This is a genomic window from Streptomyces sp. NPDC037126 (assembly GCF_055605965.1).
Genome location: NZ_JBVJTD010000006.1, coordinates 280,372 through 338,042, shown reverse-complemented (window position 1 = coordinate 338,042; position 57,671 = coordinate 280,372). Strand labels below are relative to the sequence as shown.

General features: G+C 72.5%; 41 protein-coding genes and 1 pseudogene (2 of these 42 only partly in view). 31 read left to right on the top strand and 11 right to left on the bottom strand.

The features are described 5' to 3' along the window. On the top strand, positions 1 to 833 hold the 3' portion of the coding sequence (locus tag ACZ7FF_RS17385; RefSeq protein WP_470813052.1) for a sirohydrochlorin chelatase. Its footprint begins 94 nt before the window's first position; only the last 833 of its 927 coding nucleotides appear in the window; its start codon lies beyond the left edge, outside the window; the stop codon is at positions 831 to 833. Positions 834 to 1,247: 414 nt separating this feature from the next. Here the strand turns inward: ACZ7FF_RS17385 and ACZ7FF_RS17380 are convergent, their stop codons facing one another. Both ACZ7FF_RS17380 and ACZ7FF_RS17375 read right to left on the bottom strand, forming a co-directional pair. Next, complete coding sequence (locus ACZ7FF_RS17380; RefSeq protein WP_470813051.1) at positions 1,248 to 2,285, bottom strand: lactonase family protein; 1,038 nt, start codon at positions 2,283 to 2,285, stop codon at positions 1,248 to 1,250. 183 nt (positions 2,286 to 2,468) lie between these two features. Then, positions 2,469 to 3,959: an FUSC family protein gene (locus ACZ7FF_RS17375; RefSeq protein WP_470813050.1), complete on the bottom strand. Its 1,491-nt coding sequence runs from the start codon at positions 3,957 to 3,959 to the stop codon at positions 2,469 to 2,471. Between the two features lie 251 nt (positions 3,960 to 4,210). On the opposite strand from ACZ7FF_RS17375, the gene ACZ7FF_RS17370 reads away from it, so the two are divergent. The 3 genes from ACZ7FF_RS17370 (at position 4,211) to ACZ7FF_RS17360 (ending at position 7,054) form a co-directional block, all read left to right on the top strand. Then, positions 4,211 to 4,687, top strand: a complete 477-nt coding sequence (locus tag ACZ7FF_RS17370; protein WP_470813049.1) for an Lrp/AsnC family transcriptional regulator — start codon at positions 4,211 to 4,213, stop codon at positions 4,685 to 4,687. Positions 4,688 to 4,707: 20 nt separating this feature from the next. Beyond that, the gene (locus ACZ7FF_RS17365) at positions 4,708 to 5,394 is read left to right on the top strand and encodes an HAD family hydrolase (protein WP_470813048.1); all 687 of its coding nucleotides are present in this window, start codon (positions 4,708 to 4,710) and stop codon (positions 5,392 to 5,394) included. Between the two features lie 178 nt (positions 5,395 to 5,572). After that, positions 5,573 to 7,054, top strand: a complete 1,482-nt coding sequence (locus tag ACZ7FF_RS17360; RefSeq protein WP_470813047.1) for an MFS transporter — start codon at positions 5,573 to 5,575, stop codon at positions 7,052 to 7,054. A 152-nt stretch (positions 7,055 to 7,206) separates the two neighbouring features. Here ACZ7FF_RS17360 and ACZ7FF_RS17355 read toward each other — a convergent pair whose 3' ends face one another. Next, entirely contained in the window at positions 7,207 to 7,986 is a 780-nt protein-coding gene (locus ACZ7FF_RS17355) for a LysR family substrate-binding domain-containing protein (RefSeq protein WP_470813046.1), read from the bottom strand. 58 nt (positions 7,987 to 8,044) lie between these two features. Between ACZ7FF_RS17355 and ACZ7FF_RS17350 the strand changes: the two genes are divergently transcribed. From ACZ7FF_RS17350 to ACZ7FF_RS17325, 6 genes are all read left to right on the top strand, one after another. Then, entirely contained in the window at positions 8,045 to 8,437 is a 393-nt protein-coding gene (locus ACZ7FF_RS17350; protein WP_470813045.1) for a DUF5997 family protein, read from the top strand. 112 nt (positions 8,438 to 8,549) lie between these two features. Then, positions 8,550 to 9,404 carry a DUF4132 domain-containing protein gene (locus ACZ7FF_RS17345; protein WP_470813044.1) on the top strand — a complete coding sequence of 285 codons (855 nt, stop codon included), beginning with the start codon at positions 8,550 to 8,552 and terminating at the stop codon, positions 9,402 to 9,404. Then, the gene (locus tag ACZ7FF_RS17340) at positions 9,401 to 14,386 is read left to right on the top strand and encodes a hypothetical protein (protein ID WP_470813043.1); all 4,986 of its coding nucleotides are present in this window, start codon (positions 9,401 to 9,403) and stop codon (positions 14,384 to 14,386) included. Before ACZ7FF_RS17345 ends, ACZ7FF_RS17340 begins: the two co-directional genes overlap by 4 nt. Before the next feature lie 144 nt (positions 14,387 to 14,530). Next, a complete protein-coding gene (locus tag ACZ7FF_RS17335; RefSeq protein ID WP_470813042.1) occupies positions 14,531 to 15,700 on the top strand; it encodes an ATP-binding protein in 1,170 nt (389 codons plus the stop codon). A gap of 302 nt (positions 15,701 to 16,002) precedes the next feature. Continuing rightward, complete coding sequence (locus ACZ7FF_RS17330; protein ID WP_470813096.1) at positions 16,003 to 19,788, top strand: vWA domain-containing protein; 3,786 nt, start codon at positions 16,003 to 16,005, stop codon at positions 19,786 to 19,788. Next, positions 19,785 to 21,491, top strand: coding sequence for a hypothetical protein (locus tag ACZ7FF_RS17325; RefSeq protein WP_470813041.1), 1,707 nt, complete (start codon positions 19,785 to 19,787; stop codon positions 21,489 to 21,491). Before ACZ7FF_RS17330 ends, ACZ7FF_RS17325 begins: the two co-directional genes overlap by 4 nt. A 335-nt stretch (positions 21,492 to 21,826) precedes the next feature. On the opposite strand, the gene ACZ7FF_RS17320 is transcribed toward ACZ7FF_RS17325, so the two are convergent. Beyond that, positions 21,827 to 22,165, bottom strand: coding sequence for a hypothetical protein (locus tag ACZ7FF_RS17320; RefSeq protein ID WP_470813040.1), 339 nt, complete (start codon positions 22,163 to 22,165; stop codon positions 21,827 to 21,829). 358 nt (positions 22,166 to 22,523) lie between these two features. After that, positions 22,524 to 22,721: a hypothetical protein gene (locus ACZ7FF_RS17315; RefSeq protein WP_470813039.1), complete on the bottom strand. Its 198-nt coding sequence runs from the start codon at positions 22,719 to 22,721 to the stop codon at positions 22,524 to 22,526. Between the two features lie 161 nt (positions 22,722 to 22,882). Between ACZ7FF_RS17315 and ACZ7FF_RS17310 the strand changes: the two genes are divergently transcribed. From ACZ7FF_RS17310 to ACZ7FF_RS17295, 4 genes are all read left to right on the top strand, one after another. Next, a complete protein-coding gene (locus ACZ7FF_RS17310) occupies positions 22,883 to 23,173 on the top strand; it encodes a protein-L-isoaspartate O-methyltransferase family protein (RefSeq protein WP_470813095.1) in 291 nt (96 codons plus the stop codon). Between the two features lie 199 nt (positions 23,174 to 23,372). Then, positions 23,373 to 24,242, top strand: coding sequence for a HalD/BesD family halogenase (locus ACZ7FF_RS17305; protein WP_470813038.1), 870 nt, complete (start codon positions 23,373 to 23,375; stop codon positions 24,240 to 24,242). Between the two features lie 69 nt (positions 24,243 to 24,311). Then, positions 24,312 to 25,157, top strand: coding sequence for a class I SAM-dependent methyltransferase (locus tag ACZ7FF_RS17300; protein ID WP_470813037.1), 846 nt, complete (start codon positions 24,312 to 24,314; stop codon positions 25,155 to 25,157). Between the two features lie 59 nt (positions 25,158 to 25,216). Then, complete coding sequence (locus ACZ7FF_RS17295; RefSeq protein WP_470813036.1) at positions 25,217 to 26,983, top strand: choline/carnitine O-acyltransferase; 1,767 nt, start codon at positions 25,217 to 25,219, stop codon at positions 26,981 to 26,983. A gap of 261 nt (positions 26,984 to 27,244) precedes the next feature. Here the strand turns inward: ACZ7FF_RS17295 and ACZ7FF_RS17290 are convergent, their stop codons facing one another. Then, positions 27,245 to 27,667, bottom strand: a complete 423-nt coding sequence (locus tag ACZ7FF_RS17290; protein WP_470813035.1) for a secondary thiamine-phosphate synthase enzyme YjbQ — start codon at positions 27,665 to 27,667, stop codon at positions 27,245 to 27,247. Between the two features lie 195 nt (positions 27,668 to 27,862). Here ACZ7FF_RS17290 and ACZ7FF_RS17285 point away from each other — a divergent pair, with 195 nt between their 5' ends. Continuing rightward, positions 27,863 to 28,942 carry an NAD(P)-binding domain-containing protein gene (locus ACZ7FF_RS17285; RefSeq protein ID WP_470813034.1) on the top strand — a complete coding sequence of 360 codons (1,080 nt, stop codon included), beginning with the start codon at positions 27,863 to 27,865 and terminating at the stop codon, positions 28,940 to 28,942. A 12-nt stretch (positions 28,943 to 28,954) separates the two neighbouring features. Here the strand turns inward: ACZ7FF_RS17285 and mltG are convergent, their stop codons facing one another. Further along, entirely contained in the window at positions 28,955 to 29,848 is an 894-nt protein-coding gene (mltG, locus tag ACZ7FF_RS17280; protein ID WP_470813033.1) for an endolytic transglycosylase MltG, read from the bottom strand. Between the two features lie 43 nt (positions 29,849 to 29,891). Continuing rightward, complete coding sequence (locus ACZ7FF_RS17275; RefSeq protein WP_470813032.1) at positions 29,892 to 31,694, bottom strand: ABC transporter ATP-binding protein; 1,803 nt, start codon at positions 31,692 to 31,694, stop codon at positions 29,892 to 29,894. 113 nt (positions 31,695 to 31,807) lie between these two features. Between ACZ7FF_RS17275 and ACZ7FF_RS17270 the strand changes: the two genes are divergently transcribed. Further along, positions 31,808 to 32,257 (top strand): MarR family winged helix-turn-helix transcriptional regulator, encoded by a 450-nt coding sequence (locus ACZ7FF_RS17270; protein WP_470813031.1) that lies wholly within the window; start codon positions 31,808 to 31,810, stop codon positions 32,255 to 32,257. 199 nt (positions 32,258 to 32,456) lie between these two features. On the opposite strand, the gene ACZ7FF_RS17265 is transcribed toward ACZ7FF_RS17270, so the two are convergent. After that, positions 32,457 to 34,067, bottom strand: a complete 1,611-nt coding sequence (locus ACZ7FF_RS17265; RefSeq protein ID WP_470813030.1) for a peptide-N4-asparagine amidase — start codon at positions 34,065 to 34,067, stop codon at positions 32,457 to 32,459. A 152-nt stretch (positions 34,068 to 34,219) separates the two neighbouring features. Between ACZ7FF_RS17265 and ACZ7FF_RS17260 the strand changes: the two genes are divergently transcribed. The 6 genes from ACZ7FF_RS17260 to ACZ7FF_RS17235 all read left to right on the top strand — a co-directional run bounded on the left by ACZ7FF_RS17260 (position 34,220) and on the right by ACZ7FF_RS17235 (position 43,529). After that, entirely contained in the window at positions 34,220 to 35,794 is a 1,575-nt protein-coding gene (locus ACZ7FF_RS17260; protein WP_470813029.1) for a M1 family metallopeptidase, read from the top strand. Positions 35,795 to 36,006: 212 nt separating this feature from the next. Then, complete coding sequence (locus tag ACZ7FF_RS17255; RefSeq protein WP_470813028.1) at positions 36,007 to 38,022, top strand: N-acetylmuramoyl-L-alanine amidase; 2,016 nt, start codon at positions 36,007 to 36,009, stop codon at positions 38,020 to 38,022. A gap of 501 nt (positions 38,023 to 38,523) precedes the next feature. Next, positions 38,524 to 40,329, top strand: coding sequence for an ABC transporter ATP-binding protein (locus ACZ7FF_RS17250; protein WP_470813027.1), 1,806 nt, complete (start codon positions 38,524 to 38,526; stop codon positions 40,327 to 40,329). After that, positions 40,326 to 42,107 carry an ABC transporter ATP-binding protein gene (locus ACZ7FF_RS17245; RefSeq protein WP_470813026.1) on the top strand — a complete coding sequence of 594 codons (1,782 nt, stop codon included), beginning with the start codon at positions 40,326 to 40,328 and terminating at the stop codon, positions 42,105 to 42,107. Before ACZ7FF_RS17250 ends, ACZ7FF_RS17245 begins: the two co-directional genes overlap by 4 nt. 627 nt (positions 42,108 to 42,734) lie before the next feature. Next, a complete protein-coding gene (locus ACZ7FF_RS17240; RefSeq protein ID WP_470813025.1) occupies positions 42,735 to 43,205 on the top strand; it encodes a DUF5709 domain-containing protein in 471 nt (156 codons plus the stop codon). A gap of 60 nt (positions 43,206 to 43,265) precedes the next feature. Continuing rightward, positions 43,266 to 43,529, top strand: a complete 264-nt coding sequence (locus tag ACZ7FF_RS17235; RefSeq protein WP_470813024.1) for a type B 50S ribosomal protein L31 — start codon at positions 43,266 to 43,268, stop codon at positions 43,527 to 43,529. Positions 43,530 to 43,543: 14 nt separating this feature from the next. Here ACZ7FF_RS17235 and ACZ7FF_RS17230 read toward each other — a convergent pair whose 3' ends face one another. Then, complete coding sequence (locus ACZ7FF_RS17230) at positions 43,544 to 44,338, bottom strand: metal-dependent hydrolase (protein ID WP_470813023.1); 795 nt, start codon at positions 44,336 to 44,338, stop codon at positions 43,544 to 43,546. 145 nt (positions 44,339 to 44,483) lie between these two features. Here ACZ7FF_RS17230 and ACZ7FF_RS17225 point away from each other — a divergent pair, with 145 nt between their 5' ends. Then, positions 44,484 to 46,997: a DEAD/DEAH box helicase gene (locus ACZ7FF_RS17225; protein ID WP_470813022.1), complete on the top strand. Its 2,514-nt coding sequence runs from the start codon at positions 44,484 to 44,486 to the stop codon at positions 46,995 to 46,997. A gap of 19 nt (positions 46,998 to 47,016) precedes the next feature. Then, the gene (locus ACZ7FF_RS17220) at positions 47,017 to 47,886 is read left to right on the top strand and encodes an acyl-CoA thioesterase (RefSeq protein WP_470813021.1); all 870 of its coding nucleotides are present in this window, start codon (positions 47,017 to 47,019) and stop codon (positions 47,884 to 47,886) included. A 60-nt stretch (positions 47,887 to 47,946) separates the two neighbouring features. On the opposite strand, the pseudogene ACZ7FF_RS17215 reads toward ACZ7FF_RS17220, so the two are convergent. Then, positions 47,947 to 48,075: pseudogene (locus ACZ7FF_RS17215) on the bottom strand (transcriptional regulator); the annotation flags it as partial. A 609-nt stretch (positions 48,076 to 48,684) separates the two neighbouring features. Between ACZ7FF_RS17215 and ACZ7FF_RS17210 the strand changes: the two are divergent. The 7 genes from ACZ7FF_RS17210 to ACZ7FF_RS17180 form a co-directional block, all read left to right on the top strand. After that, positions 48,685 to 49,143, top strand: coding sequence for a hypothetical protein (locus ACZ7FF_RS17210; RefSeq protein ID WP_470813020.1), 459 nt, complete (start codon positions 48,685 to 48,687; stop codon positions 49,141 to 49,143). Positions 49,144 to 49,173: 30 nt separating this feature from the next. Continuing rightward, on the top strand, positions 49,174 to 50,448 hold the full coding sequence (locus ACZ7FF_RS17205) for a hypothetical protein (RefSeq protein ID WP_470813019.1): 1,275 nt from the start codon (positions 49,174 to 49,176) through the stop codon (positions 50,446 to 50,448). A 25-nt stretch (positions 50,449 to 50,473) separates the two neighbouring features. Beyond that, a complete protein-coding gene (locus ACZ7FF_RS17200) occupies positions 50,474 to 51,898 on the top strand; it encodes a Dyp-type peroxidase (RefSeq protein ID WP_470813018.1) in 1,425 nt (474 codons plus the stop codon). After that, positions 51,895 to 53,058: a catalase family protein gene (locus ACZ7FF_RS17195; RefSeq protein WP_470813017.1), complete on the top strand. Its 1,164-nt coding sequence runs from the start codon at positions 51,895 to 51,897 to the stop codon at positions 53,056 to 53,058. Before ACZ7FF_RS17200 ends, ACZ7FF_RS17195 begins: the two co-directional genes overlap by 4 nt. A gap of 108 nt (positions 53,059 to 53,166) precedes the next feature. Further along, the gene (locus ACZ7FF_RS17190) at positions 53,167 to 53,556 is read left to right on the top strand and encodes a hypothetical protein (RefSeq protein WP_470813016.1); all 390 of its coding nucleotides are present in this window, start codon (positions 53,167 to 53,169) and stop codon (positions 53,554 to 53,556) included. Between the two features lie 47 nt (positions 53,557 to 53,603). Continuing rightward, complete coding sequence (locus ACZ7FF_RS17185; protein ID WP_470813015.1) at positions 53,604 to 55,418, top strand: peroxidase family protein; 1,815 nt, start codon at positions 53,604 to 53,606, stop codon at positions 55,416 to 55,418. Positions 55,419 to 55,501: 83 nt separating this feature from the next. Then, positions 55,502 to 57,671 carry the 5' portion of a hypothetical protein gene (locus ACZ7FF_RS17180; RefSeq protein ID WP_470813014.1) on the top strand. 740 nt of this gene lie beyond the right edge of the window, so only the first 2,170 of its 2,910 coding nucleotides appear in the window; it begins with the start codon at positions 55,502 to 55,504; the stop codon falls past the right edge of the window.

The window sequence follows — 57,671 nt, the reverse complement described above, 5'->3', positions numbered from 1 at the left end:
CTCCCGAGGGCGCGCCCGCGCTCGTCCTCGCGGTGCCCGGCGTGCCCGGTGCCGCCACCCGCAGCCTCGCCGAGGAGGTCGTGAGCATCGCCCGCTCCGAGCTTCCCGGCCTGGACGTTCGCATCGGATACCTGGACGGGGACGACACCGAGTTCCCCGCGCTGCGGTCCGTGCTCGCGCGCGCCGCCGACGAGCGGGCCGCCCGCTACCAGCAGGCCGTCGCCGCGGGTGTCGAGGGCGTCAAGGAGCCCGACGGCCCGGTCGCCGTGGTCGTGCCGCTGCTGGCCGGTCCGGACAGCGCGCTGCTGCGCCAGATCCGTCAGTCCGTGATGGACAGCCGGGTCGCCGCCGATCTGACCGATGCGCTCGGTCCGCACCCGCTGCTCGCCGAGGCGCTGCACGTCCGCCTGTCCGAGGCGGGTCTGGCCCGCGCCGACCGCGCGCGGCTGTTCACCGTGGCCACCGCGGCCGACGGCATCATCCTGGCCTCCGTCGGCGGCGACGAGGCCGTGCAGGCCGCCGGGATCACCGGCATGCTGCTCGCCGCGCGCCTGGCCGTGCCGGTGATGGCCGCGGCGCTGGACCAGGAGGGCTCCATCTCCTCCGTGGCCGAGCAGCTGCGTTCCTCCGGCTCGCAGCAGCTGGCCCTCGCGCCGTACCTGATCGGCCCGGAGATCGACCCGGCGCTGCTCGCGGCGGCCGCGGAGGAGGCGGGCTGCGCCACGGCCGAGGCGCTGGGCGCCTACCCGGCGATCGGCAAGCTGGCCCTCGCCAAGTACACGACGGCACTGGGCATCGCGCCGCAGCAGCCGCAGGGCACCCCGGTCCGCTAGTGCTGTGTCCGGCTAGGTTTGCCGGAAAGCTCGCGGCGTCCGGTGCGGTACATCGCAAGGCGGAGCATCGCCCGCGTACTGGATGTACTCGGGTGATGCGACAACGCGGCGTGCGGGTACCCCCGGCCGAAGGCTGGCGGAGTGCCGTGCCGGGCGTCGCGAGCCGGTGAACCTTTCCGGTCGCAGCACGAGCTCCACGGCACCCGCACAACCGGGGCCCGCTCCCTTCGGGGGGTGGGCCCTTCGCCGTACCGGCGGCGGGCGTACGGCGGCAGCCGTGGGGGCGTCGGGGCCGGTGCGGCGTGACGGGCCGCCGAGCGCAACCAAGCTGATCAGCGCGCCGGCCCGCCCGAGCCCCTCAGCCCCTCAGCCCCTCAGCCCCTCAGCCCCTCAGCCCCTCAGCCCCTCAGCCCCTCAGCCGAAGACGATGCAGGAAGCCGCGGTGATCTGTACCGAGCCGTCGTAGCGGGGCAGGCCGGTCCGCTCGTCCACCTCGAACCAGCTCACGTCGCCGGAGCGCTCGTTGGCGACGTAGAGGAAGCCGTCCCGCTCGGCCAGCGCGCGGGGCCAGTGTCCGGCGCACGGCGCCGTGCCGGTCAGCCTGATCCCGTCCCCCTCGACGGCGAGGACCGACAGGACGTCCTCGCCCCGGGTCGCGGTCCACACGAAGCGGCCGTCGGTCGAGACCACGATGCCCGACGGGTAGGCGTCGCCGGCCGGGGCGCCCGGCAGCACGGGGACCTCGCTGAGCGGCTTCAGGGTGCCGCTCGCGGCGTCCCAGCGGCACACCGTGACCGTGGGGGTGAGTTCGTTGACGACGTAGGCGTGCGCGCCGTCCGGGTGGAAGGCCAGGTGGCGGGGGCCGGAGCCGGGTCGCAGCGCGAACTCGCGGTGCAGCACCGGGGCGCCCTCCTCCATGCCGCACACCCGCACCGAGTCCGTGCCGAGGTCGACGCTGACCGCCCACCGGCCGGAGGGGTCGGGCTGCACCTGGTGGGCGTGCGGGCCTCGCTGGCGCCGGTCGTGCGGGCCTGAGCCGGTGTGCTGGAGCCTGCCGGACGGTTTGGCGGCGAGCGTGCCGTCGGGGCGGACGGGCACGGCGGTGACGCTGCCGCAGCCGTAGTTCGCGGTGAGCACATGCCCGGCGTGCAGGCTGAGGTGGGTGGGTCCGCTGCCGTCCACGGGGACGGGCGGCCCGGCGAGTTCCGGCCGGTCCCCGCCGACGCGGTAGGCGGCGACGGCGCCCTCGGCCGTCTCGCTGACCGCGTAGAGCGCCTCGCCGTCCGGGGAGAGGGCCAGGTAGGAGGGGTCCGGTACGTCGTTCACGGCGGCGACCAGAGTGAGGGCGCCGCCGTGGGGCGCGACCTCGGCGGTCACCAGTCCGGGTCCGCCCGCCGCCGTGAACGAGCCGACGAACGCCCGCCGCCTGCCCGCGCTGCCGCCCTGTTCCACCGTTGTCCCCTCTCGGTCGAGCCTCGGTCGAGCCAGTCCGGGGCCGACGGTAGCAGCGATCAGGGGCGGTCTAGACCAAATGGGTGAAGCAGCGGGGAGGTCACTTACACCGCTTCGGGTACGGAAAGGCCCCCCGCCGTACGGCGGGGGGCCGGTGAGCCGCGTTCGGCGCGCGGGGAGGCCTCAGGCGCCCACCAGCCGTGACCCGGAGGGTGCCCGCAGCGGCTCGGCCAGGTCGGCGAGGGCGCGTTCCAGGCCGTGCAGGTGGGCCAGGGCGGGTTCGGCGGGGGGCTCCGCGGGGTGCCGGACGGGCTCGGCGCCACCCGTGGTGAGCGCCTCGACGGCGGACTCCACACGCCAGCAGGCCGCGGCCAGCCGGGCGTCGTGGGAGGCCTCGGGGTCGGCGGCGACCGCGACCAGACCACGGACCTCACGGGCGCAGTCGTCGAGGAGCGCGAGCACCCGCCGGGCGCGCCGCTTGCGGGCGGGCATGGGGTTCAGCGGGTGCACCAGCGGCGCGACCGACAGCCGGACGCGGCCGAGCAGGTGCTCCAGTTCGGCCACGCGCGGGGCCGGGTCCGCCGTCGGGGAGCCGGCGAGGCGCGCCGCGGCCTCGGCGGTGCAGGCGTGGACGCAGCGCAGGGCTCGCTGGATCCAGGCGTCCGTGGTCGCGTGCGTGGTGACCGGCAGCACGAACAGCACCGCGAGCATGGCGCCGAGGGCCCCGACGCCGGTCTCGGTGAGGCGCAGGGCGAGCAGGTCCGGGCTGAGGACGCCGAGGAGGCCGTAGAGCATCTCGGCGAGCACGGTCACCCAGAGCATCATCCAGGTGTAGGAGACGGCGGCGGTGTAGAAGATCCCGAACACGGCGACCGCGACGAGGACGGCCGTCGGGACGGGCGCGCCGTGGACGGGCACGGCGACGAGGAAGCCCAGGCAGATGCCGAGCAGGGTGCCGAGGACGCGGCGGAATCCGCGTACCAGCGTCTCGCCGCGCGAGGCGGTGTTCACGAAGACCCACCAGGTGGCGCCGACGGCCCAGTACCAGCGCTGTCCGGACACCAGCTGGCCCACGACCAGGGCGAAGCCCGCGCCCGCCGTCGCCTGGACCGCCTGGCGCGTGGTCGCCCGGGCCAGCCCGGTCCCGGTGGGTGCGGCGGGTGCGGGGGCCGGGGGCAGTCGGCGCTCGTAGCACCAGGCGCCGAAGCGGATCACGGCCGCGCTGAGCACGGACAGCAGGACGGCGGCGTACAGCTCCGGCAGCTGGGTGGGCGTGGCGTGCAGGAACTGGGCCACGAAGAAGGTCATGAAGGCGAACACGCCGAGGCTGTGCCCGCGCGGTCCCCAGCGGCGCGCGTACACGCCGGCGCCGACGACGGCGAGGAAGGCGAGGTCCCGCGCCACCGGGTACGCGTGCAGCTCGGCCGCGGCCGCGAGCACCGGCAGGCCCACGGCGGGCAGCAGCGCGGTGGTGACCGCCTGTCCGCGCATGGTGGCGTCGGAGACGGTGAACAGGGCGAGCAGCGCGGCAAGGCCGCCGGAGACCGCGCCGGGGAGGGAGTTCCCGGCGAGAAGGCAGACCACGACCGCCAGCCCGATGCCGAGGACGGCCCGCGCGGCGAAGCGCAGCCGCGCCCGCCCCGGGTCCGGAGCCACGAACACCCTCTTCAGCACTGTTTTCCTCCCCTGGAGGACACCGCGATGCGGTGCCCCGGAACGACATGGAAAAGGCGCCGCGGAGACCCGCAGCGCCATCGACGTCTCCATGAGACCATCACGGAGGTCACTGGCTCAAGTGTTGTCCGAATCACTGGACCAATGGCCTGGCCGCGCTTCGGTACGGGCGCCCGAGGGAAAGCCAACGGACCAGGTCGGGCGGTACACGGGAGCAGTGGGACGCTGAGCCATTGGTACAGTCGTACGTCATGGCCGTGGACGAACTCGACACCCGCATCCTGCGACTGCTGCTGGAGCAGCCGCGCACCAGCGTGCGCGAGTACGCGCGCATCCTCGGTGTCGCCCGCGGCACGCTGCAGGCCCGCCTGGACCGCATGGAGCGGGAGGGCGTGATCACGGGCACGGGTCCCTCGCTGTCCCCGTCCGCCCTGGGCCATCCGGTGCTGGCGTTCGTGCACATCGAGGTCACCCAGGGGCATCTCGACGACGTCGGGGACGCGCTGGCCGCCGTACCGGAGATCGTGGAGGCCTTCTCGATCACGGGTGGCGGGGACCTGCTCGCCCGGGTGGTGGGCCGGGACAACGCCCACCTGGAGGACGTCATCCAGAAGCTGATCAGCCTGCCCGGCGTGGTGCGCACCCGCACCGAGGTGGCCCTGCGCGAACGCGTGCCCTTCAGGCTGCTGCCGCTGGTGGAGTCGGTCGGCCGGGCGGCCCGCGGCTGACCCTGTGCATGCTGGACGGCATGAGCGACCTCGGCGCCCTCTCGGTCATCTTCGATCTCGACGGAACGCTGGTGGACAGCGAACCGAACTACTACGAGGCGAGCCGGCGGACCCTGGCCGAGCACGGGGTGCCGGACTTCAGCGGGGCCGACCACGAGGGCTACGTCGGGATCAGCACCCGGGAGACGGTGGCGATCTGGCGGGAGCGCCATGGCCTGCGCACTCCCGCGGACGAGCTGCTGGCCGCGATGAACCGGCGCTGTCTGGAGCTGGCCCGCACCCACACGCGCGCGTACCCCGAGATGCACAAGTTCGTGGAGCTGCTGGCCGCCGAGGGCGTACCGATGGCGGTCGCGTCCGGCTCCTCCCCCGAGGCCATGGCCGCGATCCTGGCGGGCACCGGCCTGGACGCCTTCCTGCGCACGGCGGTCTCGACCGACGAGGTCCCGCACGGCAAGCCCGCGCCCGACGTGTTCCTGGAGGCGGCCCGGCGGCCCGGCGCGGATCCGGCGGACTGCGTGGTCCTGGAGGACGCGGCGCCGGGCGCTGCCGCCGCGGCCGGGATGCGGTGCGTCGCGATCCCCTACGTGGCCGCCCAGTCCGACGCCCCCGTGTTCGCCACGGCGAGCCCGCTGCTGCGCGGCGGGCAGGCGGAGTTCACGGCGCAGTCGGCGTACGCGTGGCTCCGGGACACGGCCGGCCACTGAGCGCTCGACGCGCAGGGCCCCCGGGCCGGCACTCGGGTGGCCGAACGGCACCTCGCCCGCCCGACCGACGGAACAGTCGTGCGTACGCCGCGAAAACAGCCGTACCAGGGCGGATGTCGACGCGCCCGGCGCCGCATCGTGGCGTGCGCGGAGCGTGACTGCTGCCTAGCGTGGCCCCATGACCATGGACCAGACCCGGCGTGCCGCCGGCGGCCGGCAGTGGCAGGCGCTCTGGGTCTGTCTGACGGCGGGCTTCATGACGCTGCTCGACAGCTCGATCGTGAACGTCGCCCTGCCCTCGATGGAGCGCGGCCTCGGCGCCGACACGGCAGACGTGTCCTGGGTCGTCTCGGGCTACGCCCTCACCTTCGGGCTCGCCCTGGTCCCGGCCGGCCGGCTCGGCGACCTGCGCGGGCGCCGGGAGGTGTTCCTGTTCGGACTCGCCCTGTTCACCGTGACCTCCGCGGCCTGCGGCCTTGCGTCGGGGGCCGGCTGGCTGGTGCTGTTCCGGCTGCTGCAGGGGGTGGCCTCGGGCATCCTGGCGCCGCAGACCACCGGGCTGATCCAGCAGATGTTCCAGGGCTCGGAGCGGGCCAGGGCATTCGGCATGCTGGGCAGCGTCGTAGGGCTCTCCACTGCGATCGGCCCGCCCGCGGGCGGGCTGCTCATCCACCTGTTCGGCACCGACGACGGATGGCGCTGGGTGTTCTACGTCAACCTGCCGATCGGGGTGGCCGCCTTCTGCGCGGCGCTGCGCCTGCTGCCGCGCACCCCGGTCCCGCCGGGGCGCCGGGAAAGCATCGACCTGCCGGGAGTGCTGCTCCTCGGCGCGGGCGTGCTCGCGCTGATGCTTCCGCTGGTGCAGGAGCAGCAGTGGACGGGGCGGATGAAGTGGGTGCTGATGCCGGTGGCCGCGGTGCTGCTGACGGCGTTCTGGGCGTGGGAGCGGCGGCAGGGGCTGCTCGGGCAGGCGCCCCTGCTCGACCTCAGGCTCTTCACCCAGCGGTCCTTCTCGCTCGGCGTGCTGCTGAACCTGGTCTACTTCGCGGGCTTCACCACGGTCTTCTTCGTCTACACCCTGTTCCTGCAGAACGGTGTGGCCTACAGCGCGCTCGCGGCCGGCTTCTCCTCGCTGCCCTTCGCCATCGGTTCGGCGGTCGGGGCCGCCGCGGGCGGCAGGATGGTCGTGCGCCACGGGCGCAGACTGGTGATCGTCGGCCTCGGCGTGGTGGCGGTGGGCCTGCTCGGGGTGATCATCGCGGTGCAGCTGGTGCCGGGCCGGGGGGTCGGCTGGGCGGCGGCGCTGCCCCTGCTCGTCGCGGGCCTCGGCTCGGGCGTGACGATCTCCCCGAACACCACGCTCACGCTGGCGAGCGTTCCGGTGCAGCGGGCCGGGGCGGCGGGCGGTGTGCTGGTGACCGCGCAGCGCATCGGCTCCGCGGCCGGGATCGCGGCGGTCGGCGCGGTGTACTTCGCACACCTGGCCAACGCCGGCAGTCCGGCCGTGGCCCTGCAGCTGGGTCTGCTCACGGCGGTGGGGATCATCGCGATCGCCCTGGTCCTCGCGGTGATCGACCTGCGGGAGTGGCAGGTGCAGCCGGTGGTCGCCGTCCCGGTGCCGAGCGAGTCGCGCCCCGAGGAACCCGACCCGGCGGCCTGAACCGGCCCGCTCACGACGCGGCCCCCACGTCTCAACGGCTGACGCCGCCCCCCACCGCTTTACGGTTGACGCGGCCCCTACGCGCAGGGCTTCCCGTGTTTCACGCCTGACGCGGCCTCCTGCTCCCGCGCTCGACGGCTGACACGGCCCCCCTACGATCGCCGGCGCGGCTTGCCCCGTTTCGCGGCCGTCTTTCCCGCACCCGTGCGGGCCGTCCCGCCCCGGCCCGCCGACTTGGCGGCGGGCTTCTGCCGGGTGCCGCCCTGGTCGGCACGCCTGGGCTTCTTGTCGGCCGCCGGCTTCTCCGCCGGCTTGGCCGCCGTACGGCCGCGCGTGCTGTTGACCGTGCGGCCGCGGACGATGCCGATGAAGTCCTCCACCAGGTCGGTGGTGGCGTCCTGGGGCCAGGACAGGGCGACGCCGGACTGCGGGGCGTCGACGACCGGACGGTAGGTGAGGTCCCGGCGGTGGTACAGGCGGGCCAGGGACTGCGGTACGACCAGGAGGCCGACGTTGGCCGCCACCAGCTCGACGGCGTCGGGCGTCGTCGCGGGCCGCTCGAAGGCGGGCTCGCCGGGCGGGGCGTCCCACTCGAAGACGTCGTCGAGGGGGTGGAAGAGCACCTCGTCGGCGAGGTCGGCGAGGGTGACCTCGTCCGCGGCCGTGATCAGGTGGTCCTTGGGCACGACGACCACGGTCGTCTCGGCATAGAGGGGGATCGCGCTGAAGAAGTCGCGGTCCACGGGCAGCCGGACGAGCCCCACGTCGGCCTCGCCCGCGCGCAGCAGTTCCGGCGCCTCGTCGGCCGGTACCTGCACGAGGGTGAGCGGGACGTCGGGCAGGCGCTCGTGCCAGATCTTCACCCACTTGGCGGGCGTCACTCCGGGTACGTACGCGAGCCGGAACGACGGTGATTCCTCCGAGCCTGTCACCAGGCCAGGTTACCGGCCGTGGTCGGCGCTCCCGCACCCGGCCGATACCCTTGACCCCATGAGTTCGCAGCAGAGCACCCAGACGATGAAGCCCGCCACCGCGGCGAAGAAGCTGGGTGTGTACCTCCCCGCCACCCCCGCCTCGTTCCAGGAGGGCGTGGTTTCGCGTGCCGAGCTGAACGAGCTGCAGGCCAACCCGCCGGAGTGGCTGAGCGAGCTGCGCCGCAACGGCCCCCACCCGCGTCCGGTGGTCGCCGCGAAGCTCGGCGTGTCCATCGCCGGTCTCGCGCGCGGCGGGGTCACCGAGGCGCTGACCACGGAGCAGATCGAGGCGCTCAAGCAGGAGCGGCCCGAGTGGCTGGAGAAGGAGCGCGCCACCCAGGCGGAGGTCCGCAAGGAGGCCGTGCGGATCAAGAACGCCAAGAAGGAGAAGGAGGCCGGCCGCGACTGACCGTCCCGGCACGCCCCCGCTCGTCCACAACGCCCTCCGGCCCCGGGGGGCGTTGTCAGTGGCCTCCCCTAGAGTTCCCGTCACTTGATCACTGCGGTGCGGGGAGGCACGTATGGGGTGGGTGTCGGCCGGCGACTACGAGGTCGCCCTCGACGGCGGGAAGGTGGTGTGCCGCAACGCGGCCGGACGCCGGCTGAAGACCGTGCCGCCGAAGATCGCCGACGATCCCGCGGTCGTGGGCCTCAGGCAGCTCGTCGAGTGGCTGGAGCGGCACGAACGGCAGTGCCTGGCCGACGTGGAGCGGTGGATGGTCCGCTCGCTGCCGGTGCCGCTCGACGTGGTCGCCCGCGTGTGGCCCGACCCCGCCTGGCAGGCCGCACTGCGCGACCTCATCGTCACCGGCGCCGACGGGGAGGTCGCCGGATTCCTGCGGGACGCCGACCCCGAGCGGGGCCTCGGCCTCGTCGACCTCGACGGCGACACCGTCCGCATCGCCCCCGCCCAGGTCCGCATCCCGCACCCCGTCCTGCTCGAAGACCTGGAGGAACTGCGGGAGTTCGCCGTCGACCTGGGTGTCGAACAGCGTGCCCAGCAGTTGTTCCGCGAGGTCTGGCACCGCCCCGCCGCGGTCGACGGCGAGGCGACGCAGGTCGAGGAGTACGCGGGCGGGGCCTTCAAGGAGCTGCGCTTCCTGCACGGGCGGGCCGCGCAGCTCGGCTACCGCGTGCGCGGCGGCTACGCGGTGTGTTCTGTGGTAGAGGACGGCCGCACCGTCGAGGCCCGCGTCTGGATCGGTGACTACGACAGCTACGCGCAGACCGAGACCGGCCCGCTGGAGTGGGCCGGCCCCGGCGGGCGGGTGCTGAGGCTCGGTCAGGTCGGGCCGGTGGCCTGGTCGGAGGGCGTGCGCATGGCGGCCGCGCTGTACGCGGGGCGGGACATCGAGGACGAGGAGCGGGCGGCATGACGTACGACGAGACCACGGTGACCGCGCTCCTGGACGCCGGCGCGGTGCTGCCGCCGGGCAGCACCGCGCGCGAGGACGCCGACAGTCTCACCGTCCGTACCTACACCCATCCCGCCCTGGACGACCGCCGGGTGGTCCGGCTGGTGCCGGGCACCCTGGGCGAGGCCGAGGACCTGGCTCTGGAGTTCCTGGGCCTCACCCGGGCGCCGGCGACGCCGGAGGTCGGGCAGGTGCGCCGGGAGACGCTCGGCTTCCCGGCCTGGGCGCTGGTCAACGACCCGGCGAACGGTCATCACGCGCTCGCCCTGGTGAAGGACGTCGAACGGCTCGCCCGGCAGGCCAAGTCCCGTCCGGGCACGGCCAAGGAGGGTTTCGAGACGCTCGGCGAGCGGCTCGGGCGGACCGTGCCGCACTTCCTGCCGACGTTCTACGAGCAGGCCGCGCGGGTCTTCCTCGGCCACGAGAACACCACCTACGCCGCCGCGTTCTTCGGCAAGGCCCGCGAGGCCGAGCGGGTACACGCGCTGACGGTGGACGAGGCGCGGCAGCGCGCGGTGTTCCTGGAGTTCGCCTTCGCCGGGGCACTGACCGTCAAGGCCCTCAAGGAGTACGTGAGGGACCTCACCGGCCGGCTCGAACCGGCCGCGGCCTGGACACAGTTCCGGCAGCTGACGGTGGAGCGGTGCGCCGCCGGCATGCCGCCGTACGCCTCGCTGCCGCAGGACGCGCGCGGGCTGGTCAAGGCGGCCGGCCTGGACCGGGTCACCGAGGAGTGCGCGCTGGTCGCCGATCTGCTCGCCTCCCCCGCCGCCGTCCGCGCGCCCCGGTCCTTCTGGACGGCCTACCGCGCCGTGCTGCCGGTGCTCGCCGAGCGCAGGCCGGAGGTGCGGGCGCGCCTGCTGGAGATCATGCCGGCGGGTCTCGGACGGGGCGTCGAGGACGACGAGTTCTGGCTGACGCTGCTCGCGGAGAGCGGTGCCGAGCGGCTGCTGACCGACGCGGCGGCGGCCGCGGAGCACGGCGTCGACCCCGCCGGGTGGCTGAGCCGCTGGGCGTCGTTCCGCAAGCACGGCGGCTCGTACTCCCTGCGCTCGCCGGGCACGCAGGAGCTGGTGCGGCGGATGGCCCCGCTGCTGCGCGCCGCCGGCCGCCCGGTGGCCCTGTTCGCCGGCGGCTGGCACGCGGGGGCCGACCTCGACCTGCTGGACCTGTGCCTGGCCGAGAAGGTCCCGCTCACCCTGCCGGGCACCGGGAAGCGCGTGTTCCTGCCGCTGCCCTCCTGGCTGACGGACTCCCGGGCCGGCGCCCGCGACCTGGCCGCCGTGGCGGCCGACCCGCGCCTGCGGCGGCTGCTGCACGAGGCCGTGGACCAGGTCGGCAGCCATCAGCGCTCCCGCGAGCTGCTGCGCACGGTCGCCGAACACCCGGTCCTCTCCGAGGTGCTGCGGGACTGGCTCGACGAGGCCGCCGACGACTTCACGCGCGCGGCGGGCCTGCCGGGCGCCCGCACCGCCCTGGACCGGCTCCGCCCGTTCCGGGTGACGGCCTCCGAGGTCAACCCGGAGGCCGTCGCCCGGGTCGCCGGGTACGAGACGGCGCCGCTGCTGGCCCGGACCCTGCGCGCCGGAATCCTGGACGAGCTGGGCTGGCCGGCCCTGGACGAGGCGCTGGCCCGGCTCGACACGGAGACCAGGAAGGGCGAGGACAACTCGGTGGCCGTGCACGAGGCCTGGCCGGCGCTGATCCTCTGCCGCGGGCACAAGGCGGTCGTCGTCGGCCCGGAGCAGGTGCTCCTCGACCACGACATGCGGCTGCCGCACGAACTGGACCGCTGGCAGCGCCCCCGTTTCCGGTTCGTGGACGGGGAGCTGCTGGTGATGTGGCGGCACGGCAGCAAGCAGTACGGCTACTGGTCGGCCCGGCCCGCCGAGGTGTTCGAACTCGGCGGCGAGCAGCTGCCGTCCTGGTGGTCCGGGAACGAGACGGTCGTCCCGTCCATCCCGCTGCCGGGCGGCGGCCGCGCCACCGGCGGCCGGACCCTGCACGCCGGCGACACGGTCCTGCCGCCCACCCGGGGCCTCATCGGCGACGGCAGCACGTACTGGCGCCAGGGCAGGCAGGGCCGGCAGACGGTGTGGCTGGAGTACGACCCGGCCACCGGGACGCACGGCCGCGCCTCCCTGCCCGCCCTGCTACGCGCGGGTATCCGCGAGGACGCCGAGCTGCTGCCCGAGCGGTGCGAGGTGCTGCCGCTCCAACCCGGCCTGGAGCAGAGCCCGTTCGGCACCGACGGCACGGTGCTCGGACACTGGGTGCGCACGGAGGGCGAGGCGGCCGGAGAACTGCGGACCGCCGGCACGCCGGACGGGCGCACCGTGTCGGTACCGGTGGCCGCCGGCCACGCGGGGGGCGTGCCGGTGGGCGCCCTGCGGCTGCCCGGCGGTGCCGAGCCCGTCGTCGTGGAGATGTTCCGTGGCATCGGTCTGATGTCCACGGGCGACGACGGTTTCGGCGCCGGGGAGTTGGGGCGTGTGACGCCGAACGGCCCCGGTGGCGAGTTCGCCGCCGGCACCCGGCTGGTGCCCCCGCTGCCCTTCTGGCACGCCCTGCGCCCGCGCGACGCAGGGGGCTCGGCCGTGCTGCGCGCCCTGACCTCCGAGCAGGCGGCCCGGTTGCTCCGCGCCGCCGCCGAGGCGCTGGCCGAACGGCAGGACCTGCTGACCCGCGCGGGCGACGACCAGACCGCCAAGGCCGCGGTACCGGCCGCGGACGAGGTCGTCCGGCAGGCCGTGGCCCGCGCACTGCCCGAACTGACCGACGCGCGGCTCCTCACCGGTGTCACCGCGCTGGTCAGGTCGGCGCTGCGCATCGTGGACTCGGCGACCTCCTTCGCGCGTCCTCCGCAGCAGCGGCCCGCGCTTGCGCGCAACCGTGCCGAGGGCATGTTCGCCGACTACCGCCCCGAGCACGGCGACGACCGCAGCCTGTACGACGCCATGGCCGGCCTCGGCGGTCTGCACGGCTGGTGGCACGGCGAGCAGTGGAGCACCCTGCGCCAGGTCCGCGCCGTGAACCATGTGCTGTCCGGCGGCCCCGCCGACGGCAAGCCGCTGCCCGAGCGGGAGCGGCAGGCCGCACTGGGGGACGGCTGGCGCAGCGACGAGTACACGATCCCCGGCATCGGCATGGTCTGGCCGCCCCTGCTGGGTCTGCTGCGCGCGCTGGCCTACCGGGCCGGCTCACCGGCCCTGTCCGATGCCCGGCGGGAGCCGCTGCTCCTGCTGTTCGAGGCCCTCGCCGAGGGTCCGCTCGCCTCCGCCGACGGCACGCTCCGCAAGATCGTGCTGACCGAACCGCACGACAAGCAGCAGCGGGTCGGGCAGGTGCTGCGCCGTGCCGGCCGTACGGTGGCGATCCTCGGCTGCCAGAGCATCGACACGCAGCGGGACCGGGTCAACTGGCTGGCGCTGGACCACGATCCGTCCGGTGTGTTCGGCGCGGTCGCCCACTTCACGCTGGACGCGGACGCCTGCTACGACCCGGCGATCTCCGCCGGGGACCTGGCCTGCGTCACCCGCCTCGTCCGCGAGAAGGGCGCCGCACCCTGGCAGCCGGAGGCCCCCGCGGCGCTGGTGGCGGCGACCGGCGGCGGCCTCGGTCCCGTGCAGGCCGCCGTACTGCTCGCCGGGCAGCCGAACGACCCCGCGGCCGAGGGCCTGGCCACCATCGGGCTGAAGCCCCGCGAACGGGTCTTCGGCGACGCCCTGCTGCAGGGGCTGGGCCCGGAGGCGCGTACGGCACTGCTGGGCGCGCTGCTGCCCGTGGACCCGACCGCCCTGTGGACGGCGGGCCCGGACACGGACGGCGCGGGCCGGGTGTGGGCCGAGCGGTTCGGGTCGCTGGTCCGCGTGCCCGAGGACGTCAGGTCCGAGCTGGCCATGCTCGGCCTCGGACACGCGGAGGACGTGCTCAACCCGTCCCGCACACCGTGGCTGAGCCGCACCACGGTCCTGCGGCCGGACAAGGACGGCGACCTCGTGCCCGAGGACCCGGCCGCGATACCCGGCCGGTACGCCCTGGCGAACGCCGTCGACGCACTCGCCGCACTCGCCTACGGCCTGCCCTACGGCCACCCGCTGCGCTCCGCGCTCCCCGGCGGTCTCGCCGCCGTGCGCCACCGGATGTCCGACCCCGGACTGCTGCTCGGCCTGGATGTCGAGATGACGGAGAAGGGCGGCCCCACCGCCGCGGAGCTGCGCAAGGCGTACGGGCTGCCCGCGACCGGCGGCGCCGACGCGTACGGCCGCACCCGGGTCACCGAGGCGGTCGTGCTGCGCCCCTGGTACCGCGACGCGGAGACGGTCCTGATCCGGCCTGCCGGGCTGTCCGGGCCCGACGACGCCGTGTTCGGGCTGCTGGAGGGGCTGGTCGGACCCCAGCGGGGAGCCGGTCTGCGCGCCCTGCGCACGCTCCTCGGCGAGCAGCTGGGCCGCGCCGTGGAAGTGGGTGCCGAGGGCCCTTCGGGGTATGCGCAGGACCCGGCCGTCACCGTGCCCGAGCTGGTCGCCGAGGTCGCCGCCGCCCACGGGCTGGGCGAGGACGCGGCGGCGCTCTATCTCCAGCTGCTGGCCCTGCCCGACCCGACCGACCGCAACTGCGCCCGCTGGACGGGCTGGAAGCCGGCGCGCCTGAAGAAGGCCCGCGCGGAGCTGGCCGCCACGGACCTGGTGGTGGAGGCCAAACGGCCGCGTGCCGGGCGGACTCTGTTCCTGCCGTGCGGCTGGCGCGATCTGAAGTCGCCCGCACTGCCGGTGGAGACCTGGAAGGAGGGGCTGTACCCGGTGCCCGCTCATCGGCGCGCCGTTCCGCTGCTCCCGGTGCCGGAGCTGTTCGCCCTCGCCTGGGACCGCGTCCGCGCGGGCGACGCCCCGGCGTACGAGGAGCTGGCGACCCGCGCGACCCGAAGGGGGCGCCGCCGGTGATCGCCACCACCCCGGGCTCCGCCGGGGCCGTGGGTCTCCGGCCCGCGCACCGCCGGGCCACGGCTCTTCAGGCCGCTCCCGTCCGCACCGCGTCCGTGTCCGTCCGTGTCTCCTTGTCCGTATCTCCTTGAAGGACTGCCCCCGATGACGACCGTCCTCGCCCCCGACACCAGCCGCCAGATCGTCCCGCCGGAGGACCGGTACGCCACCGAACTGGCCTTCCTCGCGGCCCACGACTCCGGTCCCCGGCCGCCCGCCTGGCAGCTCACGCCCCGGGCCGTCGTCACGTTCGTGATGGGCAGCGGCGGCCGGGCGCTGCGGCTGCCCGAGGACGCCGCGGCACCGGACGGGGTGCCGCGGCGGATGCAGATCACGGGCAAGTTCGTCGGTGACCGCGCGCTGGTGGAGCGGTGCGTCGTCACGCTCGCCGGGGAGCGGGGCCTGCTGCTCGTCGGCGAGCCCGGCACGGCCAAGTCCATGCTGTCGGAGCTGCTGTCGGCCGCCGTGTGCGGGACCAGCGGGCTGGTCGTGCAGGGCACGGCGGGTACGACCGAGGACCAGCTGAAGTACGGCTGGAACTACGCCCTGTTGCTCTCCCAGGGGCCCAGTCGGCCGGCGCTGGTGCCGTCGCCGGTGCTCACCGCGATGACCCGCGGCGCGATCGCCCGCGTCGAGGAGGTCACGCGGTGTCTGCCCGAGGTGCAGGACTCCCTGGTGTCGTTGCTGTCGGAGCGGCGCATCGCCATCCCCGAACTGGCGGGCGGTGAGGACGGGTTGGCACACGCGGCGCCCGGCTTCAACCTCATCGCCACCGCCAACCTGCGGGACAAGGGTGTCTCGGAGATGTCCGCCGCCCTCAAACGCCGCTTCAACTTCGAGACGGTCGGCCCCATCGCCGACCTGGACGCCGAGACCGCCCTGGTCCGCGCGCAGGCCCGGGCCTCGGTGGAGCAGGCGGGAGCGCCCTTCCAGGTCGACGACGCGGTGCTGGAGGCCCTGGTCACCGTCTTCCGCGACCTGAGGGAGGGCCGGTCGGCGGAAGGCTGGGAGGTGGAGCGGCCGTCCACGGTGCTGAGTACGGCGGAGGCCGTCGCGGTGGCGGGCGCGCTCGGGCTGGCTGCCGCGTACTTCCCGGGGGACCGAGATGTCCTCGGGCTGCTGCCGGGCCACCTTCTCGGGGTCGTACGCAAGGACGACCCGGCGGACGCGGCGCGGCTGCGCGGCTACTGGGACGGGCCGGTCCGGCGCCGTGCCGAGCAGGGCTCGGCCACCTGGCGCACGCTGTGGGACCTGCGCACGGTCCTGGAGGGCTGACGACCGTGCCCCACGAAGCCCCTGCCCCGGCAGCCACGGCACCGGACTCCACCGGCCCCGCCGGCCCCGCTGCCTCCGCCGGCCCCGCCGCCTCCGCGAACGGTTCGTCCGAGGCGGCAGTCCCCGGGCACGACTCGCCCGACACGGCCGCTCCAGCGCGAGCCGCCGCGGAGGCGTCCGCAGCCGGGTACGCCGCCCGCGTCAAGAGGGCCGGCGCGGCCGACTCCAGGAGGGCGACCAGTGCCACGCACGACTCCCGTGCCGTGGGTGCCGAGGCAGACGGCCCGGTCGCCACGGCGGTCATCGCCCTCGACTCCCCCGAGGCGGCCGTCGCCGCTCTGACCGATCCGGCGGCGCCCTGCCTCATCGGCGTACGGCACCACGCGCCCTCCCTGGCCGCGGCCGTGCCCGCCCTGCTGGAGGCGGCCGAGCCGGACGTGGTGCTCGTGGAACTCCCCTCCGAGCTGGAGGAGTGGCTGCCCTGGCTCGCCCATGAGGAGACCCGGGCGCCGGTCGCCCTCGCCGCCGCCCCCGGGGACGGGAGCGGTGCGGGCGGCCCGGCCTTCTATCCCTTCGCCGACTTCTCGCCGGAACTGGCCGCCGTACGCTGGGCCGCCCGGCGCGGAGTTCCGGTGATCACCTGCGACCTCCCGTTGGCGGACCGCGCCTGGGCTGGGGGCGCGGGCGAGGACGCCGAGACGCCCGTGACGTCCCCGACTGCGCCGGGTGCGGGCGCGGATCCCGGTGGTCAGGACCGGACACGCATCGCCTCGGCCCTGCGTTCCCGCCTCACCGGGCGCCCCGGGGACGACCTGTGGGACCGGCTGGTCGAGGCCGCCGCCCCCGGTTCCACGCCGGAGGCGCTGCGGCGGGCCGCGCTGCTGACGGGCTGGGCGCTGCGGCAGGAGGCGGCGGCCTCGGGCGGCGTACCGGAGCTGGATCTGCGGCGGGAGCGGTGGATGCGGTCGCGTCTCGCCGCGGCCACGGCGCGCGGGGAGCGTGCGGCGGTCGTCGTCGGCGCGTTCCACGCCCCCGCGCTGCTGGCTCCCGCGGAAGACGAAGGGACCGACGGCGACGGCACGGCGGAGGCACGGACGGCCACCCCGGTCTGGACGACCTCCCTCATCCCCTACAACTACGCACTGCTGGACGAGCGTTCGGGCTACCCGGCCGGTATCCGCGATCCGGAGTGGCAGCACATGGTGCTGGACGCGGCCGGTGACCCGCAGGCGCTGGAGGAGGCGCTGATCCGGGCCGCCGTACGGGTCTGCGCCGAACTGCGGGCGCTGGGGCATCCGTCCGGCCCCGCCGACGCGCGGGAGATCGCACGGCTCGCCGGTGACCTGGCCCGGCTGCGGGGGCTGCCCGCGGCGGGCCGTGGCGAACTGGTCGAGGCGGTGCAGACGGTACTGGCGCAGGGCGAGCCGTACGGCCGCGGAAGGGCCGTCGCCCGCGCGATGGAGCGGGTGCTCGTCGGGACGCGGACCGGACGGCCGACACCCGACGCGCCGCGCAGCGGGCTGGCACCGGCGGTCGAGGAGGAGCTGGCCGCGCTGGGTCTGCCCGGACCGTCGGAGAACCCCGGCACCGCCAGGGACCTGCGCCTCGACCCGCTCCGCTCCGATCCGGACCGGCGCCGCGAACTCCTGCTGCGCCGCCTGGCGGTGTGCGCGGTGCCCTACGCCGAGCCCAGGGCGGTGACCGGCACGGGCGGCGCCGACGCGCTGACCTCGCGCTGGGAGGTGCGCTGGACCCCGGCCACGGCGGCCATGTTGACCGCGGCGGGAGTGCGCGGGGTCACCCCGGCCCAGGCCGTCGAGGGCCTGCTGCGGGAGCGCCGGCGCACGGAACTGGACGAGGGCGGCCCCACGGCCGCGCAGACCCTGCTCGGGCTGGAACAGTCGGCGGAGTGCGGCCTGCCCGGACTCGCGGACGAGCGGTTGACCGAGGCGGGCGAGGTGCTGCCCGACTCCGGAACCCTGCCGGAACTCCTTGCCGGACTGGCCCTGTTGGACCGGTTGCGGGCCGGGCACATCGCCGGACTGGGCAAGGACGAGGAGCGTACGACGCGGGCGGCGGCCGTCGCCGAGGTGCTGACCGCCGCCGCGGTGCGTCAGGTCGACGGGCTCACCGGAGCCGAGGACCCGGCCGACGCCCACGCCCTGCTGGAGCTGGCCCACCGCGCCGACCAGCTCGGCGGCATCCGGCTCACGGACGCGCTGGCCCGCCTGGCGGCCGACGGTTCCCCGCTGATGCGCGGCGCCGCCGGGGCCGTACAAGTGCTCCTTGGGCAGGAGGAGGCGGGGGTGTTCGGGGACCGGGTCGCCTCCTGGGTCGACGGTGCCTGCGATCCCGGATCCCGGTCGGCCCTCACCGCCCGCCTGACCGGTCTGCTGACCGCGGCCGGGCCCCTGCTGGAGTCGGCGGCGCCCGCGCTGGAACCGCTGCTGAACCGGGTCACGGAGCTGTCCGACCGGGACTTCCTGGACCGGCTCCCGGCCCTGCGCGGCGGCTTCGACACGCTCAGCCCGGCCGCCCGCGACCGGCTCCTGTCCGCCGTGGAGGAACGCCTGGACGGAGAACGTCCCGCCGACACGGACGGCATCGATCCCGTCGCCCTGGCCCTGTGGACCCGGGCCGACCTCGCGGCCCGCGAGACCCTGGCCGCCCTCGGCCTCCTGCCCCCGGACCGCACCCCGGCCACGAAACCCGTTCACCCGGCCGACCTCGAAACCCCGGCCGACCAGCCCACCGGCCGATCCACCGCCCCCGACGCCACGGCCGGCCCATCAAGCGGCCGATCCACCGACCCCGAAACCACGGCCGGCCCACCCACCGCTGCCGAAACCACGGCGGGCTCACCCGGCTCACCCACCGGCCGAGTCACCCATTCCGAAACCACTGCCCTCGGCCCCCGCCCCGACACCTCACCCCCCGCCCCCAAGACCACCGACCGGTCGGCCCCTTCCGCGCCGGGCGGTGCCGTGCGGCTCGCCCCGGTCGACCGGTGGCGGCTGGTGCTGGGGCGGCGAAGTGACCGACTGCACGCTTCCGCACGGCCGTTGGCGACCGCGCTGGACGAGTTGTACGGCAGCGGGCGCGGCGAGGGCAGCCGGGGAGACATGGCCGGGACAGGTGGCGGCCGTGAGGCGTCGTACCCCGGAGTGCGGCAGTGGTCCGAGGAACTGGCCGCGCTGTTCGGGCCGGGCATCCGCGAGGAGGTGCTGGCGGCGGCCGCCGCCACGGGCCGGCAGGACGTGCTGACGGAGCTGGACCCGGACAGCGCCCGGCCCTCCGTCGACCTGCTGCGCGCAGTGCTCCGGCATGCGGGCGGCCTGCCGGAGGCCCGGCTGGCCGCGCTGCGTCCACTGGTCCGGCGTCTGGTCGAGGCGCTGACCAGGCAGTTGGCAACCCGCCTGCGCCCGGCCCTGCACGGCAGCACCCTGCCGCGTCCCAGCCGGCGACCCGGCGGCGGCCTCGACCTGCCCCGCACCCTGCGGGCGAACCTGGCCACCGCTCGCCGTCTGCCGGACGGCACGGTCCGCGTGATTCCCGAGCGTCCCGTCTTCCGCAGCCGCGCCCGGCGGGCGGCCGACTGGCGGCTGATCCTGGTCACCGACGTGTCGGGCTCCATGGAGGCGTCCACCATCTGGGCGGCGCTCACGGCCTCGGTGCTGGCCGGAGTGCCCACGCTCTCCACGCACTTCCTGGCCTTCTCCACCGAGGTGATCGACCTGACCGACCATGTCGAGGACCCGCTCTCGCTGCTGCTGGAGGTCCGGGTGGGCGGCGGTACGCACATCGCCGCCGGGCTGCGGCACGCGCGCGAACTCGTCACCGTACCCTCGCGCACGCTCGTCGTGGTCGTCAGCGACTTCGAGGAGGGCTACCCGGTGGGCGGGCTGCTCGCCGAGGTGCGCGCCCTGGTCGGCGCCGGCTGCCAGGTGCTGGGCTGCGCGAGCCTCGACGACTCCGGCCGCCCCCGCTACTCGACCGGTGTCGCGGGCCAGTTGGTGGCCGCGGGCATGCCGGTGGCCGCTCTCAGTCCGCTCGAACTCGCCCGCTGGGTAGGGGAGAAGATCGCATGAGCCCGGATCTGCCTCCGGTCGCCCCGTCCGTGACCGCCGAACTCGTCGCGGCGCTCTCCCCGAGGCTGCGCAAGCGCCTCGACGCGGGCATCGCCAAGCTGGCGGCCCGTCCCGTGGTCCGCGACGGCGACACGGTGCGCATCGCCGTGGACGACGACACTCACGTCGAACTGCACGCCCCGGACGGCACGGTGACCAGTGCGGACGCCGTCCGCTGCGGCTGTCTGCTGGCCCCGGACTGCCTCCACCGAGCAGCCGCCGCCTCGGCGGCCCCGATCGCGGAAGGCGTCAACTCCCCTGAACCGATGCCTGGTTCGTCCGAAATACAGGAAGCCGTGGAGCCCGAGACGGCCACGCCCGCGCAGTGCGCCGCGGCCCGCGCGGTGCACATGGCCGGGTCGGCCGTGCTCGAAGCCGGTACGGACGGGGCGGGCGGGGTGCTCCAGGCGGAGTTGCTGCGCGCCGCGCACACCGCCCGGCTCGCGGGACTGCACCGGGTCGCCGCCACGGCCGTGTCCGTGGTCACCGCGCTGCGCGCGGCCCGTGCGGCCGACCCGGCGTACCGGGTGGCCGACCTCGTGGCCGGCCTGCGAGACGTCCTCTCCGTCGCCCACCGCGTCCCGCACGCCTCCGGCGCCGAACTGGCCGGGCTGCGCGGCACCGCGCGGCAGCCGTACCGTCCGGGCGGCTCGCTGCGGCTGTACGGCCTCTTCTCCGAGCCGGTGCTCACCGCGAGCGGCTACGCGGGCGCCGTCACCTGGACCGCCGATGCCGAGGGCCGGCTGTACCAGGTGTCCGACGTGGCTCCGGGTGGCGCAGGACGGGCGACGGGCGCGGCCGACCGGGCCGTACGGATCGGTGACACGGCCCTGACCCACCGCGAACTGGCACGGGCGGGCCTCGCGGTGTCCGGGGCCACCGTCTCCCCCACCGGACGGCTCGGGGCGGGTGCCGGTGTCCGCGCGGTCCGGGCGTCCGGGGCCGACTGGCGCGAGGAACCGCTGGCCCGGTTGTGGGCGCAGCCGGTGGCCGAGCAGATCGCGCGTGCCCTCACCGGCGGTCACGATCTGCTGTTCCTGGACGTCACTCTTGGCGGTACGGCGGCGGAGGCGGCGGGCGACTGCCTGCTCGCCGAGTGCGGCGGTGCCGTCCTGCGGCTGACCGCCGCGCACGACCACCCCGCCCTCCCCCACCGTGACAACCTGCGACTGCTGGCAGCCGCCCGGGGCAGCCGGCTCCGGATCGTCGCCCGCCTCACACCGGCCTCGCACCCCCGGGCCCAACTCCTGGCGACCGAGCACCCGACACTCGCCGGTACCCGGGTCGACCTGGGCCTCGACCGGCTCCGGCGCGCCGACCTGCCCTCAGCGCCCGCCTCCCCGGCCCGGCCGGTTCCGACCCCGGACGAGGCGCCGGTCCACCTCCTGCGCCGCCGAATCCAGCAGGCGGTCTCCGGCGGCCGCCGCGTGCTCTCCCTGCCGGGCGACGCGGCCACCGACGCCCGACGCCTGTCCCGTGCGGGACTGGCAACGGCCGGCGACCTCCTGACCGAACTCCACACCGCCGCCGCGGACCGCACCCGCGACGTCTTCGGCCGCCTGCTCCCAGCGGACCTCGACCGCTTCGCCCACGCCTGGCTGGCCGCGTCCCACTACACACAGGAACTGGACCGCGCACTGTGCACCGCAGCGTGGCCCGACTGACGCGCCCACAGCAAGGTACGGCCCTGTGGTCGACGCGGGGCCGAGGGGGGTTGTTGCGCGGCCGTGCCACACCCTGCACTCTCCCCCGGGAGGCCAAGGGGGTCAGCCACCGGACGCTCACCCTGGCCCGTGGCAAGGTCGTCGGAGAGCTGTTCCTGCCTCGCCCCGGCACTCCCCGCCACCCGGTCGTGCCGGCCTTCGGAGGGTTGGCCCAAGACTCTCGCCCTCCTCGCCACCGGCCAGAGGTGAGTGCCGAGACCACGCCCCAGGTCTCAATTCCGTTGTACGCCGCCCACGCCAGGACGGCGCAGGCGGCATGTTCCTAGGGGCTGATGTCAGGAGAAGGCGACCGAGCGGAGCTTGAGACGGTCGCCCAGCACCTTGCCGGGGTTCATGACGTAGTAGGTGTCGCCTTCACAGTCCGCGCTCTCGAAGACGGTGGCGGTGGCGTCCGTCCTGTTCGCCGGCGCATAGGCGGGCAGCTCGCCGGTCGCCCCGGGCAGGTCGATGCACTCCCCGCTCTTCGGATCGGTCAGAGTGGCGACGTGCCGAGTGCCGTCCGAGCCGGTGTACGAGTACTGGAAACTGCCGGTGGCCGCTGAAGCCGACAAGGGCAGCGTGACGATCAGGGTCAGGGCACCCGCAGCGGCGGTCAGGGCGGTACCGAAACGCATATGCGGCGATCCTTCCAAGTGGAGGTTGCGACCTCCCCGACATTTCCATGCGTACGTCCGCATATGCCGCAACTCACCCAGAAGAGGGACCCCAGGGGCATCCGGTGCACCCGGAACTCGACATCACGGCCCGCCGCATGCATCAGTTCAGGAAACTCAGCCTGACCTTGCAGTCGCGGTTGTCCTTGCCGGTGTCCGCCAACCTCCTCATGCAGGTCGTGCTCCAGGTCCCAGACGGACTCGCACTCGCGGCAGAGAAAGAACCTCTGTCCCGTGTCCAGTGTGGCCAGGTCGCGGCACTGCTGCTGAACCGGTCGCCAGGGTCTTCGCTGCGGCTCTGGGCGGGCCCCCGGCCCACTCAGCTTGCCCTGACCGACGCGAGCTGATGTCCTTCGGCGTGCGGGCCCCGCGCGTGGAACGCGCCGACGAGGCCCTCGTCGGCACCGGTGCCGAGCTGGTCGTCGTGCCGGAGAGCGAGCTGAGGCCGTACGAGGGCGTGGGGCGTCCTGCTGCGGTACGCCGACCCGGGGACCCCGCCCTGACGCCGACGCGCCACGCCTCCCGGATCACGCCGCGTGGCCTTCTGGAACGCACCACAACCGGGGCCGCCGACGCCACCTCCACAGCCCCGCGTTCCCATGGCCCATGAACGGACCCTTGAGGACCTGGTCCGCGCGGCCCACGCCGTGGGCGTGACAGACGCCCGTCTCCTGGAGGCTGTACGGAGCCGTCCCCTGGGCGGAGTTCGTCCCCGCGGATGAGGCAACGTCCGCCTATCGGGACACGCCCGTTCCGCTGCCCCACGGGCAGGTGACCATCCGGCCCTCGCTGATCGCCATGACGGTCTCCGCTCTCGGCCCCACCGGAGACGCACAGGTCCTGGAGGTCGGGACTGGATACGGCTGGCAGACCGCGCTGCCGGCCCGCTCGGCCGCGTACGTCGTCAGCGTCGAGATGGCCCGTGCCGAACCCGCGCGGCCCGCTGGAACGCACAGTCGGGCAGTGTGACGCGTCACATACAGACAACACTGCACCACTGTGGGAACTTCAAGTGCCCCTTCTGCCAGCCTAGTTACTGAAGAGCCGAGCGTGAGGTCCGGCCGACCGCACGGATCGCGTCGCTCGTCCCCTGTGTGCGCAAGAGGCGGAAACGCGGGCCAGTGGGGGGAATCGGCCAGAGGGGCGGCCCGCCCGCGGAAAGGATCGAATGCGCTCTTTCGAAGCCCTGACGCTTGATCAGGTAGTCGACACGGCTCACTACCCCCTGTCGGAACTCGCGAGCGCCCGGGGACAGGCCGTGGTCTCCCGTGCCCGGCGCGATCTGTCGACTCTCGGATGCACCGTGCTGCCGGACTTCATTCGCCCGTCGCTGCGCGATGTCCTGCGGCAGGAGTGCTCGGCCATCGCCCCCCGGGCGCACCACGACACCGAGACGGTGAACGTCTACAACATCGCAGTGGACTCGGCACTGCCGGAGGACCATCCGGGCCGGAAGATCTTCGAGCGGGGTAACGCGTTCGTCGCGCGGGACCGCATCCCCGCGGAATCCCTCATCAGCCGGCTCTACTCCAACACGGCATTCCGGCACTTCATCGCCCACTGCTTCGAACTGCCGGAGCTGCACGAGCTGGCGGACCCGCTCTCCGGACTGGTTCTCAACGTCATCGCACCGGGCATGGAGCACCCCTGGCACTTCGACACCAACGAGTTCACCGTGAGCATGCTCACCCAGCAGGCGCAGGCCGGCGGCGTCTTCGAGTACTGCCCGAACATTCGGACCGCGCAGGACGAGAATTTCGACGACGTCCGGGACGTAGTGGACGGCCGGGGCGAGCGGTTGACCCGACGCCTCCCCCTGCAACCTGGTGACCTCCAGTTGTTCAAAGGCCGCTACTCGCTGCACCGAGTGAGCCCGGTGCGCGGCGAGGTCGCGCGCCACTCCGCGATATTCGCCTACAGCGAGCGCCCCGGCGTCATCGGGAGCGTGGAACGGACCCGGCAGCTCTTCGGCCGGGTGCTGCCCGAGCACCTGGCGGCCGAGGGCCGGGCGGTCCGCGGCGACCGGCTCCTGGACTAGCGGGCGGCGAGAACGCGTAGTCGCCGTAGGCCGTTTCCCCCTGCGCGATCCCACGGAGGAGTAAGCCCTGTGCGTTTCGACGTGACCGGAAAAGTCTCACTCGACCACATCTACGACCAGCCCGATCCGCGAACCTATTTCAGGGTGCTGCGCCCGCTCGACTACTGCGTTCCGCAGCAGGCCAAGCCCTACTTCTCCAAGATCATCAAGGAGTACCGGGAGTCCCGGCACGTCGCGGTGCCGAAGGTGCTGGACATCGGCTGCTCGTACGGAACCAATGCCGCCCTGCTGAAGTACGACGCGACCATGGACGAGCTGTACGCGCGCTACGGCGACGAGGAGCGTGCGGGTGAGAGCCGCGAGGCCTTGCTGGCCCGCGACCGGGAGCTGGCCCGGTCGCGCCAACCCCCGCATGCGATCCGCTTCGTCGGCCTCGACACCTCCGGCAGCGCGCTGTCCTACGGTCTTGAGGCCGGGTTCCTCGACGACGCGGTGCAAGCCGACCTGGAAGAGCACGAGCCCACACCGCGACAGCGCGCCCAGCTCTCGGGTACGGACCTGGTGATCTCGACAGGCTGCGTCGGCTACGTCACCGAGCGGACGCTCACGCGAGTAGTCCGAACACAGGGCATCCGCCGGCCCTGGATGGCGCACTTCGTGCTGCGGATGTTCCCGTTCGACCCCGTCGAGCGCGCCTTGGCGAGTCTGGGCTACCGGACCGTCCGCGTCGACGGGGTGTTCAGACAGCGGCGGTTCGCCTCCCCGCAGGAGCAGGCGCTCGTGCTCGACAGCATGTCGGCCGCAGGGGTGGATCCACGGGGTCTGGAGGCGGAAGGCTGGCTGTACGCACAGCTCTACCTTTCCCGGCCGTACGACATCACAGGTACCGACGATCCGAATCGAGTGCAGAGTTGAAGATCAGTCAGGATGCGTCAGGCAACGCGACCTTCGCCCAGGAGGACAGCCTCCCGCGCGTGCCGCTGCCTACGCTGGATGCCAGCTGCGAGAGTTTTCTCGCCTGGTGTACGCCGCTGCTGACCGCCGACGAGCGGACGGCGACCGAGGCGGAGGTTGCCGCCTTCCTCCGCCCCGGTGGCCCCGGCCGGGTGCTGCATGCCGCGCTGGAGGAATACGAGGCCACGGAGGGCGTGCACAGCTGGCTCGACACCTTCTGGCCGTACCGATACCTGGGCCGCCGGGACCGGATCGCACTCAACGCAAACTTCTTCTTCCTGTTCCAGGACTCCGGCCAGGCGCAGGTGGAGCGGGCGGCCGGGCTCGTCGCCGGAGCCCTCAACTACAAGCGGCAGCTCGATCAAGGGCTGATTCCACCGGTGGTGCAGCGCGGAGCACCTCAGTCGATGGTGCAGAACAAGTTTCTGTTCTCCACCACGCGTATCCCCGGCGTGCAGCAGGACACCGTCCGCGCCCCCTACACCGAGGAGTGGCCGGGCCCGTCCGAGGCCCGGCACGTCGTGGTGTTCTTCCGGGGCGGCATGTTCCGGCTGGACGTGCTGGGTCCGGACGGTGTCCCGCACAGCCTGGATGACATCGAAGCGGGACTGGGCGCCGTGATGAAGGCCGGCGCCGACCCGGCCGGCGCGGACACCTCGGTGGGCCACCTGACCACCATGGCCCGCGCGGAGTGGGCGGCCGCCCGGGAGTCCCTTGTCGCCTGCCACCCCCGCAACGCCGACGCACTTGACGATGTCGAGACCGCGCTGTTCTGCGTCGCTCTGGAGGACTTCGCCCCCGCGGACGTCCAGGAGGCCTGTGACCAGCTGCTGTACGGCGACCACGGCAACCGCTGGTTCGACAAGGCCGTGTCCTTCGTCGTCTTCGCCGACGGACGGGCGGGCATCAACGTGGAGCACTGCGAGTTGGACGGGACCACGATCCTCACCTTCACCGACGCCCTGCTCAACACTCCGGCCGAGGAGCAGTCCCGGCAGTCCGGAGCCCGCTCCCAGGGGATGCCGGCGCTGGAGCGGATCGTGTTCGAACTGGACGACGCGCTGCGAGACCAGGCGCGCTCCGCCGCCGACGCGTTCGCGGCGTACGGGGAGAACACCGCCACCAGCACGTTGTCGTTCGCGGACTTCGGCAGCAGCGCGGCCAAGGTGTTGGGGGTCTCACCGGACGCGTTCGTCCAAGCCGCCTATCAGCTCGCCCACCAGCGCGCCAAGGGGCACCTGGGTGCCACGTACGAGTCGATCGCGACCCGGCAGTACCGGCACGGGCGGACCGAGGCGATGCGCGTCGTCACCACCGAGATGGTGGCTTTCGTGGCGGCGATGGAGGACCCGGCAGCGGACGCGGACGCCCGGCGCGCCGCGTTCCGGGCAGCCACCGAGGCCCATGTGGCGCGCGCGAAGGCGTGCCAGGCCGGGCAGGTGCCGGAGCAGCACCTGTGGGAGCTGGAGCTGATCCAGCGCCGGCGCGGGGCCGAGCTCGGGGTGACCGAGCAGCCCGCGCTGTACCGGACGCCGGGCTGGTTGACCATGCGGGACGACTACCTGAGCACGAGCTCCGCGCCGTCCGTCAATATCCAGTACTTCGGCTTCGGGTCGACCAGCAGCCAGTGCATCGGTGTCGCGTACGTGCTGCTTCCCGAGCGGTTCAACCTCTACCTGAGCACGCCGAGGGCGGTCGCTGAGCAGATGCGGACGTTCGCCGACCGGCTCCGGGAGGCGATGGACGAACTCCGGGAGCTGCTGGCGTCCGAGCGGCCCGAGGACTGAACGGAGCCCGCCGCCGGACCGGAACTCCCGGTCGGGACCACGGTACGGCGGCACGGACGGCTTCAGTGGCTGAGCAGGTCCTGAGCCGAGTGCGCCCAGGTCAGCGTCGCCGCCGTCGGCCGCCGCGCGGCCGTTTCCCGCACCTTGCTCTACGGCAATCGCGACGTCGGAGCCGCAGTCACCACTGCCACGACCGAGGCCGGAGAACGCCGCCCCCGGTTGCGTACTGAGATTTGGCGGCCACACCCAGGACGATCTTGCTCAGCCCAGGAAGCTCAGCCGCACCTGACGCTCGGGATTGTCCCTGTTGGTGTCCACCAGGCAGACCGACTGCCAGGTGCCCAGTTCGAGGCGGCCGCCGATCACCGGCAGGGTGGCGTGGGGCGGGACGATCGCCGGCAGGACGTGGTCGCGGCCGTGGCCGGCGCTGCCGTGCCGGTGCTGCCAGCGGTCGTCGGCGGGGAGCAGCGCGTGCAGGGCGGTGAGCAGGTCGTCGTCGCTGCCGGCGCCGGTCTCGATGATGGCGATTCCGGCGGTGGCGTGCGGGACGAAGATGTTCAGCAGACCGTCGCGGCCGGCCGCCGCCTCACGCAGGAACTCCTCACAGTCCCCGGTGAGGTCCACGACGCGCTCCCGGGAGCCGGTGGAGACGTGCAGCATGCGGGTGGTGAAGGCATCTGACATGCCCCCATCCTGACCCATGGGCCGGGTCCCCCACCCCACGGCGCGGTCGTTTCGGCACCGACGACCGTGGAGAGGGGGGTGCGCCCCCGCCCGGGCCCGCGGCGGATCGGCAGCGCGCCGGCTCCGCGGCTCCTCGATTCGGCGGCTCCGCGGCTCCGCGGGAAGATCTGCGGCCGGACGTCTGTTGGTCGAGGCGTGAACGCGACACGCGAGGTCGAGGCAGTCGTCATCGGCGCCGGTCAGGCAGGACTGTCCAGCGCCTATCACCTGCGGCGCAGCGGCTTCGAGCCGGACCGCGACTTCGTGGTCCTCGACCACTCCCCCGGGCCGGGCGGCGCATGGCAGTTCCGGTGGGCCTCGCTGACGTACGGCAAGGTGCACGGGATGCACGCGCTGCCCGGGATGGAGCTGACGGACGCCGATCCGGCGCGGCCGTCGGCCGAGGTCATCCGGGGGTACTTCGCCCGGTACGAGCGCACATTCGACCTGCGTGTGCGGCGGCCCATCGACGTGCGGGCCGTCCGCGAGGGCGACGGCGGGCGCCTGCTCGTGGAGACCTCGGACGGCAACTGGTCGACGCGCGCGCTGATCAACGCGACCGGCACCTGGGACCGGCCGTTCTGGCCGCGCTACCCCGGCCAGGAGACCTTCCGCGGGCGGCAGTTGCACACCGCCCAGTACGCCGGGCCCGAGGAGTTCGCGGGCCTTCGGGTCGTGGTCGTCGGGGGCGGCGCTTCCGGCACCCAGCACCTGCTGGAACTCGCCCCGTACGCGACCGCGACCACCTGGGTGACCCGGCGGCCGCCCGTCTTCCGCGAGGGGCCGTTCGACGAGGGCGTGGGGCGGGCCGCGGTGGCGCTGGTGGAGGAGCGCGTACGCCAGGGGCTGCCGCCGCGCAGCGTCGTCTCTGTCACCGGCCTGCCCCTCAACGACGCGATCCGCAAGGGTCTCGAGGACGGGGTGCTGTACCGGCGGCCGATGTTCGACCGGATCACCCCGGAGGGGGTGGAGTGGCGGGACGGCGGGCGCGTGAACGCCGATGTGATCCTCTGGGCGACCGGGTTCCGGGCGGCGCTGGACCATCTCGCGCCACTGCGGCTGCGCGAGCCGGGCGGCGGGATACGGGTCGAGGGAACGCGCGCGGCGGCCGACCCACGGATCCACCTCGTCGGCTACGGCCCCTCGGCCAGCACCGTCGGCGCCAACCGGGCGGGACGCGCGGCCGTACGGGACATCAGGCGGCTGCTGGCCGAGGACCGGCCGCTCGCCGCGTGACGTCCCGTCGGCTCAGCGGACCGTGGACCGCGGAGAGGCCGGGGACTGCCCCGGGCTCTGACTCGGCGACTGCCCCGTGACCTGGTGGAGGGCGTTGAAGTCCGCCACGTTGCGCATGTGCGTGGCGTAGTCGGCGGTGAAGCGGGTGTCGCCGGGCTTGACCGTCACGAAGTACAGCCAGTCGCCCGGCGTCGGGTTGATGGCCGCGCGCATCGCGTCGTCGCCGGGGTTGTCGATGGGCGTCGGTGGCAGACCCATGCGCTGGTAGGAGTTGTAGGGGCTCTCGATACGGATGTCGTCCTGGCTGGTGCGCAGGGTGGACCGGTTGAGCGCGTAGTTGAGAGTGGAGTCCATCTGCAGCGGCATCCCGCGCTCCAGCCGGTTGAGGATGACCCGGGCGACCTTGCCCATGTCGTCCTTCGTCGTGGCCTCGGCCTGGATGATGCTGGCGATGGTGACGGCCTGGTAGACGTTCATCGCGTTGCGCTGCGCCCCGGCCGCGACCGGCGTCCCGTCGAACTTCTGGTTGGCGGTGTCCACCATGTAGCGCAGCACGGACTCCGGGGTCGCGCCCGGCTGCAGCGGGTACGTCGCCGGGAAGAGGTAGCCCTCGGGGTTGCCGCCCGCGTCGTTGGGCAGCTTCAGGCCGGCCTTGCCGAGGGACTTGCGGGTGGTGCCTGAGGGGACTTCGAGGGCCTTGTCGATCGCGTCGTAGACCTGGCTCGCGCGCCAGCCCTCGGGGACGACCAGGGTGACGGGTGGTTGCGCCTCCTGGTGGCGGTCGTGCGGCTTCAGCAGCGGCACCGCCACGGCGGTGGCGGCCACGACGGCGCCGGCCACGACGAGGGCGAGTCTGCCCCGGCGCGTCAGTCGGAACGTGCTCCGTGGCGGAGTGTACTTCTGCATGCGGGCACGGTAATACGCATATCGTCACAAACCCGGCATATATTCAGTTTGTCGGTTCCAGTTGCGCGTCCCGGCGCACCAGCGCCGCGTACCGACCGTCCCGCTCGAGCAGTTCCTCATGGGTACCGCGCTCGGCTACGTGCCCGGAGTCCAGTACGACGATCTGGTCGGCGCCACGGATGGTGGACAGGCGGTGGGCGATGGTGATCGTCGTCCGGTCGGCCGACAGGGCGTCGATGGCGTCCTGGACGGCGGCCTCGGTGCGGTTGTCGAGCGCACTGGTGGCCTCGTCGAGGATGAGGACCGGCGGGTCGCGCAGGATGGTGCGGGCTATGGCGAGGCGCTGCTTCTCGCCGCCGGAGAAGCGGTGGCCGCGTTCGCCGACGACCGTGTCGTAGCCGTCGGGCAGCGCGGATATGTGGTCGTGGATCTGCGCGGCCCGGGCCGCCGCGTGCAGTTCCGCGTCGGTGGCGTCGGGTCTGGCGAAGCGCAGGTTGTCGGCGACGGAGGCGTGGAAGAGGTACGTCTCCTGCGAGACGACGCCGACCGCACGCGCGAGGGTGTCGAAGTCGAGGTCGCGCACGTCGACGCCGTCGATGGTGACGCGGCCGCCGGTGACGTCGTAGAGCCGGGGCACCAGGTAGCCGAGCGTGGACTTGCCGGCGCCGGTGGGGCCGACGACCGCCAGGCTGCCGCCGGCGGGAACCGTGACGTCGATGCCGTCGAGGACGGGGCCGCCCTTGCCGTCGTAGCGGAACTCGACCTCTTCGAAGCGGACCTCGCCCTTGACCTGGTCGAGGTGCACCGGCCGTTCGCGCTCGGTGATGTCGATCGGCAGGTCCAGGTACTCGAAGATGCGCTGGAAGAGGGCGAGGGAGGTCTGGATCTGGACGCCGGTCGCGAGCAGGCTCACGGCCGGGCGGAACAGGCCCTGCTGCAGCGAGACGAAGGCGACGATGGTGCCGAGCGAGACCTGGGGGCCGCCGAGGCGCAGGGCCATGCCCGCCGTCCAGTAGATGACCGCGGGCATCGCGGCCATGACGATCGTGATCACGGCCATGCGCCAGCGGCCGGCCATGTTCGACTTCACCTCGAGATCGACCAGGCGCTCGGACTCCTCCGCGAAGGAGGCGGTGAGCGAGTCGGAGCGGCCCATCGTGCGGCCCAGCAGGATGCCGCTGACCGAGAGCGACTCGGTGACGGTGGCGGCCATCGCGGCCATCTGCTTCTGCCGCTGGGTGGTGATCTTCTTGCGTTCGTTGCCCACCCGGCGGCTGATCCACACGAAGGCCGGCAGCAGGAGGAGCGAGACGATCGTGAGCCGCCAGTCCAGGGCGATCATCGCGACGATCGTGGCGATCACACTGGTGGCGTTGGAGACCAGAGAGGTGGCGGTGGAGGTGACGGTGGCCTGCATGCCGCCGATGTCGTTGGCGATGCGGGACTGCACCTCGCCGGTGCGGGTGCGGGTGAAGAAGGCGAGCGACATGCGCTGCAGGCGGCCGTAGACGGCCGTGCGCAGGTCGTGCATGACGCGCTGGCCGACGGTGGTCGAGATCAGCGTCTGCAGCACGCCGAAGACGCTGGAGAGGACCGCGCTGAGGATCATGCCGAGCGCGAGCAGGCTCAGCAGGCCGGTACGGCCGCGGGGGATCGCGACGTCGAGGGTCTCCCTCAGCAGGAACGGCGTGGCCACCGAGACCAGCGAGGAGGCGCCGACCAGCAGGCCGACGATCGCGAGCCGTCCGCGGTAAGGACGGAAGAGCTTCAGGATGCGGCGTACCTGCCGCGGCTGGTCCTTGGCGTCGGGCGGCGGGGACCAGGAGGGTTCACGGTCGGGATGCATGGGCTCCTACGGAGGTGAGCGGGCGCCGGCCGGGGTCGGCCGACGATGACGGACGGATCGTAGGTCATTGTTACCTATACTCACAATGAACTGCATCCTGATATTGTTCCCGCATGACCACCCCCGATCCCGAGGGCCTGCTCGCCGAGCAGTTGCTACGGCTGACCCGCCGGGTGCACCGCATCCAGAAACGCCATCTGGAACAGCGCGACCTGGGCGTCACCCCCGCCCAGTCCCGACTGCTGCGCACCCTCGCGCACTACGGCTCGCCGCCGCGCATGGCCGACCTCGCCGAGCGCCTGGAAGTGGTGCCCCGGGCGGTGACGACGCTGGTCGACGGGCTGGAGGCGAGCGGCAAGGTGCGCCGGGCCGCGGATCCGGCGAACCGTCGCGTGACCCGGATCGAGCTGACGGACGAGGGGCGCGCGACCCTGCGCGAACTGCGCGGCGCGCGCCACTCGGCGGCCGAGGAGATACTCGCGCCGCTGACGGAGAAGGAACGGCAGGTCCTCGGCGTGCTGCTGGACACCCTGGTGGACGGGGAGACGGCCAAGCGCTGCTGACGGCCGTACGGCCCCGCGCCGCCGCCGTAGCGCCTCCCACCGCAGGGCGGGAGGAGGCCGTACGGACCGGCCCGGGCGCCGGGCGGCTTCGGGGGAGGACTCCGTCACCGGTTGGCCGCCCGCGCCATTCCGCGGGCGGCGGCGCCGGAATCGGTCGCCAGTTCCCCCTTCACCTCACCCCATGAGCGGCGTGCCGGGCTCAGCAGCGGTAGCGGTCCTCCGTCAGCACCCCCTGGGCGGTGGCCAGTGAGTGGTCGTAGCAGCCGTCAGAGCCGTGGAGCCGGTAGCGCTCGGACGAGGTGCCGACCGCGTGCCGCTGTTCGCGCGGGACATTGAGCGTGTACGAGGCGTCGCCGCTGTAGGTGTCGTCGAGCCGGGACCACGCGGTGCGCCTGCCGCCCCGCAGATCGACCACCGAGGCACGGTCGCCGAGCGTCAGCACGGTGCGCAGCCGGTCGTCCGAGCCGATCGTGGTGGCCCCGTTCATGGTGTAGGTGCGCAGCGTGCGCGTCGATCGCGCGGGACCGTGCCCGCCGACGGTGACGGTCGCGTCGTCGGTCCAGGTCGCGTCCAGTCCGTCGGTGTTCTCGCCGTCGGTCCAGCGGTGGACCGAGGTGTTGGCGAGCGTGCGGGTGACGGTGGTGGTCACGCGGCCGTGCGAGGTGTCGAGGTATCCGGCGACGGTGAGCCGGTGCCCCGCATCGGTGTCCACACGGTTCTCCGAACCGGGTGTGTAGGTGGAGGAGTTGGCGATGTCGGTCGCCTTGTCCTCGGTGAGCGCGCCGGTGAGCTGAGCACGGTGCGTGTCCTGCCAGACCAGCACGTTCACCGGTGTGCTCCAGCCGGTCTGCCCCGCCGGCACGCCGACGACGGAGACCTCGACGCGGTGCGCGCGGCCGTCGTCGAGCAGGCCCGCGAAGGGGGTGAGGTCGTACTCGACGGGCCGGACGTCGAAGGCGTGCGGTGACGGGATCACGTACCAGAGGAACGGGTCCGACCAGCCGCCGGTCCACACGTTGGGGTACGGCGCGGCGATGCCCGCGAGCCGGCCGTCGACCTTGATCTGCACCTCGCGGTAGGGACCGTGGTCGGCCTTGCAGGAGTAGGACGCCGGGTCCGCGACCGTCAGGTACCAGAACTCCTCGCAGCCGCCGCCCGACCCGGTCGCGTAGACCTCGGCGACGATCCGTTCGCTGTTGCGCGGAGTGGTGAGCGTCGTGCCGTCGGGGCTGTCGGCGAGGGTGAGGACGCGGTCGGGGGTCCGCTCGGCCGGGCGGCCCGCGTAGAAGGTGAGGGTGACGTGCACGTCGATGACGCCGGTGTAGGTGCCGTCGACCACGTTGCCGATGAGCATCTCGACTTCCTGAGGGTTGCGGAAGGTGTCGGTGTAGCGGGTGACGTCCTTCTCGACGTGCCATTCGATGCCGTCGGGCGAGGGCTCCGGGGTGGAGGTGCGCAGGATCTCGACGCCGCCGAGGTGCAGGTAGCCGAGCCGGTCGTACTGACGGCCCTTCACCTTGCCGTCGAGGCGCAGGACGACCTTGCTCCAGCGGTCGCCGCAGCCCTCGGGCGGGGTGTACCTGCCCCGGTAGGGGGTGAAGTCGCGGAACTGGGTCTCGGCGAGGGTGACCTGGCAGGACCTGGTGTGCGGCCGGGCGACGGGCGGGGCCGCCGTCACCGGGTCGTGCCAGTCGGTGCCGAACTCGACGGGGACGCCGTCGGCCCGGGCGGTCGAGGCCCCGGCACCCAGGAGGCTGCCCGCCAAGAGGATCACTCCGGCAAGCATGGACATGACCATCCGAAATCTCATGCCGGTGTTCTACGGGGAGTCGACCGCCGTCCGCAATGGAGCGGGACCGGCCGATGGTCGTCCCACGGACACGCCGGGACGAGTCCCCGTCACATGGCTGCATCACATGGACATTTAGTGTGATAAACGGATCATGCTGGCATAGTGCGGTCATGAAGATCATGCCCGCAGGCAGCCCGGCGGGGCACCCGCGCCGCGAGCCGGCGAAGGGGCGCCCCCGCCGTGCGGCCCTCGCTCTCGCCGGTGCCGTCGCCCTCACCGGAGCCGCCGTCCTCACCGACGTGCTCCCGCGCGGGGGCCACGGCTCGCCCGCTCCCGGTCCGGCCGCCCCACCCGGCCGTGCCGCCGCGCCGGGCCCGGCCCCGTTCCCCGGCGCTCCCGGCATCGGCGACCCGCTGATGCCGCTCTCGGGCAACGGCGGCTACACGGTCCGCCGTTACACCCTCGACTTCGACTGGCGCGCCCCGCGGACGCCGTTCGAGGCGGGTGCCACCATCAGCGCCACCGCCACGCAGCCCCTGTCCCGCTTCGACCTCGACTTCGCGGGCAACAGCCTGCACGGGGTCACGGTCGACGGCGCGCCGGCCACCGCCGTACGCGACGGCGACGAGCTCGTCGTCACTCCCGCGCACCCGGTCCCGCACGGCAGCACGTTCACCGTCCACGTCGCCTACACCGCCGACCCCACCCAGCAACGGCACCGCGACGACGCGATCAGGGACTACGGCTGGGTGCCGACGCCCGACGGCACCGTGGTCTGCGCGCAGCCCGACGGCGCCAAAATGATCTTCCCTGCGGACGACCACCCGAGCCTGCGGGCGCCGGTCACCTTCCACATCACCACCCCCGCGGGCGTCAGCGCGGTGGCCAACGGCCGCCTCGTCGGCAGTGTCCGCCGGCCCGACGGGCGCGTCCGGTGGACGTACGACTCCGAGGAGCCGATCGCGGCGCAGCTGGTGCAGCTGGCGATCGGTAGGTTCGACTTCGTCGACAGCAGCGGTCCTCGCGGGCTGCCCGTCCGTGACGTGGTCCCGGACGGACTGGTCGCGGACACCCGGGCGTACCGCTCACTCACCCCGGAACATCTGGCCTGGCTGGAACAGCGACTCGGCCCGTACCCGTTCCGCCGCTACGGCGTGCTGGTCGGGGACACCGAGCTGCCGGTGGCGCTGGAGACCCAGTCGCTGTCCGTCCTGCCCAAGGACGACCTGATGGGCGACCAGGTCGACGCCGAGCGCAATCTCGTGCACGAGCTGACCCACCATTGGACGGGTGACAGTGTCGCCATCCGGCGCTGGTCCGACTTGTGGCTGAGTGAGGGTCACGCCCGCTTCTACGAGCGGCTGTACTCCGACACGCACGGTGGCGTCAGCCTCGAGGACGCGATGCGCGCGGCCTACGAGCAGCACGACCAGTGGCGGCACGACGACGGTGCACCCACCGAGCCGACCGCGTCCACGCTGTTCAAGGTGATGCGGTACGACGGCTCGGCACTGGTGCTGTTCGCCCTGCGGGAGAAGGTCGGCGAGCCGACGTTCGAGAGGATCGAGCGCTCCTGGGTGACGAAGTACCGGGGCCGCGCCGCCGGCACCCAGGACTTCATCGCGCTCGCGTCCCAGGTGGCGGGCGAGGATCTGAGGCCTTTTCTGACCGCGTGGCTCTACGGGCCGCACACCCCGCCGATGCCGGGCCACCCCGACTGGCAGGTCGATCCGGTCGAGGACTGAGCGCGCGTCGCCGGGCCGTTCCCGGCGCCCGCGCTGACGGTCCGTCGGAGCACGGCCACTGCCGCCGACCGGGTGGCCTGTGCCGGGTCGCTGGTCCACCCCGGTGACCCTTGGCGCGACGGGACACGCCGGGCACGGAAACGTACGAGGGGTGGTTGTCAGGGGCAACTCCTTTGTCCTGGCTGCGATGAGCATGTTTGGAGACCCGTGCCATGAAAAGACCCACCGCCCCACGTGTCCCCAACGGCGTACGCGTGTGCCGCCGGACGGCGTGCGTGATCGGATCCGCGGCGCTGCTGGCGCCGCTGCTGCTCACCACGATGTCCGACGACGACGCGCCGGAGCAGAACCTGCAGAACGCCTTCGCGGACGCCGCGCGTGAGTACCACGTGCCGCGCAGCGTGCTCATGGGCGTGTCCTACGTGCAGTCGCGCTGGGACTCCCACCCGGGCTCCCCCAGCGTCGCGGGCGGCTACGGGCCGATGCACCTGCTGGACACGAGCCGGATCCAGGCCCTGCCGCCCCTCGCGGGGCCGGAGGAGCAGCGCGGCAGCAAGGACCGGCAGCGCGGCAAGGCGGCGGGCGCGCCCGGCGCGGCCGAGGCCGGCGCGCCCGCCGCCCGCGCCGTGCGGCCGGCGGACCTGCAGCGGGCCGCCCGCCTGACCGACGCCCCGGCAGCCGTCCTGCAGACGGACGCCGCCGCCAACGTTCGCGGCGGCGCGGCGCTCCTGGCGGCGACCCAACGGCAGCTGGGCAAGCCCCTCAGCGACAACCCCGCCGACTGGTGGGAGGCGGTGAAACGTTTCCCCGGCACCACCGACGTCGACTCGGCGGCGACGTACGCGAACGACGTCTTCTCGGTGATCCAGAAGGGCGTGCACCGCACCACCGCCGAGGGGCAGGAGGTCTCCCTCCCGGCCACCCCCGGCGTGCGCCCCCGCACCACCCGCCCGCAGACGACACGACGGTCGAAGAACGCCGAGTGCCCCGCCGAGCTGGCCTGCGACTGGCTGGCCGCGCCGTACGTACAGATCGACGACGAGGGCGACTACGGCAACCACGACCTCGCCGACCGGCCCAGGGACCAGAAGATCGAGTACATCGTCATCCACGACACCGAGGCGTCGCTGAAGAGCATGTTCCAGACGGTGCAGGATCCGACGGAGGCGTCGTGGCACTACTCGATCCGCTCCAGTGACGGCCATGTCACCCAGCACATCAAGACCAAGGACGAGGCCTGGCACTCGGGCAACCAGTTCGTGAACGCACGTTCGATCGGCGTCGAGCACGAGGGATTCCTCAGGCAGCCCGGCACCTGGTACACGGAGGAGATGTACCGGACGTCGGCACGTCTGGTGCGCTACCTGGCCAAGAAGTACGACGTCCCGCTCGACCGGCAGCACATCTTCGGTCACGACAACGTGCCCTCGCCGACCGCCGACTCGATCCCCGACATGCACGACGACCCCGGTCCCTTCTGGGACTGGCGGCACTACTTCGACCTGCTCGGTGCGCCGCTGAAGGCCACGGCCGGGCCGGACAGCGACATGGTGACCATCCTCCCGGACTACGCGACCCACACACCCCGGTTCACGGGCTGCTCCGCCGACGGTGTGCCCTGCCCCAAGCACGGCTCCAGCGCCGTCCGCGTCTACACCCGGCCGGACCAGAAGGCGCCGCTCATCCAGGACCCGGGCCGCAAGCCGGACGGCGAGCCGTCCACCGAGGACGTCAACGACCTCGGCTCGCGCGTCTCGGCCGGGCAGACCTTCGCCGTCGCCGGACGCAGCGGCGACTGGACGGCGATCTGGTTCCAGGGCCACAAGGCATGGTTCAAGAACCCGAAGCAGCACCCGACCGCCGTCGGTGCGTCGGGCAAGATGGTGACGCCGAAGCAAGGCCTGGACGACATCCCGGTGTTCGGACGTGCCCTTCCGGAGGAGGAGGCCTACCCGGAGGGCATGGAGGAGGAGACCGAGGCGCCGCTCCCCTACCACCTGCGGGCGGGGCAGCGGTACGTGACCGAGGCCAGCCTCGACAGTTCCTACGTCGCCAGGTCCACCTTCGCCGACGCGCCCGCCCCGGTGGTCAAGGGTCAGGAGACGTACTACGAGATCCAGTTCGGCCACCGCCTCGCCTACGTCCGGGCGAGCGACGTGGACGTGATCCAGGCGACCGCCGCGGCAGGGCCGCCGGCGGCGCAGACGGACCGCCCGGCGGGACGCTGAGGCCGCGCCGCCGCTTTCCCTTCCCGCAGTCCGTCGGCCACCGGACGCCGTCGCCCTTGTCCTCGCCCCAGGGGTCGACGGCGCCGTACGGAGGGACGGCCGGCATGCGGGGGCCGCCACGCCACCTGCGAGGAGGCAGGCGGCAGGAGTCCCGACGGCCGCCGCCGCGTGTAGCGGGCTCCGCGCACTGTGGATCTGCACCCGGACATGGTGGCATCGCATACCAGACAATCATGTGATCTTCCCGGCAACCGCCGTGTCGGATGACCGGGATGCCGGACGGCAACAGGGTGCGGCTCATCGAGCACGCCAGGACGAGAGGCCGCGACCGGAAGACCTGCGGCCGGGCGCCCGGCCCATGGCCGGAAGTCGGGGACGGCGCCGGAACGCCGGAAAAACCGTTTGAAATTCACCACTCTGCGACGCGAACCTTTCACGGCTTGTTATCGGTAGCTGCCGCCGGCTGCCGCTCCCCTCTCTGACACGAGCCACTGGGACGTCATGCAGATCCAAGACCTTCCGTATTCCGACCCGGGCGTGCCCGACGCCCGCTCGGGCCCCCGATTCCTGTGGTGGCTCTGGCGCAATCAGCTGGGCGGCCAGCTGAAGTCGCTGGCCTGGGGCCTGCTGCACTTCGTCTCCGTCTCCGCGCTGCCCTTCTTCGTGGGCTACGCCGTTCAGGCGGTCGTCGACCGGTCCGGCACCCGGCTCGCCCTGACGGGCGCTCTGATGCTGCTGTGCGGCACGGGCATCGCCGTCGGCGACACCTTCCTGCACCGCACCGCGGTCACCAACTGGATCACCGCGGCCGCCCGGGTCCAGCAGCTGCTCGCACGCCAGGCGGCCCAGCTGGGCTCGGCGCTGACCCGGCGGGTCGCGGCCGGTGAGGTGGTGGCCGTCTCGACCGGCGACGTCGAGAAGATCGGCTGGTTCGTCGAGGCGGTCTCCCGGTTCACCGCCGCCGCGCTGACGGTCGTCGTGGTCTGCGCCGGCCTCCTCGTCTACCAGCCCTCCCTCGGTGGGGTCGTCGCCGTCGGACTGCCTGCCGTGGCGCTCTCCGTGCTGCCGTTGCTGCCCCGCGCGACGCGCCGCGCCGACGTGCAGCGCGAGAAGGCGGGCCGGGCCACCGAGCTGGCCTCGGACACGGTCGCCGGACTGCGCGTGCTCCGCGGCATCGGCGGCGAGGAACTGTTCCTGGACCGCTACCGCCGGGCCTCCCAGGAGGTACGGCACGCGGCGGTGCGCAGCGCCCGGATGTGGTCGCTCATCTCCGCCGTCCAGGTCCTGCTGCCCGGGCTGTTGCTGATCGCGGTCGTCTGGCACGGCATCCACCTGGCCCGCCAGGGCCGGATCACCGTGGGCGAACTGGTCACCGTCTACAGCGCCGTGATGGTCCTGAACTACCCGTTGCGTCACTTCGAAGAGATCGCGATGGCCTACTCCTTCTCCCGTCCGTCGGCCAAACGGGCCGCGCGGGTGCTGTCTCTGCAACGGTCCACGGCGACCGCGGGCAGCCGCGACGCCGAGGCGCCGTCCGGCGATCTGTGCGACCCGGCCACCGGACTGCTCGCTCCGGCCGGTCGGCTCACCGCCGTGGTGTGCGGCGACCCCGACGCGGCCGGGCGGCTCGCGGAGCGGCTCGGCGGCCATCCGGCGGACCCGGACCGTTCGGTGCTGCTCGGCGGGGTCCCCCTGGACGAACTCCCCCTGGACAGCGCCCGCACCGCCGTCCTCGTCCAGGACAAGGACCCGGTACTGCTGTCGGGCACCCTGCGCGAGCTGCTCGACGTGCCCGCCTCCGGTGCCGTACGTGCGACCGACGCGCTCGCGGCCGCACAGTGCGACGACGTCCTGGACGCGCTCGTCCAGGGTTCCCTGGACGCCGCCGACCCCATGGACGCCCGGATCACCGAGCGCGGCCGGTCCCTCTCCGGCGGCCAGCGGCAGCGGCTCGCGCTCGCCCGGTCCCTGATCACCGACCCCGAGGTGCTGGTGCTGGACGAGCCGACCTCGGCGGTCGACTCGCACACCGAGGCACGGATCGCGGACGGACTGCGCCGGTTGCGCTCGGGACGCACGACGGTGGTGTTCACCTCGTCGCCGCTGCTGCTCGACCACGCGGACCGGGTCGTCCTGGTCCATGAGGGCGAAGCCGTGGCGACCGGCGTGCACCGGGAGCTGGTCGACGCCGACCCCCGGTACCGGGCCGTGGTGACACGGGAGACCGATGACGAACTGACCGCGGCCGACGAGGGTGCCCTGCTGGGCACCCTCCAGGAGCTGGAAGAGATCGAGGAGAGCGCATGATCGGCGTTGCGCCACCGGCGTACGACCCGGCGGCCCCGACGACCGCCACCACCCTGCCCGTCGGCGCAGCCACCACCGTGCGCGCCTACGTCGCCGAGCTGTTCCGCCGGCACCGCCGGGCCTTCCTGCTGCTGATCGCCGTGAACACGGTGGCCGTGATCGCCTCCATGGTGGGCCCCTATCTGCTCGGCGGCCTGGTCCAGCGGGTCTCGGACGGGGGGCGCGAACTGCACCTGGGCCTGATCGGCGGCTTCTTCCTGCTCGCCCTCGCCGTGCAGACCGTGTTCGTCCGGCAGGTGCGGCTGCGCGGTGCCGTCCTCGGCGAGCGGATGCTGGCCGACCTGCGCGAGGACTTCCTCGTCCGGTCGGTCGGCCTGCCTCCGGGCGTGCTGGAACGGGCGGGCACCGGCGATCTGCTCTCCCGCATCACCACCGACATCGACCGCCTGGGCAACGCCATGCGCGAGGCCGTGCCGCAACTGGCGATCGGTTTCGTCTGGGCCCTGCTGCTGCTCGGCGGGCTGGTCGTCACGGCCCCGCCGCTCGCGGCGGCCGTCCTGCTCGCCGTGCCGGTACTGGTGGCCGGCTGCCGCTGGTACTTCAGGCGGGCACCCGCCGGATACCGCTCCGAGTCCGCCGGATACGCCGCCGTCGCCGCCGCGCTCGCCGAGACCGTGGACGCCGGCCACACCGTCGAGGCACATCGCCTGGGCGCCCGCCGGGTCGCCCTGTCGGAGCGCCGGATCAAGGAGTGGACGGCCTGGGAGCGCTACACCCTCTGGCTGCGGTCCGTGCTGTTCCCGGTCATCAACGCCGTCCACGTCATCGTCCTGGGCTCGGTCCTGATGGTCGGCGGGGTGTTCGTGCTGCGGGGCTGGATCGGGGTGGGCCAGCTGACCACCGGGGCGCTCGTCGCCCAGATGCTGGTCGACCCGGTGAACCTGATCCTGCGCTGGTACGACGAGGTGCAGGTGGCCCAGGTGTCGCTCGCCCGCCTCGTCGGTGTGCGGGACATCGAACCGGACGCCGGGGACACCGCGCTGGCCCCGGAAGGACGGGACGTGCACGCCGACCGGGTGCACTTCGGCTACCGCGAGGGCGTCGACGTGCTGCGCAAGGTGTCCCTGCAGGTCGCGCCCGGCACCCGGCTCGCCCTGGTGGGCCCCTCGGGCGCGGGCAAGTCCACGCTGGGCAGGCTGCTCGCCGGGATCTACGCGCCCCGGGACGGCCGGATCACCCTGGGCGGGGCGGAACTGTCGCGGATGCCGGCCGAACGCGTCCGCTCGCACGTCGCCCTCGTCAACCAGGAGCACCACGTCTTCGTCGGCTCGCTGCGGGACAACCTGCTGCTGGCCCGGACCGGCGCCACGGACGCGGAGCTGTGGGCGGCCCTGGGCGCCGTCGACGCGGACGACTGGGCGCGGGCACTGGACGACGGACTGGACACCGAGGTCGGGTCCGGCGGGCTGGCGCTGACCCCGGCGCAGGCCCAGCAGATCGCGCTGGCACGGCTGGTGCTGGCCGACCCGCACACGCTGGTCCTGGACGAGGCGACCTCGCTCCTCGACCCGCGCGCGGCCCGCCACCTGGAACGTTCCCTGGCCCGCGTCCTCGACGGCCGCACGGTCGTCGCCATCGCCCACCGTCTGCACACCGCCCACGACGCCGACGTGATCGCCGTCGTGGAGCAGGGCCGCATCAGCGAGCTGGGCAGCCACGACGACCTGGTGGCGGCCGACGGGGCGTACGCGGCGCTCTGGCGGTCGTGGCACGGCTGAGTGGCCGGAACGGTCACCGCCGACCGGGCCGGCACCGGCGGCGGTGATCACGGCGGGACGGCCCGCGCCGGTGGCGAAGCAGCGGCCACCGTGAGTAGTGGTGCCGTGCCCTGCGCTTGAGGCCCCGGCCAGGGCGGGAAGCCCCATCGGCGTCTCCGCGACCGCCCGGTCGGCCGGAGGCATGGCCGTGGTTCCCGGGAGCGCTGTCCTGAGACGCGGGCCGGGGTGGGCGAGCACGGCCCCCTTGTAGGGGCCTTGGCCGGAGAGGGTGGCCCCGGTGCGGGGGCCGGGGCCAGAGGGCGCGGTCCCGGTGCGGAGGCCGAGGCCGGGACCGGGGTGCGCGGTGCCGGGGCCGGGGCCTTGGCGATCGAAGGTCCACGGCGGCCGGCCCTTGGCGTGCCGGTGTCCGGACGGCTCCGCCGGGCACCGTTGCAAGGGTGTGAGCCCCTGCCGGGGCACGTGCCGTTGCGCGGTGGCGAGCAGGGGTGGAAGTCTGGAAAACGGCACAGGCTCGGGGTTCGCCCGTGAACCACTCGGTTCGCGCCGGGCGACATCTGTGCCGCGCGTGCCGATGGCCCGCCGCCCCATCAGGCGGTATTCGGCCGGCCTCACCACCTGGAGGTAGTCGTGGACAGCGCCGACAGCTGGGGGGACGACGTCTACCAGCCCGATTCCTCTGAGATCCGGGAGGACTCGGGAGTGCTCGACACCGAGGACACTCTGGACTTCGACGGCGTCGACGACCCCCTCGACCGTGGCTGGTCCCCTCCGGAGCGCCCGTGGGCGGTGGAGCACGACGGTGTGACGGCGGCCGAGCGGCAGGCGGGCGAGACCCTCGACCAGCGGCTCGCGGAGGAGACGCCCGACCCGGAGATGGCCGACGGAGACGGCATCGGTGACTGCGACAGCACCGACGGGGAACTCCTCGACAACGAGGTGGGCCACTTCCGCTCCGGCCGGCTGGTGGCCCCCGACGAGGGGGCGCACGAGGACGAGGAGGCCGCTCTCGTCGCCACCGACGTCGGCATCGACGGTGCCGCCGCCTCCGCCGAGGAGGCCGCGATGCACATCGTCGACGAGGACTCCCTGTCCGGCTGACCCGGGCGCCCCTGCCGACCGGCCTCCGCCTTGCCCGACCGCCCCGTACGAGGAGCCGCCATGCAGCAGGACAAGCACCCCGACTACCACCCCGTGGTCTTCCGCGACCGCGCCGCCGGCTACGCGTTCCTCACCCGGTCCACCGCGCAGAGCGAGCAGACCATCGACTGGGACGACGGCCAGGCCTACCCGGTGATCGACGTGGAGATCTCCTCGGAGAGCCACCCCTTCTACACGGGCAAGGCCCGCACGGTCGACACCGAAGGCCGCATCGCGCGCTTCGAACGCCGGTACGGCGGGCCGGACGCGGGCGACGCCGGCTGAACCCGGGGTACGCCTCAGATCACGTTGAGGGCCGCCGCGCAGCCCACTCCCCCGAGCAGCATGAAGACGGGCATCAGCACCTTCAGCTCGACCCAGCTGCCCGCGCGGAACCGCATCATCTTCGGCGGCCCGATCGGGTACCAGCGCTTGCGGCCCAGCGGGATCGGCCACAGGATCGGGCAGCCCGACACGGTCAGCGCGTCCCCGATGTCGTGCACCAGCGCGCCCAGCACGATCGGCAGCCCCAGCCAGAGGTACTGCTGCCCGGGCTCGGTGAACAGCCAGTGCGAGCCGTTGCCCGGCTTGTCGAGCACTCCCGCGAGGATCCAGGCGCTGGCCGCCGCCAGCAGCCAGACGAGCACGTCGCTGCTGGAGCCGCGGGCCGCCCGCCAGAGCAGGCCCTCGATCGCCAGCACCATGTGCACGAACAGGATCGCCAGCACCGCCCAGCGACCGCCCGTGATCGCCACCGCCGAGGAGCCGGCGCCGATCAGGACCGCCCACAGCCAGGTGTGCGTCAGCGTGCGATGGCCGCCGGAGCGGCGCGAGTCGCCCTGCTTCCTGGTGGCCTTGTAGACGGCGTACGACAGCTTGTCCACGATCTCGCAGACCCAGTGGGAGATCGGCCCGAAGGCGTGCGAGATGGTGGCCGCCTTGTGGTCGAGGTCGGGCGCGAGCGCGGCTCCGGCGCAGATCAGGGCGCCGCAGAGAAGCACAGGCCAGGGCATCGGGTGACCGGCCGCGGCGGCGGCCGCCCCGACGCCGAGCCAGGCCGCGGCCCCCGACAGTGAGTGTGCTGGTCCCATCATGGCCGCTTCCCGCCCCATTCCTCGTGTGCCGCTGTCCAGTTGACTCGGTGCATTGACGCGCCGTCGGCGACACAGCGTAGCGGTCATGATCTTCGAATCCGCAGCCGATTCCCCTCTCGGGGACAAGGCCAGGCAAGATGGGGGCGTGACCCTCATCGATCAGCTGCCGCCGACCGCCGACCCCGACGCCCTGTACGAAGCCTTCGAGTCGTGGGCGCAGGAGCGCGGTCTGACCCTCTATCCCCACCAGGAGGAGGCACTGATCGAGGCCGTGTCCGGGGCGAACGTGATCGTCTCGACACCCACCGGCTCCGGCAAGAGCATGATCGCCGCGGGCGCGCACTTCGCCGCGCTGGCCCGCGACGAGGTCACCTTCTACACGGCCCCGATCAAGGCCCTGGTGTCGGAGAAGTTCTTCGAGCTGTGCAAGCTGTTCGGCACCGAGAACGTCGGCATGCTCACCGGCGACGCCTCCGTGAACGCCGACGCGCCGGTGATCTGCTGCACCGCCGAGGTGCTGGCGTCGATCGCCCTGCGCGACGGCAAGAACGCGGACGTCGGCCAGGTCGTCATGGACGAGTTCCACTTCTACGCGGAGGGCGACCGCGGCTGGGCCTGGCAGATCCCGCTGCTGGAACTCCCCCAGGCGCAGTTCATCCTGATGTCGGCCACTCTGGGCGATGTGTCCTTCTTCGAGAAGGACCTCACCCGCCGCACCGGCCGGCCGACCTCGGTGGTCCGCTCGGCGACCCGCCCGGTGCCCCTCTCCTACGAGTACCAGCTGACCCCGCTCACCGAGACGCTCACCGAGCTGCTGGAGAGCAAGCAGGCCCCGGTGTACATCGTCCACTTCACCCAGGCGCAGGCCGTGGAGCGGGCGCAGGCGCTGATGAGCATCAACATGTGCTCGCGCGAGGAGAAGGACCAGATCGCCGAGCTGATCGGCAACTTCCGCTTCACCACCAAGTTCGGCCGCAACCTCTCCCGCTACGTGCGGCACGGCATCGGCGTGCACCACGCGGGCATGCTGCCCAAGTACCGGCGTCTGGTGGAGAAGCTCGCCCAGGCCGGTCTGCTCAAGGTCATCTGCGGTACGGACACACTCGGCGTGGGCGTCAACGTGCCCATCCGCACGGTGCTGTTCACGGCACTGACCAAGTACGACGGCAGCCGTGTGCGCACCCTGCGGGCCCGGGAGTTCCACCAGATCGCGGGACGGGCCGGCCGGGCCGGCTTCGACACGGCGGGGCTCGTCGTCGCTCAGGCGCCCGAGCACGTCATCGAGAACGAGAAGGCGCTGGCGAAGGCGGGCGACGACCCGAAGAAGCGGCGCAAGGTGGTGCGCAAGAAGGCGCCGGAGGGCTTTGTCGCCTGGACGGAGAACACCTTCCAGAAGCTGATCGAGTCGGAACCCGAGCCGCTGACGTCCCGGTTCCGCGTGACGCACACGATGCTGCTCTCCGTGATCGCCCGCCCGGGCAACGCCTTCGAGGCGATGCGCCACCTCCTGGAGGACAATCACGAGCCGCGCAAGCAGCAGCTGAGGCACATCCGCCGGGCGATCGCGATCTACCGTTCGCTGCTCGACGGCGGCATCGTGGAGAAGCTCGACAAGCCCGACGCCGAGGGTCGCATCGTGCGCCTCACGGTCGACCTCCAGCAGGACTTCGCGCTCAACCAGCCGCTGTCCACGTTCGCCCTCGCCGCGTTCGAACTCCTCGACCCCGAATCGCCTTCCTACGCCCTCGACATGGTCTCCGTCGTCGAGTCCACACTGGACGACCCGCGGCAGATCCTCGTCGCCCAGCAGAACAAGGCGCGCGGCGAGGCGGTGGCCGCGATGAAGGCGGACGGTGTCGAGTACGAGGAGCGCATGGAGCGCCTCCAGGACGTCACCTACCCGAAGCCGCTGGAGGAGCTGCTCTTCCACGCGTACAACACGTACCGCAAGAGCCACCCCTGGGTCGGCGACCACCCGCTGTCGCCGAAGTCGGTCGTGCGGGACATGTACGAACGGGCGATGTCCTTCACCGAGCTGGTCTCCTTCTACGAGCTGGCCCGCACCGAGGGCATCGTGCTGCGCTACCTCGCCAGCGCCTACAAGACCCTCGACCACACCATCCCGGACGACCTCAAGTCCGAGGACCTGCAGGACCTGATCGAGTGGCTCGGCGAGATGGTGCGCCAGGTGGACTCCAGCCTGCTGGACGAGTGGGAACAGCTCGCGAACCCCGAGGAGATGACCGCCGAGGAGGCCCAGGAGAAGGCCGACGAGGTCAAGCCGGTCACGACCAACGCCCGCGCCTTCAGGGTGCTGGTCCGCAACGCGCTGTTCCGCCGCGTGGAGCTGGCCGCGCTGGACCAGGTCGAGGAACTGGGCGAGCTGGACGCCGAGGCGGGCTGGGACGCCGAGGCGTGGGGCGAGGCGATGGACAAGTACTGGGACGAGTACGAGGATCTCGGCACCGGTCCCGACGCCCGCGGCCCCAGGCTGCTGGTGATCAAGGAGGAGCCGCAGAACGGTCTTTGGCGGGTCCGGCAGATCTTCGACGACCCGAACGGCGACCACGACTGGGGCATCAGCGCGGAGATCGACCTCGCCGCCTCGGACGCCGAGGGCCGCGCGATCGTCCGCGTCACCGATGTCGGCCAGCTGTGAGCCAAGGAGACCGCCACCGATGACGAACCCGGCCGAGAGACTGGTCGACCTGCTCGACCTGGAGCAGATCGAGGTCAACATCTTCCGTGGCAGAAGCCCGGACGAGTCCCTGCAGCGGGTCTTCGGCGGCCAGGTGGCCGGCCAGGCCATGGTCGCGGCCGGCCGCACCACGGACGGCGACCGCCCGGTGCACTCGCTGCACGCGTACTTCCTGCGCCCGGGCCGCCCGGGCGTGCCGATCGTGTACCAGGTGGAGCGGGTCCGCGACGGGCGCTCGTTCACGACGCGCCGGGTGACCGCGGTGCAGCAGGGCCGCACGATCTTCAATCTGACCGCCTCCTTTCACAAGCCTGAGGAAGGACCGTTCGAGCACCAGCTGCCGCCGTCCCGCGAGCTGCCGCACCCCGATTCGCTGCCGACGGTGACCGAGGAGATCCGCAAGCATCTGGGCGCACTGCCGGAGCAGTTGGAGCGGATGGCGCGCCGTCAGCCGTTCGACATCCGCTATGTCGACCGGCTGCGCTGGAACGCCGAGGAGATACGGGGCGCCGAACCGCGCAGCGCCGTGTGGATGCGCGCGGTGGGACCGCTGGGCGACGACCCGCTGGTCCACACGTGCGCGCTGACCTACGCCAGTGACATGACCCTCCTGGACGCGGTGCGCATCCCCGTCGAATCCCTGTGGGGCACGCGGAACTTCGACATGGCCTCGCTGGACCACGCCATGTGGTTCCACCGGCCGTTCCGCGCCGACGAGTGGTTCCTCTACGACCAGGAGTCGCCGATCGCGGTGGGAGGCCGCGGCCTCGCAAGGGGCCGCATCTACAACCTCGAAGGGCAACTGATCGTGTCCGTGGTGCAGGAGGGGCTGTTCCGCAAGCTGGGCTGACCTGAGGTTTCACATGGCTGCACCAGCAGCACCCGCACGACGTCCCTCAGTGGATCACGTGGCCTGTGCCGCCGCCGCGAACTGGCGAGATACGTGAGCGCCTTGGTCGACGTCACCTCCACGCAGCAGGGCCGAAGCGAGGCCGCCAAGGACTACGACGCCCCCGTCCGGTGGTTCGTCCCCGAGGCGGCAACCGCGGACCGATCGTGGCCGACGGCCACCGGAAGAACTGCTCCCGTGGCGCGATGCAGGTCATTCCGCATGCTGACGCGGGCCGGTTGGGGCCGCAGCGGGCATGGCGGAAGATTCGCCAGCACTCGACTGCGGCGACGCCGCTTCGACCGGGCAGCGGAACCGGGCGTGTACGGAGCGGCCGGCCCAGGGAGCTCCTGTCCCGGTGCTGCTCCCTTGAATCACTGAGCAATCACCGGTTTCTCAAAACTCCAAAAAGCGCTGACGCCGCCACCCGCAGGCACCGAGCGAGTGGACGAACGAGTCCAAAGTCTTCGAGTTCCCGAAACAACGGCCTCGTTGGTTCGTTTGCACCTCTACATGAAGATCGATGTCGCCCGGCTTCCTATTGGCCGAGGGCCTTTCCCCGCGTATGGCTGATGGCATAGTTCGCGATTCAGTCATCTTTAGCGGGCCTGCCCCTCACACCCATCGTGCGCGTGCGACGTGCGGCTGTCGAATCGCCGCTCTGTCGGGATGCCGAGGACGGACGAGCCGAAATAGGATGGCCGTAGCGACAGTGCACGGAAACACGTGCCCACGGCAGTGGGCCCATGGAGGTGCACGATGAGCCACGCCACCGACATCGGCGCCGACCGGCTGCTGGGCATGTCGCGGCCCGAGCTCGACCGGTTGTTCCGTGCCTCCCCGCCCGGGGAGATTCCCCGGGGAAAGGGCCTGGGGACGGTACTCCTGGGACTCAACCCGAAGACGAACGCCGTGGCAGCCGTGCTGGCGCGCCGCCTCGCGTGGCAGGGCAAGGTCTTCGAGCCCGGTGGCCGTGAACTGCGCAATCTCGTCACGCCGTTCGGGATCCGGGCGGTGCGGGCGCGAGTCTACCGGGACTCGAGCTGGTCGGACGAAGGCGCGTGCATCGTCCTCGACTACACGCACACCTCATTCGTGGCCCACTGGATCCGCGACGAGATCCGCAGCGTCGGGCAGGGGGTCTACCTCGGCAACGTCTACTGGGGGCGGCGCAAAGTCCTGGATTTCATCCTGACATTCCGAGATGAGCCGACCTGAAGGCCCAGGCAGTGGCGGAGGTGCTCGAAGATGCCGTACCAGACGGCGGTCACCGTCCAGGCCGCCCTGCCGCCGGATCGAGTCGCCGAGGTGCGGGAACTGCTGCACGAGGCCGGCCGGAAGGGCACGGCCGGGGAGTTGTTCCCCTTTGCCGAAGTACCGGGCATTCACTTCGCACGTGTCGTCCTCGTTCCCGAGGGACCCGGCGGCCCCACAGCGGGCATGCCGCCCAGCATCGTGTACATGGGTGAGGTGGACGGGACCGTGGAAGCGCACCTCACCGATCTCGTCCGCGAGGCGAGCGACGGCCTGGACCGGGTGTTCGGGCACTGCGCCGGATATCCGGCAGGCGGCTCCTCGGATGCGGCGCGGATCGGCTGGCTGCGTTCCCACCTGGCGCCGTGCGCCGCCTCTTACGTCAACACCGTCGGGAGGGGACGGCAGCAGATCGAGCAGGAGGCCGTGCTGCGCGAGGTGATCGAGGAATTCCTCGACCGGAACGGACCGGCGCTGGCCGGCAGGACCCCGGTGGAGATCAGGGCCGCCATCCAGGAATACGTCGGCGGTCGCGATGACCTGGCCTGGGCTCGCACTGGGCCCGCGCCGCCCCCGCTCGGATGGCGGATCCGCAGGGCCACCCACCTGGTCGTGGTTCCGCTGGCCGGCCTGGTGCTGCTGCCGCTTCTCGTGATCGCCCTGCCGGTCTGGGCCGTCCTGCTCAGGCTGCACGAACGCCGCGATGTGCCCGAACATGCCCGTCCGAGCCACGACCACATAGGCGAACTCGCGGGCTACGAGGATTTCGTGGCGCAGAACCCGTTCACCGCCGTCGGCTCCATCAAGACCGGTCCGTTCCGTCGGATCACCCTCACTGCCGTCCTGTTCGTCGTGGACTACGGCGTCCGCCACGTCTTCAACCGGGGCAACCTCGCCGGGGTCAAGACGATCCACTTCGCGCGTTGGCTGTTCGTCGACGGGAAACGGCGGGTGATCTTCGCGAGCAACTATGACGGCAGCCTCGAAAGCTACATGGACGACTTCATCGACAAGGTGGCCTGGGGACTCAACGCCGTCTTCAGCAACGGCCTCGGCTATCCGCGGGCGCGCTGGCTCGTGCTGGACGGTGCCAGGGACGAGCAGGCCTTCAAGAACTACCTGCGGTGCCACCAGGTGCCGACGCAGGTCTGGTACTCCGCGTACGACACGTCGACCGCACACGACCTCGAGATCGCCGCCCGCATCCGGGCAGGCCTCTTCGGGCACCTCGGTCCCGCCGAGACGGAGGCCTGGCTCGCCCTGTTCTGAAGAGCTGCGAAGGAAGGGTGACACCATGACGATGCCGCTGGAACTCGACGACATCCAGGGCCTGGTCACCCGTGGCTACCGCACCCTGACGTCGGCCTGCTTCCTGGTGCTCGCCGCCGGGCAGGCCGCCACCGCCCGTGCCGCGCTGGGGCGCCTGGCGCCCCGCGTGACGAACGGCCTCGCCGAACCCTCGGAGACCGCGGTCAACGTGGCCCTCACCTCGGACGGCCTGCGCCGCCTGGGACTGGAAACACTCGAACTGGACGGATTTCCTTACGAGTTCGTCGTAGGCATGACCGACCCCGATCGCAGTCGCTTCCTCGGGGACGTCGAGGAGAACGCCCCCCGTTCCTGGCAGTGGGGTGGCCCGGCCTGTCCGCCCGTGCACGTCCTGGTGATGCTCTACGCGCGCGACGGGCGGCGGCTGGAGCTGCTGGAGACCGAGACGCGGCGAGATGTCCTGGCCCCCGGCGCGTTCACCGAGACCGTACGGCTCGGCACCGTCGAGCTGATCGGCCGTGAGCCCTTCGGCTTCCGCGACGGCATTTCCCAGCCCCTCGTCGAGGGGCTGCCCAAGGCCACGGCGGGCCGCGACATGGACACGGACGGTGAGCAAGTGGTCAGGGCCGGGGAGTTCGTCCTCGGCTATCCCAACGAGTACGGGCTGCTGACCGAGCGCCCGCTGCTACCGCTCGCCGACGACCCCCTCGGCGTCCTGCCCCGCGCGCCCGAGGGCGGTGCGGACTTCGGACGCAACGGCAGCTACCTGGTGTTCCGGCAGCTCCGCCAGAACGTCGAGGCCTTCCGGGACTACCTCGACGCGGAGACACGGCGCCCCGACGGCAGCAGCGACCCCGCCGCACAGGAGGCGCTCGCCGCGCGCATGCTGGGACGCTGGCCCGGCGGCGCTCCTCTGGTCCGGTCGCCCGAGCACGAGGACCCCGCCCTGGCGACGGACAACGGCTTCGGCTACCACGCCACGGATCCGGAGGGTCTACGCTGTCCGCTCGGGGCCCACATCCGCCGGGCCAACCCTCGTGACTCCCTCGATCCCCGCCCCGGCTCCGCCGATTCGGTCGCCGTCGGACGCCGCCACCGGCTGCTGCGCCGCGGCCGGCCCTACGGTCCTGAAGGCACGGGGGACGACCTGGACGCACGCGGGCTGCACTTTCTCGGGCTGAACGCCAACATCTCCCGTCAGTTCGAGTTCATCCAGCACACCTGGCTCGACAACCCGAACTTCAACGGGCTCCACGACGGCCCCGACCCGATCGTCGCGGGGCGCCGGGAGCGCCGTTCGACGTTCACCGAGCAGGGCAGGCCCTTGCGTACCCGCCGCGTCGGTCTTCCCCAGTTCGTCACCGTTCAGGGCGGCGCCTACTTCTTCCTCCCGGGCCTGAAGGCGCTGCACTACCTCTGCACGGCCGTACCGGAAGGTGAGCGGCAGTGAGTGCCGGGCAGCGACTCAGCGACGCGGTCCTGGGAGGCGTCCTGCTGGAGCGGCGCATCGACCCCTACGTGCGACCGCTGTTCGACCGAACCCTACTGCGTCCCATCCGGGCCGCCGTGCAGTGGTGCATCAACGTACGCCGCCGCGACGAGCACCTGGGGCTCGCCGAAGAGCGTGCGGTGCCGGGCGAGGCGGCACTCGCCGAGGCCATCGCACGGCAGATGGCCCGCTTCGTCCGGCGCCAGTACCGGTCAGGGGAGGCCCAACGAGCCGGCAACACCAAGACCTACGGGGTCGTCCACGCGGACTTCACCATCCGGGACGGCCTGCCCGCACGGCTGCGGCACGGCGTGTTCCGAACCCCCACCACCTACCGCGCCTGGGTCCGCTTCGCGGGTCCCGGCCCCCTCGCGCCGCCCGACATCAAGGACAACGGGATCCTCAGCATCGGCGTCAAACTCCTCGGCGTCGGCGGCGAGAAGCTGCTCGACGACGAGCGGTGGACCCAGGACTTCACCGGCATCAGCGCGCCGACCTTCACCACGCCCGATGTCGTCGAGAACCTCAGGCTCCAACAGCACGTTTTCGCCGGTACTCCGGTCCTTTACTTCCTCGACCCCCGTCATCCGCACCTCTGCGACATGATCATGCAGGGGCTGTACGCGAAGACCCAGTCCAGCCCGCTGGAGGCCCGCTACTGGAGCTGCGCACCGTACCTCCTCGGGGCGGGCCAGGCCATGCAGTACTCCTTCGTGCCCCGCGACGGGACCCGCAGCCGGGTGCCCTGGCACCCGCCCGACGACTACCTGCAGCAGGCCCTCGCCGCCACACTGCGGGAACGCGACGTCTGCTTCGACTTTCTCGTCCAGGTGCAGTCCGACGCCCATCGAATGCCGGTCGAGAACGCTTCCGTGGTGTGGCCCGAACGCCTCTCGCCCTTCGTACCGGTGGCAACCCTGCGCCTGCTCCGGCAGGAATGCGATCCGGCGGACCAGTTCACCCGTGCCGACCGGCTGTCCTTCAATCCTTGGCACGCCGTGCCCGAACACCGCCCGCTGGGCAACCAGAACCGTGCCCGCCGCACGATCTATCTGCAGCTCGCGCGGCTCAGACAGGCCATGAACGGCACGCCGCACCAGGAGCCCGGAGAGGAGGGATGACGGACGGCGGCCGCCCCGCGGCCCCGACGCGCACACCAGGACCGCTTCTCATATCGTAAGAAAAGGGCATGAACATCCCCTGGATGCCTGCCCGGAAGGGACGCTGAGATGGACGTGCGGACGGCCGCACGCTGTTCCCTGGCCGTGATCCGACTGGTGAACGGCGCAGCGGCGCTACTGACCCCGCGAGTGATGGCCCGGCGTCTGGGCGCTGACCCCGGCCGGCCCGCCCTGGTCTACGTGCTTCGCATGTTCGGCGTGCGCACCGTGGTCATCGGCGCCCAACTCCTGTGCCCCGCGGACACGGACGACCTTGACCGGGCGCTGCGGACCGGCACGCTCATCCACGCGAGCGACGCCCTGGCAGCCGCCTGCGCCGGCCGCGAGGGCCTGCTCCCGCGCCGCATGGCCGCTGCGACCACGGCAATCTCGACGGTCAACGTCGCCCTGACACTCGTCGCCAGGGGGTGGCGGGGCCGGCCGCCAGCCGTCCGCTGACGGTAGCCGCCGCGCCTCCCGGAACGGGACGCCGGAAGGAACCCCTCATGAGCACAGCACCACAAGGCCGGGCCCCTTGGTTCGTGCAGCTGCACGACCGACTGGCGGTCGCCGTCGACCAGAAGGTCGGCTGGCAGCGCCTGCCCAAACCCCTGGGTCTGCTGACCCTCATCGGCCTGCGGGACAACCTGCGCCGCAAGAACCTCTTCGACACCGGCTCCTACCCGTCGTTCAACCTGCCGCCCGTCGACCCTCCGGACGTGCAAGGCCTCACGGGACGCACGGCCGACGGCACCTACAACGACCTGGCCGATCCCCGTATGGGCATGGCCCGTTCGCGCTTCGGCCGCAACGTGCCGCCGGACCGGGCCTTTCCCGAGACCGAGCCACGTCTTCTCTCCCCGAGCCCTCGCGAGGTGAGCCGGGCCCTGCTCACCCGGCACGTTTTCGTACCGGCAGAGTCCGTCAACACCCTGGTCGCCGCCTGGCTCCAGTTCATGATCAAGGACTGGGTCAGTCACGGGCAGGGCATCATGGACCGCCCCTGGCGCATCGATCTAGCCGATGACGACCCCTGGCCCGCACCACCGATGCTGGTGCCGCGGACCGTCCCGGACCCTACCCGGGTGGATGGGCACGACGGCCGGCCGCCGACCTTCCTCAACGAGAACTCGCCCTGGTGGGACGCGTCCCAACTGTACGGAAACACCCTGGACGAGCAGCGGTCGCTGCGCACCGGCGAAGGCGGCAGGCTCCGCGTCCCCAACGGTTCGCCGTTCCCCGACGCCCCGGACAAGGACCCGTCGGCCATTCCCGGCTTCTGGCTGGGACTGGCCATGATGCACCTGGTCTTCCTACTGGAACACAACGCGATCTGCGACGCGTTGCACGACGCCTGCCCGACGTGGCCCGACGAGGAGCTCTTCCAGCGGGCACGGCTGATCACCGCGGCGCTCATCGCCAAGATCCACACCGTGGAATGGACGCCCGCCGTCATCAGCCACCCGACGACCGTCGCCGCCATGCACGCCAACTGGTACGGCTTGCTGGGCGAGCGCCTGCACAAGATGTTCGGCCGTCTCAGCAGGAGCGAGGTACTCAGCGGCATCGTGGGCGGGCGCACGGACCACTTCGGCGTCCCGTACTCCCTCACGGAGGAGTTCGTCGCGGTCTACCGTATGCACCCCCTCATCCCCGACGACTGGAGCTTCAGGTCTGCCGCCGACGACTCGCTCCTGCAGGAGGCCACCTTCGGAGAACTGACGGGGCGGCAGGCGTACGACGTCCTCGGCAAGCACTCCCTGACCGACCTGCTCTATTCCTTCGGCACATCGCACCCGGGCCTGGTGACCCTGCACAACTACCCCAGGTTCCTGCAGGAGTTCCAACGGCCCGACGGCAAGCTCATGGACCTGGGGGCCGTCGACATCCTGCGCTCGCGGGAGGTGGGCGTGCCCCGGTACAACGAGTTCCGGCGCCAGCTCCATCTCCTGCCTGCCAAGGACTTCGACACCCTCACGGACAACCCCGTATGGGCCGAGGAACTGCGCAGGGTCTACGACGGGGACATCGAGCGTGTCGACCTCTCGGTGGGCATGTTCGCCGAACCCCGCCCGAAGGGCTTCGCGTTCAGCGACACGGCCTTCCGCATCTTCGTCCTGATGGCCTCTCGCCGACTCAACAGCGACCGGTTCCTCACCACGGCCTACACGCCGCAGGTGTACACACGGACCGGCCTGGACTGGATCGAGAACAACAGCATGACCAGCGTTTTGCTCCGGCACTTCCCGGGGCTGCGAGCGTCGCTGCGGTCGGTGGACAACGCCTTCGCCCCCTGGTCCGCGGTGGGGGTCCGGCAGTGAGAGCAGTGAGACAGGAGGCGGCCGACGGGACGCGCAGCCTGCCGGCCTCGCCGGGAGACACCCGCCCCGCCACGCTGTCGCGCGTGCACAGCTGCATCCTGGCCTTCGTGGCCCTCGCCGTCTTCGCGACGGGGCTCTCGATCCGCCTCCAAGCCCCCGCCGTCGACGACACGGGGCTGCAACTGGCCGGCAGCGCGCGTGCGGCGCGCACCCTCGTCGGCGTCCGGACGGCCGACTTCCGTACGGCACTGACGGCCGACTTCGTCCTCATCGGGGCGTACACCGTCAGCACGGTGCTCGTGTTGTGGCTGAGCGGCCGCACCATAGCGGTGCGCATGAGACACCGCTGCCTGGTCGTGTACGGGATCGGCGCAGTCGTCGCAGCGTGTGTGTGCGCCGTGACCGAGAAGCTGCTGCTCCTGCATGGGCTGAGCGGCGCGGATTGGCCGTTCGCGTGGGCGGCGGGCTTCGCGACGGTCAAGTGGCTGTTGCTCGTCCTCACCGTGCCGGTGGCCGCGGTCGTGGTCGCGATCATCCTCAAGCGCGCCGTGTTCTACGGCTGTGCCCGGCGCAGGTACACCAGGGAGCGCACAGGTCACAGCACCTGCGCATGCGGAAGCGAGCACAGAGGCGACAGGGCCGGCTCCGGCCCCGTGGGGCCCGATGTCATCGCGCCCTGGCCCGTGATGGAGTGGGGCCGGCGTCGCTGGCCGGGGACGGGGCGCGGTGGCCTTCCTCCTTCCAGGGAGGCGCGTTCGGAGTCTTCCAGGGAGGCGCGCTGGGAGAACGGCAGCCGGGTGCCGCCCGGCCGGGAACAGGGCGGCCTCGGCTTCTGCGTCTCGGGCGGCGGCATCCGCTCGGCCTGCGTCGCCCTGGGCGCGCTGCAGGCGCTCCGGCCCCAGCTGCGCAGGGCGCGCTACCTGGTGTCGGTATCCGGAGGCGGCTACGCCGCGGGTGCCCTGCAACTGGCGCTCGCCGAGGAGAGCCGGTGTGGTGGGCAGGGCCGGTACAGGGCTGGGACCAAAGACGTGTTCATGCCCGGCACGCCGGAAGAGGACCACACCCGCCGGCACTCGAAGTACGTCGCGGAGGGCACCGGCCAATGGCTGGCCGCCATCGGGGCCGTCCTGCGGGGCCTGCTGGCCTCCCTGGGGCTGCTCACCGCCGCCCTGCTGGTCCTGGGGCTCGCCCTGAGCTGGGGCTACCACCTCGTACCGCTGGCAGACCCGACCCGGCTCCCGGGCTTCCGGGGGCCCCCGCTGTGGGCCCTGCTGGCCCTGTTCTGCTGCGCGGCCGTGTTCTGGTTCCTCTGGCTGGTGTCCTTGTTCTTCGCCAGGCAATTCCTCTCGGGCGTGCTGAAGAAGGCCTTCCTCACGTTCGTCATGGCGGGCCTGCTGCTGGCCGTCGTGGTGGTCGTCCTCCCCGCCCTGGAGTGGGTGACGGCGCGTCTGTGGACGTTTCATGCCCCGGCGACCGCGGTGACCGGTGGATCCGTGGGGCTGCTCACCTATCTCACCGTGCTGGTCAGCACCACATGGCGGCGCATCGAGACCGCCGAGCGCGCTGTCGCGCCCGTCAAGCGTTCACGACTGGTGCGCGCCGTGCCCGTCATCACCAAGTATCTGCTGGTGTGGGTGGTTCTCCTCGTGGTGGCGGTGGCTTCCCTGCTCGTTCTGGGCGCGGCGATCCACGTCGGACGGACCTGGCCGGTGGCCGCCCAGATCGGCCTCCCCGTCGTCCTCGGCGTGGTCGCGCTGAGCCTCGACCAGACATGGACGAGTCTCCACCCCTTCTACCGCGCCCGACTGGCCACCGCTTTCGCCGTCCGCCGCAGGACCGACCCGGACGGCGAACAGCTGGCGGTCCCCTACGACTTCGACGAGCCGACGCCGCTTGCCTGCTACGGCAGGCGGCGCCCCGGCTTCCCCCAGGTCGTCTTCGCCGCGGCGGCCAACCTGTCCGGCGACGACCGCACACCGCCGGGACGGCACGCGGTGTCGTTCACACTGTCATACGACTACGTCGGCGGTCCCGACGTCGGGTACGCCCGGACGGACGTCCTGTGGGACCGCGCCGGACCGGTCATCCGCAAGGACCTGACCGTGGAGGCAGCCGTTGCCGTCTCCGGTGCGGCCTTCGCCTCGGCCATGGGACGTCAGGCGCGCGCGTTCCAGACACTGTTCGCTCTCTCCAACGCCCGGCTCGGCACCTGGCTGCCCAACCCCGGTGCGCTGGGAGCTCTCTGGGACGAGC

Coding starts and splice junctions, on each gene's coding strand:
- ACZ7FF_RS17345 (WP_470813044.1), top strand. CDS start 8,550: ATGGGGTGGGTGTCGGCCGGCGACTACGAGGTCGCCCTCGACGGCGGG.
- ACZ7FF_RS17365 (WP_470813048.1), top strand. CDS start 4,708: ATGAGCGACCTCGGCGCCCTCTCGGTCATCTTCGATCTCGACGGAACG.
- ACZ7FF_RS17250 (WP_470813027.1), top strand. CDS start 38,524: ATGCAGATCCAAGACCTTCCGTATTCCGACCCGGGCGTGCCCGACGCC.
- ACZ7FF_RS17235 (WP_470813024.1), top strand. CDS start 43,266: ATGCAGCAGGACAAGCACCCCGACTACCACCCCGTGGTCTTCCGCGAC.
- ACZ7FF_RS17260 (WP_470813029.1), top strand. CDS start 34,220: ATGAAGATCATGCCCGCAGGCAGCCCGGCGGGGCACCCGCGCCGCGAG.
- ACZ7FF_RS17350 (WP_470813045.1), top strand. CDS start 8,045: ATGAGTTCGCAGCAGAGCACCCAGACGATGAAGCCCGCCACCGCGGCG.
- ACZ7FF_RS17270 (WP_470813031.1), top strand. CDS start 31,808: ATGACCACCCCCGATCCCGAGGGCCTGCTCGCCGAGCAGTTGCTACGG.
- ACZ7FF_RS17220 (WP_470813021.1), top strand. CDS start 47,017: ATGACGAACCCGGCCGAGAGACTGGTCGACCTGCTCGACCTGGAGCAG.
- ACZ7FF_RS17255 (WP_470813028.1), top strand. CDS start 36,007: ATGAAAAGACCCACCGCCCCACGTGTCCCCAACGGCGTACGCGTGTGC.
- ACZ7FF_RS17335 (WP_470813042.1), top strand. CDS start 14,531: ATGACGACCGTCCTCGCCCCCGACACCAGCCGCCAGATCGTCCCGCCG.
- ACZ7FF_RS17230 (WP_470813023.1), bottom strand. CDS start 44,338: ATGATGGGACCAGCACACTCACTGTCGGGGGCCGCGGCCTGGCTCGGC.
- ACZ7FF_RS17200 (WP_470813018.1), top strand. CDS start 50,474: ATGACGATGCCGCTGGAACTCGACGACATCCAGGGCCTGGTCACCCGT.
- ACZ7FF_RS17320 (WP_470813040.1), bottom strand. CDS start 22,165: ATGCGTTTCGGTACCGCCCTGACCGCCGCTGCGGGTGCCCTGACCCTG.
- ACZ7FF_RS17190 (WP_470813016.1), top strand. CDS start 53,167: ATGGACGTGCGGACGGCCGCACGCTGTTCCCTGGCCGTGATCCGACTG.
- ACZ7FF_RS17275 (WP_470813032.1), bottom strand. CDS start 31,694: ATGCATCCCGACCGTGAACCCTCCTGGTCCCCGCCGCCCGACGCCAAG.
- mltG (WP_470813033.1), bottom strand. CDS start 29,848: ATGCAGAAGTACACTCCGCCACGGAGCACGTTCCGACTGACGCGCCGG.
- ACZ7FF_RS17290 (WP_470813035.1), bottom strand. CDS start 27,667: ATGTCAGATGCCTTCACCACCCGCATGCTGCACGTCTCCACCGGCTCC.
- ACZ7FF_RS17340 (WP_470813043.1), top strand. CDS start 9,401: ATGACGTACGACGAGACCACGGTGACCGCGCTCCTGGACGCCGGCGCG.
- ACZ7FF_RS17370 (WP_470813049.1), top strand. CDS start 4,211: ATGGCCGTGGACGAACTCGACACCCGCATCCTGCGACTGCTGCTGGAG.
- ACZ7FF_RS17210 (WP_470813020.1), top strand. CDS start 48,685: ATGAGCCACGCCACCGACATCGGCGCCGACCGGCTGCTGGGCATGTCG.
- ACZ7FF_RS17185 (WP_470813015.1), top strand. CDS start 53,604: ATGAGCACAGCACCACAAGGCCGGGCCCCTTGGTTCGTGCAGCTGCAC.
- ACZ7FF_RS17305 (WP_470813038.1), top strand. CDS start 23,373: ATGCGCTCTTTCGAAGCCCTGACGCTTGATCAGGTAGTCGACACGGCT.
- ACZ7FF_RS17265 (WP_470813030.1), bottom strand. CDS start 34,067: ATGAGATTTCGGATGGTCATGTCCATGCTTGCCGGAGTGATCCTCTTG.
- ACZ7FF_RS17325 (WP_470813041.1), top strand. CDS start 19,785: ATGAGCCCGGATCTGCCTCCGGTCGCCCCGTCCGTGACCGCCGAACTC.
- ACZ7FF_RS17360 (WP_470813047.1), top strand. CDS start 5,573: ATGACCATGGACCAGACCCGGCGTGCCGCCGGCGGCCGGCAGTGGCAG.
- ACZ7FF_RS17245 (WP_470813026.1), top strand. CDS start 40,326: ATGATCGGCGTTGCGCCACCGGCGTACGACCCGGCGGCCCCGACGACC.
- ACZ7FF_RS17205 (WP_470813019.1), top strand. CDS start 49,174: ATGCCGTACCAGACGGCGGTCACCGTCCAGGCCGCCCTGCCGCCGGAT.